Below are 55555 nucleotides of genomic sequence, written 5' to 3' on the forward strand. Positions count from 1 at the left end.
GCGCGCGGGTGGTTGCGTGCCCTTCCCCCCCCCCGCCCCCACTATATAGATTTCCCCCCCCCCCCCCCCCCCCGGCCGCCCTCAGGGCGAAATGCCGGAGGAGCGAAGCGACGACCAAGTAACTCAGCAGCCGTGCGCAACCACCCCAGCCAGCTCCGGGGTTTGCGTCACGCACCAACCCCCAGCCAGCTCCCGGGTACGCGTCACGCACCAACCCCAGCCAGCTCCGGGGTTTGCGTCACGCACCACCCAGCAGGCTCCCCGGGGTATGCGTCACAGCTCAGTAAGCCAACTCACTCCCACTCGATGGTGCCCGGCGGCTTGGACGTGACGTCCAGGACCACCCGGTTGACCTCAGGCACCTCATTGGTGATCCGAGTAGAGATCTTGGCCAGCAGTTCATAGGGAAGCCGAGACCAGTCCGCGGTCATGGCGTCCTCACTGGACACCGGCCGCAACACCACCGGATGCCCATAGGTCCGCCCGTCCCCTTGCACACCGACACTGCGCACGTCGGCCAGCAACACCACCGGGAACTGCCAGACCTCCCGATCGAGCCCCGCCGCGCTCAGTTCTTCGCGGGCGATCAGGTCGGCCGCCCGCAGAATGTCGAGCCGCCCCTTGTCCACCGCCCCGATGATCCGGATGGCCAGCCCCGGCCCCGGGAACGGATGCCGCTGCACGATCTCCTCGGGCAGCCCGAGCTCGGCGCCCAGCGCCCGTACCTCGTCCTTGAACAGCGTCCGCAGCGGCTCGACCAGCGCGAACTGCAGATCGTCGGGCAGCCCGCCGACGTTGTGGTGGCTCTTGATGTTGGCTGTTCCCGTGCCGCCGCCGGACTCGACCACATCCGGGTAGAGCGTGCCCTGGACCAGGAACTCGACGTGCCGCTCGTCGTCGATCTCGCGGGCGGCCTGCTCGAAGACCCGGATGAACTCCCGCCCGATGATCTTCCGCTTCTGTTCGGGGTCTTCCACGCCGGCGAGCGCACCCAGGAACCGGTCGGCCGCGTCGACGACGCGCAGCCGGATGCCCGTGGCCGCCACGTAGTCCTTCTCGACCTGCTCGGCTTCCCCGGCCCGCAGCAGCCCGTGGTCGACGAAGACGCAGGTCAGCTGGTCTCCCACGGCTTTGTGCACGAGCGCCGCGGCCACCGCCGAGTCGACCCCGCCGGACAGCCCGCAGATGACCTGCTTGTCCCCGACACGGGCCCGGATGGCCGAGACCTGGTCCTCGATGATGTTGCCGGGCGTCCAGGTCGGTTCGATCCCGGCGATGTCCCACAGGAACCGCTCGAGCATCCGCTGCCCCTGCTCGGTGTGCGCCACCTCGGGGTGGAACTGCACTCCGGCCCGCCGGGCGGTCAGGTTCTCGAAGGCCGCGACCGGCGCCCCGCCCGACGACGCGGTGACCATGAACCCTTCCGGGGCGATGGTCACGCTGTCGCCGTGGCTCATCCAGACCGGCAGGTCCGCGGGCAGGTCACGCAGGAGGGTGCCGGCCTGGGTGGTGAGCAGGGTACGCCCGTACTCCCGCGCCCCCGTGTGCGCGACCGTGCCGCCGAGGGCCTGGGCCATCGCCTGGAACCCGTAGCAGATCCCGAACACCGGAACCTCGCTGTCGAACACGCCGGCGTCGAGGCCGGGGGCCCCGGTTTCGTACACACTGGACGGTCCGCCGGACAGGATGATCGCCGCCGGGTTCTTGGCCAGCATCTCGGCCGCGGGCATCGAGTGCGGCACGATCTCGGAGTAGACCCTCGCCTCACGCACCCGCCGGGCGATGAGCTGGGCGTACTGCGCACCGAAGTCAACCACGAGCACTGGTCGGGGGGTCGTCATGACCAGCAAGTTTACCGGCGTCAGCGGTACCAGGTCCGGGTCGGGGTGAACCGTGCGTTGCCGAGCCGGTCGAACGCGCGGGCCTGCACCCGTACGACCTTGCCGAACTTCCACACCGGCACCGCGAACGTGTACGCCGAGCCGGTCACCCGCCCGACCACCGTCCCGTTGACGATCATCTCGATCCGGGTCACGCCGGACGAGTCGGTCGCTCGCACACCGTACGGCGACGTGTTCGCCACGTGAGCACCGCTGGGGGCGCCGCGGGTGATCGTCGCCACCGGACCGGTCACGTCGACCGCCTGCCCGCGCACCGAGCCGAGCGCGGCGACGGCGTCGATCCGGCCCGAGCCGGCGGGCAGCCAGTTCCCGGCCAGCTTGACCGCGGTGGCGGTGAGGGCGGTGCGGATACGCGCCGGCGTAGTGCCGGGCTTGGCCGCCGCGAGCAGGGCCGCGACTCCGGAGGCGAACGGTGTGGCCGACGAGGTGCCGCAGAAGTTGGTCAGCACGCCGGCCGTGTTGAGGGCCGGGTTGCAGCCCGGTGCGGCCACGTCGACCCAGGAGGCGCCGTAGTTGGACCAGGGGTAGCGGGCGTCGCCGGGGGTGGTGGCGCCGACGGCGAGCGCGCTCGGGATGGCCGCCGGGTAGTGCGTGGCCGCGCTGCCTTCGTTGCCGGCGGCGGCGATGACCAGGGCGTTCTTACTGACGGCGTACGCCACGGCGGCGCGCAGCACCTGGCTGTCGGCCGAGCCGCCGAGGGACAGGTTGATGATGTCGGCGCCGCGGTCGGCGGCGTACCGGATCCCGGCGGCGATGTCGGAGTACGAGCCGCTGCCGCCCGCCCCCAGCACCTTGACCGGCAGGATCTTGCAGGTCCAGCAGATACCGGCGACGCCGACGCCGTTGTTCGGGGTGGCCGCGATCACCTGGGCGGTCATCGTGCCGTGCCCGTCGTCGTCGGTGGGGTCGTTGTCGTCGTTGACGAAGTCGTATCCCTGCAGCAGGTTGCCGACCAGGTCGGGCATCCGTTTGACGCCGGTGTCGACGACCGCGACGGTGATCGCCGACGAGCCGCGCGAGGCGGTCCACGCGGTGCTCACCCGGGTCTTGGCGATGCCCCACTGCTGGCCGAAGTACGGGTCGTCCGGGGTCACCACGGCGGCCGCGTGCGCGATGTGGTCGGGTTCGACGTACGCCACATCGGGGTCGGCCCGGAGCTCGTCGGCCACCGAGGCGACCTTGTCGCGGGGAACGTCAACGGTGAGCGCGCCGGGCAGCGTACCCGTCTCGATCGCCCGGGCCGGCAGATCGACCGCGCCGCGCACGCCCACGACCAGGCCCACCGGCTCTTCGGCAGCGGACGCCGCCGTCGCCGGCACCGCGGCGGTCAGCATCAGACCGGCCAGGACACTCGCAACAACCCGCATGAGAGGAAGGGTCGGGGAGCACCGGGGCATCGGCCGGTCTCGTTCGGGAGCGAAGTCGTTGCGCGGATTCAACTAGTGTTCGTCCATGACGCGGAAGCGGGTGTTCGTGGTGGCCGCCGCGGCGGTCTTCCTCGTGCTGATCGGCGGGGTCGCGTTCGCCTTGACGAGGAGGGACGAGCCGGCGCCGCCACCGGTGGCCACGGCGACACCTTCGGTCGTTCCCACCTCGGCCAGCCCTGCCCCACCGCCCGGCGCCGACATCACCGGTCCGCTCGACCTGCTGCTGATCGGTGTCGACACCCGGGTCAGCGTCCCGGACTGGGAACCGCACGCCGACACGATCATGCTGCTGCACCTGGGGCCCGACCGGCGGAGCGCCTACCTCTACTCGCTCCCCCGCGACCTGCGCGTCGACATGCCGGCGTACCGTCCGGCCGGTTTCCGGGGCGGACGCTTCAAGATCACCGAGGCGATGAGCCGGGGCGCGAAGGTGCCGGGTTCGAGCAAACCCAGACCCGAGCAGGGGTACGCGTACCTGCGGCAAGTGATCTCCAATTACACCGGGATCAAGAAGTTCGACGCCGGGGTGGTGCTGACGTTCACCGGGCTGAGCCGGCTCACCGACGCGCTCGGCGGCGTGACCATGCGGGTCGACACCAAGGTCGTGTCCCACCACCGCAAACCCGACGGTTCGCTGCGGCCGCTGCGCCCGGGCGGCGGCGACTACACCGGGCCGCAGGCGACCTATCTGCCCGGGGTGCGCACGTTCAAGGGCTGGCAGGCGCTGGATTACGCGCGGCAGCGGTACGGGCTGGAGAACGGCGACTACGACCGGCAACGGCATCAGCGACAGCTGGTGACCGCGCTGTTCAGCAAGGCGATGAGCGGCGGGCTGGCCACCGACACGACGAAGCTGGACGCGGTGATCCGGGCCCTGGGCGAGACGATGCGCTTCTCGGGGTCGCGCAGCCCGATCGAGTTCGCGTACGCCCTGCGCGACCTCGACCCGAAGAAGATCACCATGGTGTCGTTGCCGGGCGACTCGGTCAGCAGCGGTGGCGGTTACGCCGGCGAGCAGCTGCGCCCGATCGCCCGCGACTTCTTCCGGGCCGTCGTGGCCGACCGGGCCGGGCCGTTCCTCGCCGCGCACCCCTCACTGGTTCACCGATAGCGGCGGCTTCGTCCTGCCGTACAACCAGTCGTCGAAGAACGCCGACAAGTCCTTGCCGCCGGCCGCCTTCTCCGCCGACCGGACGAAATCCTCCGTGGTGGCGTTGCCGTCGGCGTGCTCGGCCGGCCACGACTTCAGCAGCCCGAAGAACGCCGCGTCGCCGATCGCCTTGCGCAGGGCGTGCACGGTCATGCCGCCCCGGTCGTAGACCGCCTCGCCGAACAGTCCCGCCGTGCCCGGCCGCCCCGGCGTCCTGGTCCAGTCGAACGATTCGTACTTCCGGTCGAAGATCTGCTGCGCGGTGGCCGTGCCCTCGTGCTCGGACCAGAGCCATTCCGCGTACGTGGCGAAGCCCTCGTTGAGCCAGATGTCCTGCCAGCGTTCGAGCGCCACGCTGTCGCCGAACCACTGGTGGGCCAGCTCGTGCGCGACCACGCCGGCGTTCTCGGCCCGGAAGAACACCGACCCGTAGACCGGGCGAGACTGCGTCTCCAGCGCGTAGCTCACCCGCTGGTCGTCGAGGACCACCCCGCCGTACGCGTCGAACGGGTACGGGCCGAACTGGGTCGCCAGGAAATCGGCGACCTCCCCGGTCCGGGCCAGCGACTTCGCGGCGGGGCCGTCCGCCGGCAGCGACTCCGGGATCGCGATCACCATCGGCTTGCCCAGATGCGTGGCCGACTCGACCCGGTAGTGGCCGATCGCCACGAACGACAGGTACGACGCCAGCGGCTTCGACTCCGTCCAGGTCCAGGTGCTCCAGCCGCCGGAGCTGGTGCGGCCGCCGGGCACGCCGTTGCTGATCGCCGCCACGCCGTCCGGCACGGTCATCGCCAGCTCGAAGGTCGCCTTGTCGGCCGGATGGTCGTTGACCGGGAACCAGGTGCTCGCCGACTCCGGTTGGCCCAGTGCGAAACCGCCGTCCCGGGTACGCTGCCAGCCACCCTCGCCCAGGGTGTCGTTGCCGATCGCCTGCGGCGTGCCGGCGTACTCGACGACCGTGGTGAACTGGGTCGTCCGCACGATGCCGACGGCCGGCGTGACGGTCAGCTCGTTCCGGGCCGCCGAGAACCGGGCCGTGGCCCGGTCGACGGTCACCGAACTCACCGTCAGACCGGCCAGGTCCAGGTTGAACGCCGACAGGTCCTGGGTCGCCGTGGCCGTGATCGTGGCCGTGCCACCGAGCTTCCCGGACGCCGGGTCGTAACGCAGGTTCAGGTCGTAGCCGGCGACGTCGTAGCCACCGTTGCCGTAGGCCGGGAAGTAGTCGTCCCCGATCCCGTCGGTCCCGGCCGAGAAGGTCGGCTGCGGCACCGGCGTGCGCACCGGCACCGGATCGGACGCACGCGTACACCCGGCCGCGGCCAGCAGCAGGACCAGCGGGACCGCGACGGCCCGGCGCATCACCGGTCCAGGACCAGGCTGACCTTCTGGAACTCCTTGACGTCGTGGTAGCCGCACTTGGCCATCGCCCGCTTCAGCCCGCCGAACAGGTTCAGCTGGCCGTCCGGGCGGTTGGCCGGGCCGTACAGCAGCTCCTCGAGCGTGCCGTCGGGCTCGCCGGCGATGCAGAAACCGCCGCGCGGCAGCTGCGGGTGGCTGGCCGCCGAATGCCACCACGCGCCACCGGCCGGGGCGCCCTCGGCCAGCGACAACGGCTCGCCCAGCATCACCGCGTCGGCGCCGCAGCCGATCGCCTTGGCGATGTCGCCGCTGGTCTGGATGCCGCCGTCGGCGATCAGGTGCACGTACCGGCCGCCGGTCTCGTCCAGATAGTCGCGGCGGGCCGCGGCCGCGTCGGCGATCGCGGTGGCCATCGGCACCCGGATGCCCAGCACGGTGTCGGTGGTCGACCACTCGTCCGCGCCCACACCGATGATCACGCCGGCCGCGCCGGTACGCATCAGGTGCAGGGCGGTCTTGTAGTCGGTGCAGCCGCCGACGATCACCGGCAGGTCGAGGTCGGCGATGAACTCCTTGAGGTTCAGCGGCTCGTCGGTGGTGCTCACGTGCTCGGCGCTGACCAGCGTGCCCTGAATGACCAGCAGGTCGACGCCGGCGTCGAGCACCACCGGGGCCAGGGCCAGGGTGTGCTGCGGCGACACCCGGACCGCGACCGTCACGCCGCCCTCGCGGATCGCGCGGACCCGCTCAGCGATCAGATGCGGCTTGATCGGCTCGGCGTAGATCTCCTGCAGGCGCCGGGTGGCGTCCGCCTCCTCGTCCAGCTTGGCCAGGTCGGCCAGGACGTTGGTCGGGTCCTCGTACCTGGTCCAGAGGCCCTCGGCGTTGAGCACACCGAGACCGCCGAGCCGGCCCAGCGCGATCACCGAGTCGGGGCTCATCGTCGCGTCGGACGGATGAGCCACGCACGGGATCTTGAACGGGTAGGCGTCCAGCTTCCACTCCGTCGACACGTCGTCGACGTCACGGGTCCGCCGGCTCGGCACGATCGCGATGTCGTCGAGGTGATAGCCCCGCTGCGCGGTCTTGCCCAGCCCGATCTCGACGACGTCACGCATGCTCTTGCCCCTCTTAGCGGGTGTGGTAGTTCGGTGCCTCGACGGTCATCTGGATGTCGTGCGGGTGACTCTCCTTGAGACCGGCCGCGGTAATCCTGATCAGCTGACCGCGCTCCTGCAAGTCCGGGACGGTCTCCGCACCCGCGTAGCCCATCGCGAGACGCAGACCGCCGACCAGCTGCTGGGCGACACGGGACAGCGGACCACGGTACGGCACCTGACCCTCGACGCCCTCGGGAACCAGCTTCTCCTCAGGAACATCCTGCTGGAAATAACGGTCCTTGGAGTACGACTTGGCCTGACCACGCGACTGCATCGCACCCAGCGAGCCCATCCCGCGGTACGCCTTGTACTGCTTGCCGTTGACGAAGATCAGGTCGCCCGGGCTCTCCTCGCAGCCCGCCAGCAGCCCGCCCAGCATCACCGAGTCGGCGCCGGCCACAATCGCCTTCGCGATGTCGCCGGAATATTGAACGCCACCGTCCGCGATCACCGGAACACCGAGCGGCTTGCAGGCCCGGGTCGCCTCCATCACGGCGGTGATCTGCGGCACGCCGACGCCGGCCACGATCCGGGTGGTGCAGATCGCGCCCGGCCCGACCCCGACCTTCACCGCGTCGGCACCGGCCTCGGCGATCGCCTTGGCCCCGGCGTAGGTCGCGACGTTGCCGCCCACGATCTGAGTGGTGGTGTCCTTCTTGAGCCGGGCGATCATCTCCAGCACCTGGCGCTGGTGGCCGTGCGAGGTGTCCACGATGATCACGTCGACACCCGCGTCGATCAGACCCCGGGCCCGCTTGTACGACTCGTCGCCGACCCCGATCGCGGCCGCGACCCGCAACCGGCCCTGGCCGTCCTTGGTCGCCTGCGGGTATTGCTCGGACTTGGTGAAGTCCTTGACCGTGATCAGCCCACGCAGCCGGCCGTTGTCGTCGACCAGCGGCAGCTTCTCGACCTTGTGCCGCTGCAGCAGGCCGAGCGCCTCCTCCTTGCCCACTCCCACCGACGCGGTGATCAGCGGCGTGCGGGTCATCACCTCGCGCACCTTCACGCTGTGATCGGTGACGAAGCGCATGTCACGGTTGGTGACGATGCCCACCAGAGTGCCGTCGGCGTCGACCACCGGGACCCCGGAGATGCGGTACTGCCCGCAGAGATGGTCGACCTGCTGCAAAGTGTCGTCCGGGCCACAGGTGACCGGGTTGGTGATCATGCCCGACTCGGACCGCTTCACCAGGTCGACCTGGATCGCCTGGTCCTCGGCGGAAAGGTTGCGGTGCAGCACACCGATGCCGCCCTCACGGGCCATGGCGATCGCCATACGCGCCTCGGTCACGGTGTCCATCGCGCTGGAGAGCAGCGGAATGTTCAACGTGACCTCGCGGGTCAGCTTGGTGATCGTGTTGACTCGGCTGGGCACGACATCCGACTCGCCGGGCTGGAGCAGAACGTCGTCGAAGGTGAGTCCGAGAGGCACGGTACGGGCGGAGTCGGCGTCCACAGATCATCCTTGTCGGGAGTGCGTCGAGGTGATTGTTCATCCTACCCATCGGCCCGCGCGCGCCCGCGGGGCGGACAAGCGGTCCGGGCCAGCACAGACGACGCGGATGTGGGTACGGTGACAGGGTGCAGGATGAACCCATCGACCCGTTCAACGGGGATCCCGCCGACCCGGCCGCCGGACTCGACGATCCTGGGGAGGACGCCGAGAGCGACCCGCTGACCGAGGCCGAGCGCCAGGACGTCCTCGAGGATCTCAGTGACCTCGAGGTCTACCAGGCCCTGCTCAGCCCGACCGGGATTCGAGGGCTCGTCATCGAGTGTGAGGACTGCCACGAGCCGCACTACTTCGACTGGGATCTGCTTCGCGGAAACCTGCGGCATTTACTGACCAGTGGGCGGCCTCGGGTGCACGAACCCGCTTACGACCCGGATCCGGATCATTACGTTACGTGGGAGTATGCGCGGGGTTACGCCGATGGCGTACACGACACTCTCGCCGAGGGAACTGACGACTCGGGCAGTTGAGGTGGGTTGTTTGTTCGGCCCGGATTAACGCGGAGTGCACAAACCGCTAGGTGGCTGGACTGACTGCGGCGGGCACAACCCACCGGCGTCTGACCCACCACGGCGCGCACAACCCACCGACGGCTGGACCCCACCGGGGAGCAACCCGCCGGTGGCTGGACCCCACTGCGGCGCCTGGACCCGCGGCGGGCACAACCCACCGACGGATGGACCCCGCCGGGGAGCAATCCGCCGGTGGCTGGACCCCACTGCGGCGCCTGGACCCCACCGGGGAGCAACCCACCGACGGCTGGACCCCACCGGGGAGCAACCCGCCGGTGGCTGGGCTTACTCGGGGTTGAGGTGGCTGGGTCAGGTGCACCCCGAGGGTGGCTGGGGTGGTTGCACACGGCTGCTGAGTTTGCTGGTCGTCGCTTCGCTCCTCCGGCATTTCGCCCTGGGGGCGGCCGACGACATGCGACTTTGGTTGCGCTTTACGCCTGCACGGAGTGTGGGTGCCCTTTGGTGGGGCGGTCGCGGTCGTGGTGGGCGTGGGGGTCGTGGTGGGCGTGGTGGGCGGGGGGGTGGCCTATTTGTGCTTTTGGCTCGTGTGGGGGGTTGGGTTTTTTACGCTACTAGGCCGGCTCGGAAGCCTGCTGCTACTGCGTGGGCTCGGTCTCGGGCGCCTAGTTTGCGGAAGAGGCGGCGGGCGTGGGTTTTGACTGTGTCCTCGGAGACGAAGAGTTCGCGGCCGATCTCGGCGTTACTCTTGCCGTCGGCCATGCCTCGGAGGACCTGGAGTTCACGCTCGGTGAGGGTCAGGCGACGGCCGGTGGGCTGGGCCTCGGCCACGCCTACGCCGGCCTCGTTGCCGGGCCAGGAGACCATCGGGCGGCCGGTGGCCGGGTCGATGGGGGCGTCGCCGCGCTGGGCGGGGACCAGACTGTTCGGGCCCAGCATCGCGGGGACGCTGGCGGCGTTCGCCGCCGTCATGGGGACGCCGTCGCGGTAGGCGGGGCGGCCCACGGTCGAGTTGGTGTTGCGGACGCCACCGGCCACCGTCGCCGGTTGGGCGTTCGCGCCGTTGATCGGCATGCCCTGGGGGCGTACCGGCAAGAGCAGGAGCAACAGGGCCTTGGCGACGACGCTGACCAGGTCGTGCTCGACGCCGCGGATGACACCACGGGCACCGGCGGCGACCGCTGCGGCGGCGACCCGGGGGTCTTCGGCGCCGAAGAGCACCAGCTGAGCCTGGGGGGCACGGGCCAGGACGCGCCGGGTGAAACCGACGCTGTCGGGACGGGTCACGGCGGTGTCGGCGAGGACCACTTCGGCCGGCCGTTCAGCCAGACGGATCATGGCCTCGGTCTCGCTGACCGCGGTCCGGACGACGCCGGTCATGCCGAGCCGGGCCGCGGTGGACGCCACGGTCTGAGCCGCCAGCGGGGTACGGACGCACACGAGGACGGTACGCACAGTGATCCTCCTTCTCTCTCAGAGGAGATCACGCGAGGGCCGCAGCATTACGCGCTTTAGATGGAAAAAACGGGAAAGATGGGTACGAGTTACGGCCGCGATGGGATACGCCCGCAGATGACATCGACAAAGTCGGGTTGAGCGCGCGACCACCGGGGTACACCGGCGTCAGGCCTGAGCCAGGCCCTCGTGACAACACTCCGCGGTGCCGCGCGGGAGGAGGGTGTTGATGTCGAACGTTCGCAGACTGCCCGGGCCCATCGCCGACCTGTGGGACTGGCAGCGACTCGGTCTTTGCCGTGGGCGGGACAGTGCCCAGTTCTTCCACCCCGACGGTGAGCGCGGCTCGTCCCGCAACCGTCGCGAGGCCAAGGCCAAGTCGATGTGCGGCGCGTGCCCGGTCCGGGCCGAGTGCGCCGCGCATGCTCTGGCGATCCGTGAGCCGTACGGGGTCTGGGGAGGTTTCAGCGAAGCGGAGCGGCTGCGGCTGCTCGCCGTCGGCTGGGAGGACTTGGCCGACCGTCGTCACGGGCGCGTCGACCTTGCCCGGCTCGAGGCGCGCCTCGGCCGTCCCCACAAGTCGGTGCCGGCACAGCGGCAGGCACCAGCCGCTTGACGCCGCGCGGCGCCGCGCGAACTCACCACACAGCTCATGACGCGGTCCCCTGCGGGGGTCCGCGTCGTTGTGTTCAGCGGCTCATCGACCGCATCGGTGGACATGCAAGCCACCGTATGAGCGAACAGAGTCGCTGAGTCGGACGAAAAGTGCGTCCTCGACTACTCAGCTCTACTCAATCGTGACATCGATGGCGTGCCAACCCGTGGCCCCGTCCGGGGCGGGCGGCGCCGGGGTGCTCGTCTGCGTATAGCCGGTCGTGTCGGTAGCCCGCACCCGAATCCGATGCTTGCCCGGCGCCGCGTTCCAGACGTAGCTCCATTGTCGCCAGGTGTCGGCGCTGACCGTGGCCGCGAGGGTGGCCACCCGCCACGGTTCGTCGTCGACCTGCACCTCGACCTTGGCGATGCCCTTGTGCTGTGCCCACGCCACCCCCGCGACCGTCACCGCGCCCGCCGCCCGGGTGCCTCCCGCCCGCGGCGTGTCGATCCGCGACTGGGTCTTGATCGGCCCCTGCGCCGACCACCCGCGCGGCACCCAGTAGGCGTCGAAGTCGGCGAACCGGGTCAACTCGATCTCGGTGATCCACTTACAGGCGCTGACGTACCCGTAAAGCCCTGGCACCACCATCCGCACCGGAAAGCCGTGCTCGACCGGCAGCGGCTTCCCGTTCATGCCCACCGCCAGCAGCGCATCCCGCCCGTCCCGCAGAACCGCGGTAGGGCTGCCGCACGTCCACCCGTCCACCGACCGTTGCACCACCTGGTCGGCCTCCGCCAGCGGACCGGCCTCCTCCAGCAGTTCCCTGATCGGCGTGCCCAGCCACAGCGCATTCCCGACCAGCGTGTCACCGACCTCATTGGACACACAGGTCAACGTCACATACCGCTCAACCATCGGCCGCCGCAGCAGATCGGCCCACGAAACCGTGATCGGATTACGCACCATCCCGTGAATCCGCAACTGCCACGTAGCCGGATCAACCTGCGGCGGATAAAGCGCCGTGTCAATCCGATAGAAGTTGTCATTCCCCGTCACGTATGCGGTCGCCCCCGGAGCCTGCACCCCCGCCGGCACCACAGGCGCACTTTGCCGCGCAGCCGGCAACACAACGTCGTTCCGCGCCTGACTGACCGCCCGCCGCCCGGTCAGCAGCCGCCCCACAACGCCCCCGAGCGCGGACACCCCCACCACGACGCCGAGACCTTTGAGAAACCGCCGCCGGCCCTCTTCCGGGTACGCCTCCCCGCCTCCCCCGACCGCAACACCCGCTCCCCCAGGCCTGCGTCCCGCCGACCCACGTGACACCACCTCCGAGTCCCCACCCCCGCCACCCGCCCGTGGCGACGTGCCCACCCCCGACGCCCCATCGCCGGCCGCATCCGAACCCGCCGCCGCACCGCCCGCCGGCACCAACGCCCGCGCGAGAGGCACCCCGGCCGAGACAGCGAGCAGCCCACGCAGCACAACCACCGCCACCACTGCCGCGACCAGCGACGGCAGTGCCGCCACCACTCCGGCGTCGTGCCGGGTCACAGCAGCCGCGACCCCCACCACCCCGAAGGCCGACACCATCGCGACCCCGGCCCACCACCGCCGCGCCGCCACCACACCGGCCACGAACGCATAGCCCACCAGCAGAATCGCCGTCCCGGTCAGCAGCGCCGTCTTGTCGTGCACCCCGAACACCGCGACGCCAAAATCCTTGACCGGCGCCGGCACGGTGTCGATGACGACCCCACCGACGGCGAGCAGCGGCGCAGAGTTGGGCCCGGTGCCGACCGCGATCAGCTCAGCCACACCAAGAGCCGCCGCGGCCGCACCGACCCCGGCCAGCCCGCCCCGCACAGAGGAATTCACACCTCTATCGTGCACCCGCCCCGGCCCGATGATCCTTACCGTCCGCTGACGTCTCAACACCGCCCGCGCCGCAGCGCCTCTCCGTCCGTCAGCCTGTGGACGACGAACCGAAACTGTCGGACCCGTGCGCTACGTTCTCCCCCACCCACAGGGGTGGAGTGGCGACCGCTCCCGCGTTCGCCCGCACGCCGGCGTTCCCGAGGCGTCGCCAAGCCGCGCAAGGCGTCGCGGCCGGCGGGAGCGACGGTCTGCACCACCCACCCAGCGACGACCAGATCCAGAACTTGAACTTGATCCTTAGCTGTTGATCGAGACTGGCTGGATCGGCGCTCGGGTTTCTTCGCCGCCGTTGCGGCACTTCGGGCACCACGGCTGGAGGCGTTGATGGGTCACGTAGACGAACAGCAGGTAGGCCATCGTCGCCTGGACCGCGGCCCAGCCGTACCTTCCGACCGGGTGCGTCGACAGCAACGCCGAGCCGGCCACCACCAGCAGGTACAGCGCGACGAAGGCTTTGCGCTCGAAGAGGTGTGCGACCCGGAACCGTAACCGGTACCGGCCGGCCACCGCGCCCGCGTCCAGGGGCAGCGCTCGCACGCAGCGCTCGCACAGGCCGCGGTTGTGGGCCAGCACCGTGTAGGCCAGGAACAGGGTGACGCCGACCAGGGCCAGCAACGCGACCAGCGGGACCACCTGACCCAGCGCGGGAACGACCGTCATCACGATCAGTGCACCCACCACGGTCACTAACAGTCCCGGTGCGAAATGACCAACTACCCTGCTCATCGCGGCTGAGCCCCTTCCATTCGTCACCCAACGTAGTCAGGAGCGAAACCGAAGCCCACCGTCCGTTCGGTGGAGGTGGAACTCGTAAGGTGTCGGGGTGATCGTGGTGGTGGAAGGGCCCTCGGCCGCGGGCAAGACGACGTGGTGCCGGCGTCAGGTGGGTCGTTTCGTCCCCGAGCACAGCGGCGTCGTGCCTGCTGAGCCCGGCGACGGGCAGGTGCTCGCGCGGTACTGGGCCCGGGTCAGCATGGGGCGCTGGGCCGAGGCCGAGCGGCTGGAGCGGGCCGACGGGATCGCCTTCTGTGACACCGATCCGGTGAAACTGCACTACGCCTGGGGCATGGCCGCGCTCGGGCTGGCGCCGCGGGCCACCTTCGACCGGGAACTGGTGCTGTTGCGGTCGGCCTTCGAGGCGGGGCGGCTCGGGCTGGCCGACGCGGTGCTGGTCGGCATGCCGGACGCGGAGACGTTGCAGGCGCGGCGGGACGCGGACGGCACCCGGCGGCGGCGGAACTTCGCGACGCACGTTCAGCTGCGCGAGCCGTTGCGGCAGTGGTACGAGGCACTGGACTCGCTCAGCCCGGGGCGGGTGATCTGGGGGCTGCCGAACGCCGGCGTACCCAAACTGCCGGAGCCGCGCCCGGCCCGCACCGACGCCGGCCTGCTGGACGAACTGGTCGGTGCCCTGCCGTCACTGCGCTGACAGCGGGTCCTCGAGGATCCGTTCGAAGGCCAGCTCGGCCGCGCCGATCAGCGCCGCGTCGGTGCCCAGTTCGGGGGTACGCAGGCGGATGTGCTCGCGGGTCGCGGCCAGCGCGACCGAGTTGAGCCGGCTGCGGATGTGCGCGGCCGCGACCAGGTAGACGTCGCGCAGCGTGCCGCCGAAGACGACCGCCTCGGGGTTGAAGATGTTGGCCAGGTTGCCGACGCCGAAGCCGATCCAGTCGCCGACCTGGCGGACCGCCCGCTGGGCCTCGCGGTCGCCGCGCATCGCGGCCTCGACCACGGCCAGCACCGCCTCCCGCCCGGAGTCGCCGCCGCGGCCGGCCGCCCGCAGCAGCGCCGACTCGCCGATCTCGGTCTCCCAGCAGCCGCGCGATCCGCAGCTGCACGGCCGGCCCTGCGGGTTGACCACCATGTGGCCGACCTCGCCGCCGTAGCCGCCGTGCCCGGTGACCCGGCGCCCGCCGGCGATGATGCCGCCGCCGACGCCCACGTCGCCGTACAGGTAGATGACGTTGTCACAGCCCATCGCCGCGCCCCGGCTGTGCTCGACCAGGGCCGACACGTCGGCCACGTTCCCGACCGTGAACGGGCCCTCGCCACCGACCACCGCGCTGAGGGCCGCGCCGACCGGTTCGTCGACGACGCCGGTGGTGGGGGCCAGCCGGACCACGCCGTCGTCACGGCGGACCATGCCGGCCACGGCGCATCCGCCGCCGACGTAGCGGGAACCGTCGGGTACGTCCGCGCGCATCTCGTCGATGAACTTGGCCAGCGGGTCGACAGCGTCCATGGCCTGCATGCCGCGCGGGCGTTCGGCGTCGCGCCGGTCCAGGATCCGGCCGCCGAGGCCGATCCGCGCGGCGCGCAGGCGGTCCACCTCGATGCTGACCGCGTACGCGAAGACCTTGGCACTTTCGGGCTGGACCACCAGGGAAGGGCGACCGGCCCGCCCGGTCTCGCCCGGAGTCCGCTCGTTGACGAGCCCCGCGGTGGTGAGTTCCGCGGTGAGCGCCCCGATCGTGCTGCGGTTGAGGCCGAGCCGGGTGGTCAGTTCGGCACGCGTGGTCGCGCCGTGCACGTGGACATAGCGCAGCAGCGTTCCCAAGTTGTGCCGGCGCACCTCCTCCTGGGTGGGGCCGGCCCGCATCAGCGGGCCGTCCCCGTCACCAGGAGACTGTTCATCGGTTGCCGGTCGCGGCCGCTCTGCGCCTGGACAGCGCGTCCACACCGGCCGCGAGCAACAGCACCGCACCGGTGAAGATGAACTTGGTGCCGGAGCTGAAGTTCATCAGGCCCATGCCGTTGTCGATGACCGCGATCACGGTGCCGCCGAGCACGGCGTCGATGACGCGGCCCTTGCCGCCGAAGAGGCTGGTGCCGCCGATGACCGCCGCGGCGACCGCGTAGAGCAGCACGTTCGAGCCGCCGGTGCGGGGGTCGACCGAGCTGGCCCGGCTGACCGCGACGATGCCGCCGATGGCCGCCATGAACGAGCCGATGACGAACACCGAGATGCGGATCCGGTCGACCGGGATACCGGCGCGGCGGGCCGCCTCGGTGTTGCCGCCGACCGCGTACACGTGCCGGCCGTAAGTGGTCCGGCCCAGGACGAAGGTCCAGATGACGGCCACGACGGCGAGAATCGGCACGACGACCGGAACGCCCTTGAGCGAGTTGATGGCCGGGTTGATCGCGCGCTCCTGGGACAGGATCGCGGTCGGGATGAGCACGACCAGGGCCAGGCCGACGATCTTGGCCAGCACGATGCCGATCGGCTCGGTGGGCAGGCCGCGCGAGGCCCGGCCGCGGATCTTGATGAAGTTCAAGAGCGCGTACGCGGCGATGCCGACGATGGCCAGGACCCAGCTCAGCCAGACCGGCATGTTGCCGCGGGCCAGCGAGAGCGTGAACGAGTCCGTGATCGAGATGTTCGTGCCCTCCTTCAGCAGCACCAGGAGCACACCCTGGAAGCCGAGGAAGGCGGCCAGCGTGACCACGAAGGACGGGATACCGACCTTGGCGACCAGGAAGCCGAGCAGGAAACCGATGGCCAGGCCGGTGACCAGGGCCGCCGGGATCGCGCCGTACCAGGGCCAGCCCTTGTTGGTGAGCAGCACGGCCATCACCGCGCCGGACACACCACTGGCGAAACCGGCGGACAGGTCGATCTCGCCGAGCAGCAGCACGAAGACCAGACCCATGGCGATGAAGATCACCGCCGCCCCCTGGGAGAACAGGTTGCTGAAGTTCAGCGCGCTGAGGAAGGTGTCCGGCCGGGCGATGCCGAAGACCAGGCAGAGCACGATCAGACCGAGTACGGCGGCCAGGCTGCCGATGTCGCCGCCGCGGACCCGCCCGATGTAGTCGTTGACGTGGCTGGCGACCGTAGGCTTGGCCACCTGGACCTTTCCGGCCGTGGGGCCGGTCGTGGTTGTGCTCACTGGTCGTCTCCCGGAGTGATGTCGACGAACTCGCTCGGCTTCTCCGGGGGCAGGCCCAGATTGCCGCTGCGCCCGGCGGTGATCAGCTCGACCACCTGGGAGTGGGTCACGTCGGTGGCCTTGACCTGCGCCGCGGTGCGGCCGAGGTAGAGCGCCGCGATCCGGTCGGAGACCGCGAACACGTCGTTCATGTTGTGCGAGATGAGCACGACGCCGAGGCCGTTGTCGGCCAGCCGGCGGACCAGCTCGAGCACCTGGGCGGTCTGCGCCACACCCAGGGCGGCGGTCGGCTCGTCGAGGATGACCACCTTGCTGTTCCAGAGCACCGCCTTGGCGATAGCGACCGTCTGCCGCTGACCACCGGAGAGGCTGGCCACCAGCTGGCGCAGCGACTTCACGGTGCGTACGGAGAGGCTGGCCAGGGTGTCGCCGGCCATCTGCTCCATGGTGGCCTCGTCGAGGGTGAGGCCCTTCTTCTTCTCGCGCCCGAGGAACATGTTCTGGACGATGTCCAGGTTGTCGCAGAGTGCGAGGTCCTGGTACACGACCTCGATGCCCAGCGCGGAGGCGTCCCGGGGGCTGTGGACAGCCACCTGGTTCCCCTCGAACGTCACCGTGCCCGCGTCGATCGAGTAGATACCACTGATGCACTTCACGAGCGTGGACTTACCGGCGCCGTTGTCGCCGACAAGAGCGGTGACCTCGCCGGGGTAGACGGAAAGTCCGACGTCGTGCAGGACCTGAACGGGACCGAAGCTCTTGTCGATCCCGCGCAGCTCCAGAAGAGGTGTCGCGGCCACGGATTGGTTCTCCTTTGCTGGTGACCGGATGAGGGGGGTGCCACGTCCGGCGCCGCCCACGCCGTGGTGCGGGCGTGAGCGGCGCCGTTCGTCAGCCGTCGGGGGTGTCCCCCACGTCAGTCAGGTCAGCTGATGCCGTTGTCCGTGCACAGCTTGGCGAAGTTGCCGGTGCAGAGGGCTTCCTTGGTCACGAAGCCGTCGGCGACGACGTCCTTCACCGTCTCCTTGGTGATGGGCTTCGGGGTCAGCAGCACCGACTTGACGTCCGCGCCCGACTCCGGGTCCTTGATGGTGCCGGTCGCGGTGGTCGGGGTCTCCTGCTTGGCCAGCGCGATGGCCAGCGCGGCAGCCGCGTCGGCCTCCTGCTTGATCGCCTTGTAGACGGTCATGCACTGGTCGCCGGCGAGGATGTTCTGCAGACCCTGCACGGTGGCGTCCTGGCCGGTGACCGGGACCTGGCCGTTCAGCTTGTTCTTCTTCAGCACCTGGATGACCGCGTTGCCGAGACCGTCGTTCGCGGCGAGCACACCCTTGATCTGCTTGTTCTGGGTGAGCATCTGCTCGAAGATGGTGCCGGCCTGCGTGTTGTCCCAGTCCGGAACGGACTGGTCCGGGCCCTTGACGTAACTCTGGTCGTCGTACTTCGGCTTGAGCTTCGAGTCGTAGCCCTGCTTGAACAGGGTGGCGTTGTTGTCGGTGGGCGAGCCGTTGAGCTCGGCCACGACCGGCTTGACGGCCTTGTTGGCGGTCAGGCAGTCGACCAGACCCTGGCCTTGCAGCTCGCCGACCTTGACGTTGTCGAACGACACGTAGTAGTTCGCGCCGCCGTTCAGGGTCAGGCGGTCGTAGTCGATGGTGGCGATACCCGCGGCCTTGGCCTTGTCGAGCACGGCCTTACCGGTACCGGAGTCGAGGTTGACGATGACCAGCACCTTGACGCCGCTGGAGATCATGCCGTCCGCGATCGTCTGGAACTGGCTCTTGTCACCCTGGGCGTTCTGGATGTCGGCCTCAACGCCGGCGGCCGCGAAGGCCGCCTTGAGGAACTTCGGGTCATCCGTACCCCAGCGCTGGGAGCTGGCGGTGTCCGGCAGGATGATGCCGACCTTGCCGGGCGCCGAGCTGCCGCCTTTGCTGCCGGTACCGCCGCTGTCGCTATCCGAGCCACAAGCAGCCATGCTTCCGGTGGCCAGCAGGCCGACCGCGGCAAGGGCGAACATTCCCTTACGCATTAAATATGTCCTTTCGGGTAAATCCGGGCCTTCGTCGGATTCTCCAGTTTGCGTGGAGGGAGGATTCGCTCCCCGGGACGCAGGTGGATCAGGAGCATTTGTTGTGCCCGGCAACGTATTCCCGTAGCGGGCAGTAGCACAAGGCGTGTTGCCAGGCGTTCTGGTCACAGGGGATAACAATCCGGCAACATGCCCGAAGCGACCGAGATTCTCGCCTGTAACCGGTTCCGGGCCGGTGGCTTGACTTCACCCCACAACGTGACGCTAAGTCACGCGGGGGTCCCAACCTGCCGGATCCGGGGATAAAGATCAGCCCCTGTTCATAACGGTGTCGTAACGGCCGTGCCGGATGGGGCCTATGTCCGAATGTGCGCAAGTCTTGCGCCGGTCAGACGGACCAGATCGTCCGGCGCCAACGAGACCTGCAGCCCCCGGCGGCCGGCCGAGACGTACATCAGGTCCAGCTCCCGCACCGAATCATCGACGATCGTCGGCAGCCGGCGACGCTGACCCAGCGGACTGATCCCGCCACGCACATAGCCACTGCTTCGCTCGGCGTCGGCCCGGTCGGCCAGCACCGCCCGTTTGCCGCCGGCCGCGTGGGCCAGGGCCTTCAGATCAAGATCCCCGGTCACGGGTACGACCGCCGTGGTCAGCGAGCCGTCCACCTCGGCGATCAACGTCTTGAACACCTGAGCCGGCGGGATGCCGATCGCCTCGGCGACACGGGCGCCGTAATCGGGGGTGTCGGCGTCGACCTCGTAGGCGTGCAGGGAGTGCGCGACCTTTTGCGCGTTGAGCTGCACCGTTGCGGGGGTGCCGGCCGCTTTCTTAGCCACGGATGGGAAGGCTAACGCGGGCTTCCGACCGGTATCCACATCCGCCTCGCCTGTGGACAACCGCCCCGGATCCCGCGGACCGCCTAGTAAGGGGGTCAGGAGTGGGTGGTGATCAAGGCGGTGGGAGCGTTGGCCACGCGGGTCAGGACCACGCCGGCGGCCGAGCGGCCGGAAAGCTTCAGATCGCGGCGGAGCTTGTCGGGTTCCAGGGCCGAGCCTCGCTTGCGGATCTCGAGGCGGCCGACGTCACGGGCGCGGAGGGCGGAGCGGAGCCGCTTGAGGGAGAACGGCAGGACCTCCAGCACTTCCAGCCGGCGGGCGAAGGGGGTCTCGACGGGGTCGTCGGAGTAGACGTAGGCGATGTCGGGGTCGGCCAGGTGGCCGCCCACGGTCGCGGCGAACTCCGCCACCAGGTGGGCGCGAACCACAGCGGGGTCGGGGTCGTAGAGGAAGCGGCCGACCGGTCCGACCGGTCCGTTCGTGGTGCCGTCGCCGGTCAGCTCATGACCCGCGGGCAGCAGGGCGGCGCGGCGCGGGGCGGTGGCCAGGGGGCCGCACCAGAAGGCGGCCTCGACCAGGTCGCCGCCGACGCTCACCCACTCCCCTTCGGCCCGGGGTGGGAGGAGGCCGTGGTCGATGCCGGGGGACAGTTTGAGCACGGTTCGGGGTACGCGTGCCGCCAGGCCGGCCACGAAATCCCAGGGCGGGGAGAACGACGCCGGGTCGAAGACGCGTCCGCGGCCGGCCTTGCGGCGGGCCGGGTCAGCGAAGACGGCGTCGTAGCGTTCCACCTCCACCGTGGTGGCGTCGGCGCAGGTCACCTCGACGCGGTCGGCCAGGCCGAGGGCCGCCGCGTTGGCCCGGGCCACGGCCGCGGTCAGCGGGTCGGCGTCCACCGCGTACACCTGGATGCCGGCCCGCGCGCACGCCAGCGCGTCCGAACCCAGCCCGCACCCCAGATCGGCCAGGGTTCGCACGCCGGCGGCGGCCAGCCGGGCGGCGCGGCGCTCGGCCACGACCGAGCGGGTCGCCTGTTCCAGCCCCGCACGGGTGAAGAACATGCGGTCGGCCGCGGCGCCGAACTTGGCCCGGGCCGAGCGGCGCAGGGTGGCCTGGGTGAGGGCGGCGGCGGCGAGGTCGGGCGGTGCGCCCCGGCTGCGGAGGGCGGTGGCGGCGGTCAGCGGGTCGCCGCCCGCCAGGTTCCCGGCGGCGGCCAGCAGCTCGTCCTGGTTCCGCAGCTCAGCCAGCAGTTCGACGTCCACGGCGAGACATTCTCCCCTGGGCGAACGCGTTGGCACTCTGGTTGACGGAGTGCTAGTTCCGGCATAACCTCCGACTTAGCACTCTCACCATGAGGGTGCCAGCGTGCGCCTAGTGATGGGGCACGTTTGCGCCAGGCGGACCGGCACCCGCGACGACGGCCCCGCCCGGTGGCATGAGGCATCAGTCCGGCCTCGCTGACGAGGTCGGCAGAACCTGTACCCAGGAGGGTATGCCCGTGACTACCGCGACCAAGGTTGCGATCAAGCCGCTTGAGGACCGCATCGTGGTCCAGGCCAACGAGGCGGAGACCACCACGGCGTCGGGCATCGTGATCCCCGACACCGCCAAGGAGAAGCCGCAGGAGGGCACTGTCCTCGCCGTCGGCCCCGGTCGCATCGACGACAACGGCAACCGGATCCCGGTCGACGTCAAGGTCGGCGAGACGGTCCTCTACTCGAAGTACGGCGGCACCGAGGTCAAGTACGCCGGCGAAGAGTACCTGGTGCTCTCCGCCCGCGACGTCCTCGCGGTCATCGAGAAGTGACCTACTGATGTGCTGACCGCCTCGGTCCCCACGTGTTGGGGACCGGGGCGGCTGTGCGTGAAGGGACCAATAAATGGCGAAGATTCTCAGCTTCTCAGACGACGCCCGGCACCTGCTGGAGCACGGCGTCAACACGCTCGCCGACACGGTCAAGGTCACCCTCGGCCCGCGCGGCCGCAACGTCGTCCTCGACAAGAAGTTCGGCGCGCCCACGATCACCAACGACGGCGTCACCATCGCCAAGGAGATCGAGCTCACCGACCCGTACGAGAACCTCGGGGCCCAGCTGGTCAAGGAGGTGGCGACCAAGACCAACGACGTCGCCGGCGACGGGACCACCACGGCCACCGTTCTCGCGCAGGCGCTGGTCCGTGAGGGCCTGCGCAACGTGACGGCCGGCGCCAACCCGATCGGCCTCAAGCGGGGTATGGACGCCGCTGCCGAGGCGGTCTCGAAGGCGCTGCTCGACAAGGCGGTCGACGTCGACGACCACAAGGCGATCGCCAACGTGGCCACCATCTCGGCCCAGGACGCCACCATCGGCGAGCTGATCGCCGAGTCGATGGACCGGGTCGGCCGCGACGGCGTCATCACGGTGGAGGAGGGTTCGGCGCTCAGCACCGAGCTCGAGGTCACCGAGGGTCTGCAGTTCGACAAGGGCTTCATCTCGCCGAACTTCGTGACCGACGCCGAGTCGCAGGAGGCCGTCCTCGAGGACGCGCACATCCTGATCACCACGCAGAAGATCTCCTCGGTCGAGGAGATGCTCCCGCTGCTGGAAAAGGTTCTGCAGTCGGGCAAGCCGCTGCTGATCATCGCGGAGGACGTCGAGGGCCAGGCCCTGTCCACCCTGGTGGTCAACGCGATCCGCAAGACCTTCAAGGTCGCCGCGGTGAAGGCTCCCGGCTTCGGCGACCGGCGCAAGGCGATGCTGCAGGACATGGCGATCGCCACCGGCGGCGAGCTGATCGCGCCGGAGCTGGGCTACAAGCTCGACCAGGTCACCCTGGAGATGCTCGGCTCGGCCCGCCGGGTCGTGGTCGACAAGGAGAACACCACCATCGTGGACGGTGGCGGTGTCGCTTCGGAGATCCAGGACCGGGTGGCGCAGATCCGCAAGGAGATCGAGGCGTCCGACTCCGACTGGGACCGCGAGAAGCTCGGCGAGCGGCTGGCCAAGCTGTCCGGCGGCATCGCGGTGATCAAGGTCGGCGCGGCCACCGAGGTCGAGATGAAGGAGCGCAAGCACCGCATCGAGGACGCCATCGCGGCGACCAAGGCGGCGGTCGAGGAAGGCACCGTCCCCGGTGGCGGCGCCGCGCTCTCGCAGATCATTCCGGCCCTCGACGGCGACCTCGGCCTGACCGGCGAGGAGGCGACCGGCGTCCAGATCGTCCGCAAGGCACTGGACGAGCCGCTGCGCTGGATCGCGCAGAACGCCGGCCACGACGGCTACGTCGTGGTGGGCAAGGTGCGCGAGCTGGGCTGGGGCCACGGCCTCAACGCGGCCACGGACGAGTACGTCGACCTGGCCGCGTCCGGCATCATCGACCCGGTCAAGGTGACCCGCAACGCGGTCTCCAACGCCGTCTCGATCGCCGGCCTGCTGCTCACCACGGAGAGCCTCGTGGTCGAGAAGCCGGCCGAGCCGGAGCCGGCCGCGGCCGGTGGTCACAGCCACGGCCCGGGTGGTCACAGCCACCAGCACGGCCCCGGCTTCTGACCGGAAGAACCACATGAAGGGCGCGCCGTCTCCCCACGGCGCGCCCTGACTGTTTCAAGAGTCGCGGCTGCGACCGGCCACGACCAGCAGCATCCCGGCGATCCACGGGATGATCGCGATCACCGCGCCCTCGACGCCGCCGAAGATGAAGATGGCCACGGCCAGCAGGCAGCAGACGACGCCGGCGATGAACAGCCGGCGGCGCGGGCGGCGCACGGTGAACTGTTCCTCCCGGAGGTGCGCGACGATCTCGTCGAAGTCGTCCTCCGGCATCCGGCGCCACCTCCTGACCGCCACGCTACGCCTGCTCAGCGCACCCGTTCGGCCGAGCCGGGCATTGCCCTTCTTCGCTATCATCCGGCCGTGGACATCCGTGCGTCGGACGAGGACCGCCGGCGGGTGGTGGCCGCCCTGGAGCGGCACACCGGTGCCGGGCGTCTGACGCTGGACGAGTTCGCGGCGCGCGTGGACGCGGCGGCCGAGGCCCGCACGATGTCCGAGCTGGCCGCCGTGACCAGCGACCTGCCGGTGACCGAGGACGATCACCCGCGCCGCGAGCTGCTGCTGGTCTTCGCCATCGCGCTGGTGACGTTGGTCATCCTGGGTCTGTTCATGGCGCTGCGCAGCTAACGGATCAGGACGCATCTGAACGTCGAGGTGCGCGGCGACCAGATCTACGTGCACGCCCGCGACACCGACCCGGTGGATCACCCGAGTGCGAGGCGACGCCCAGAGCGTGCCTGGGTGATCCGTCGGATGCGCCCTAGCGATCCACCGGGGTGAAGTCCCACACGTGCGGCGAGCGCGCCACCAGTGACGACGGCGGTTCCGGCAGGGCGACCGGCGAGTGGCGCCATGTGGAGATGACCACGATGCGCTTGTCGGTGGATGAGTAGACCTCGCTCGACACGTGCTGCGGCAGCACCTCTAGCTGCGGCAATGCCTTGTCGCACACCCAGGTCAGCAGCTCGTCGAAGCCACTGCCGAGCGCACGCACCTCCCACATCCGCGCAATCATGAGCCACTACCTACCCTCACGCGGTGACCACAGTCAATGGCATGGCGGAGTCGGCGGGCAGATCCAGCCGGCTCGGCGCCACGCCGGCCGCCACGAGGTGGGAGCCCAGGGCCGCCACCATGGCTCCGTTGTCGGTGCACAAATTCGGCCGGGGTACGCGTACCCGGATGCCATGTTTCTCCGCACGCAGCGAAGCCAGCGCCCGGAGCCGGGAGTTCGCCGCCACCCCACCGCCGATGACCAGGGTCTCCACCCCGTTGGCGCGGCACGCGGCGATCGCCTTGGCGGTGAGCACGTCGCAGACCGCCTCCTGGAAACTGGCCGCGACGTCGGCCACCGGGATGGTGTCGCCGGCCCGCTGACGAGCCTCGACCCAGCGGGCGACAGCGGTCTTGAGCCCGGAGAACGAGAAGTCGTAGCGGTGCGCGGCGAGATCCTTGGGCGCGGTGAGGCCCCGGGGGAAGGCGATGGCCCCGGCGTCACCGTCGCGGGCCCGGCGGTCGATCACCGGCCCGCCCGGGAAGCCCAGCCCGAGCAGCCGGGCCACCTTGTCGAAGGCCTCGCCGGCGGCGTCGTCGATGGTCGCGCCGAGCGGGGTCACGCCCGCTGTCATGTCGTCCACCAGCAGCAGCGACGAGTGGCCGCCGGAGACCAGCAGAGCGATCGCCGGTTCGGGCAGCGGGCCGTGCTCGAGGGTGTCGACCGCCACATGCGCGGCGAGGTGGTTGATGCCGTAGATGGGCTTGTCGGTGGCCAGCGCGTACCCCTTGGCCGCGGCGACACCGACGAGCAGGGCACCGGCCAGGCCCGGCCCGGCCGTCACCGCTATCGCGTCGATGTCGGCCAGTGTGACCTTCGCCTCGTCGAGGGCTCGTCGCATGGTCGGGACGATGGCTTCGAGGTGGGCGCGGCTGGCCACCTCGGGCACCACGCCGCCGAACCGGGCGTGCTGGTCGACGCTGCTGGCCAGTGCGTCGGCGAGCAGGGTGTGGCCGCGGACGATGCCGACACCGGTCTCGTCGCAGGAGGTCTCGATGCCGAGGACGAGGGGTTCTTCAGTGGGCACTGCGCATCATCACCAGGGCGTCCGTGTTGCTGGGTTGGTAGTAGCCGCGGCGGATGCCGACCGGCTCGAAGTCGTAGCGGGCGTACAGGCGCTGGGCCGGCTCGTTGTCGACGGCCACCTCGAGCAACGTCTTGCCACTGCCCTGCCGGGCCGCCTCGGCGAGCAGCGCCTCGAGCAGGTCGCGCCCGATCCCCCGTTTCTGCGCGTCCCGCCGCACGGCGATGTTCTGCACCCAGGACTCCTCGGCGTCCACGACGGACAGTCCCGCGTACCCCAGAATCCGCTGCTCCTCGACGGCGACCAGGTAGAAGCGGCGCATGGCGAGCTCGTTCCAGAACATCGCGGCCGACCACTTCTCGGCCCCGAAGAGGTCCTCCTCGATCGGCAGGATCTCGGCGATGTGCCACCACCGCATCCGGGTCAGCGTCATGGCAGCACGGGCTTGCGCGCGGACGGTTCGACGGCGTCCGGGCGGCGCAGGTAGAGCGGAGTGAGCGGCTCGCTGCCGGCCCGGCCGAGGATCCGGTCGGCGGCCAGCGCGATCAGGGCGACGCCGGGCGGGTAGAGCACGTGCTCGTCGATGGGCAGGCCGAGGATCTCGCTGTATTTCACCGCGCCCTCGCCTACGGCCCGGTCGGCGTCCGCCCGCACGTTCGAGGGCTTGTCGACGGCCGGATCGGTGGCTCGGTGCCCGTCCACATAGGTCGCGTAGTAGATCTCGCGGCGCCGCGCGTCGGTCGCGACCAGGACGCGGCCCGGCCCGGCGGCGCGGCCCAGGCCGTCGAGACTGCAGACGCCGTACGCCGGAACGCCCAGCGCCTGGCCCATGCTCGCGGCCGTGGCCAGCCCGACCCGCAGGCCGGTGAACGGGCCGGGACCGACCCCGGCGACTATCGCGTCGAGGTCACCGGGGCGCACCCCGGCCTCCTCCAGCGTCGCGTGGATCTGCGGCGCCAGCAGCTCACCGTGCGCGCGGGGGTCGACGGTCCGACGTTCGGCCAGGCCGTGCAGACCGGCGCCGGAAACGTGAGCGACGGCCGCGGTAGAGGCCGGCGTCGCGGTGTCCAGGGCTAGTACGAGCATCTCTAACCCCAGGTGATGGCCGGGCGCCCGGCGTCGGCCAGCGCCTTGTTGGCCGCACTGAACGGGCGCGCGCCCAGGAACCCGGCCCGGTTGAGCGGGCTCGGGTGCCCGGCCTCCAGCACGGTGTGCGCCGGGTTCGTGATCAGGTCGGCCTTCTTCCGCGCGTACCCGCCCCAGAGCAGAAAGACCACCCGCTCGGCCCGCGCGTTCAACGCCTTGATCGTCGCGTCGGTGAACGCCTCCCAGCCCTTGTTCGCGTGCGAGCCGGCCTTGGTCGCCCGGACGGTGAGCACCGCGTTGAGCAGCAGCACGCCCTGCCGGGCCCAGCCGGTCAGGTCGCCGGTGGCCGGGGGCGTCACTCCGACGTCGGCCGCCATCTCTTTGAACACGTTGCGCAACGACGGCGGGATGCGCACACCGTCACGAACGCTGAAGCTCAGGCCGTGTGCCTGCCCCGGCCCGTGGTAGGGGTCCTGGCCCAGGATCAGCACCGAGGTCTGCGCGGGCGGGCACAGGCGATAGGCCGCGAACAGGTCCTCGATCGGCGGGTAGACCGTGTGCTCGGCGTACTCCCGCGCCACGAACTCGCCCAGTGCCGCGGTGCGCTCGTCGGACAGGTGCGGGGCCAGCGCCTCCCGCCACTCGGCCGGAAGCATCTCCAGAAGGTTCATCGCTTGATCCTTGCCTCCCAGTCGCCACCGTGCGGAACCAGGTGCACCACCCGCGTGTCGTCGTCACGGCGCTCGATGCGGACCTGCAGGTATTCGTCGTTGAGGTGCTCGGCCAGCCCCTCGCCCCACTCGACCACCGTCACCGCGTCGTCGGCCGAGGCGTCCAGGTCGAGGTCGTCGATCTCGGCCCGCGGGTCGGGGCGGTCACCCAGCCGGTACGCGTCGGCGTGCACCATCGGCACCGGCCCGCGATGCACCCGCGCGATCACGAACGTCGGCGACGTGATCGGCCCCCGCACGCCCAGCCCGGCCCCGATCCCCTGCGCCATCGCGGTCTTGCCGGCGCCCAGCGGCCCGGTCAGCAGCACCAGGTCGCCAGGGCGCAGCACCGCGGCCAGCCGGCGACCAAAGGCGTGGGTGTCCTCCACAGTGGAGAGCTGAGTCTCTGCCGGCCAGGGACTGTCAGCGATCACGTGATCTTCTCCAAGAACGGCAAGATGGCCGCGTTCACCTCGTCCGCCTTCTCCAGCATGACCACGTGCCCGCTGTTGTCGATCTTGACCAGGGTGGCCTCGGGCAGGTGCCGGAGGATCTCCTCGGAGTGGGTGACCGGCGTCAGATAATCCTTGGTGCCGACGATGACCAGCACCGGGACGCCGCGCAGGGCGGACAGCGCCGGGAACCGGTTGTGCGTGTAGAGCGTATGCAGATATTTGGTCAGCGTCTCGACCGACGTCTTCGAGTTCATGTGCTCGACGAAGGTGACGAGCGACGCGCTCGGCTTGTCCTCGCCGAAGCCGTACCGCCGGGTCAGCAGCCAGGCCAGATCGGAGGTGGCCACCCGGGCCTTGTTGATCGCCGGGCCGCCCAGCCGCGCGGCCGCGTTCCACACCGGGAACCAGGGCGCGCTGGCCCGCGCGACAAGCGTCGGGATGCCGATCTTGGTCTTGTCGATCAGGCCGGCCGAGGTCGAGATCAGCACCACGCCGGTGACCCGCCGGCCGAACCATTCCGGGTACTGCTCGGCGAACGCCATGATCGTCATGCCGCCCATCGAGTGCCCGACCAGGATGATGTGGCCCTCGGGCACGGTCTTGTCGAGGACCGCGGCCAGCGACTGGCCCAGCGCCGCGATGTCATAGTCACCCGACTTGAGCTTGCTCGAGCGGCCGTGCCCCGGCTGGTCGTAGAAGACCATCCGGTCGTCGCCGCGCTCGGTCAGCGCCTTGCGCTGGAAATAGAACGTGCCCATGTCCAGGGCGAAGCCGTGCACGAAGACGATCGTCGGGCGCTCGTTCGGCCCGCCGACCGGCTCGACGATCTCGACGTGCAACTCGGTGCCGTCGGCCGCGGTGACCGTGAGCTCCTCGTCGAACGGCGGGTCGCCGAACTCCTCCTCGCGGTGCGGGTCGCCGGGCGCGTTCACCGAGCGGCGGACCAGGGCCCGCTCGACCGCGAAGGCCGTGGCCAGGCCGGCCGCGGCGACACCGACGGCCGCGCCGACGATGCCGACGCGTTTCCTGGTGATCGTCGGCCGGCTCCGGCTCATGAGGGCTCCCCGTCGTAATGGCGCGGTACCCGGCTGGCGCCGAACCTGGTCACGATCTCGTAGTTGATCGTCCCGGCGGCCGCGGCCCAGTCGTCGGCCGTGGTCGGGCCCGAGCCGAAGAGCGTGGCCACGTCACCGGTCGCCACCGGGTCGTCGCCGCAGTCGACCACGAACTGATCCATGCAGACCCGGCCGGCGATCCGGTGCACCTTGCCGTTGACCTCGATCACACCCGCGCTGCTGGCGTGGCGGGGCACACCGTCGCCGTAGCCGAGGGGGATCAGGGCCAGCGTCGTCTCACGCTCGGTGACGTAGGTCAGGCCGTACGAGACACCCTGCCCGGCCGGCACCCGCTTGACCATCGCTATCCGCGCCCGGGCGGTCATCGCCGGCCGCAAGCCGTAGGTCTCCCCCTCGATCGGCGACAGCCCGTAGATCGCGATACCCGGCCGGACCAGGTCGTAGTGCGCGTCGGGCCGGGTCAGCAGGGCGGCCGAGTTGGCCATGTGCCGGTAACGCGGCGACACACCGGTCTGCGCGGCCACCGCCAGACCCTCCTCGAACGCCGCCAGCTGCCGGTCGATCGACTCGTGCCCGGGCGTGTCCGCACACGCGAAGTGGCTCCACGTGCCCACCACCTCGACATCGCCCGCCGCCTGCGCTTTCGCGGCCGCCTCGACCAGCGCGGGCCAGTCGCTGGCCAGGGCGCCGCCGCGGCCCAGGCCGGTGTCGAGTTTGAGGTGTACGCGAGCAGCCCGCTCGCCCCGACGGGCGGCGGCGACCAGCTCGGCCAGCTGCTCCAGGCTCGACGCGCTCAGGTCGACCCCGGCCGCCACCCCCTCGTGCAGCGGCAGCCCCGGGGCGTGCAGCCAGGCCAGCACCGGCGCGGTGACGCCGGCCCGGCGCAGGGCCAGAGCCTCGTCCAGGGTGGCCACGCCGAGCCAGGTCGCGCCGCCGGCCAGCGCCGCCCGGGCCGCCGGAACCATGCCGTGGCCGTAGCCGTCGGCCTTCACCGCAGCCATCACCTCGGCCGTGGTGTGGGCGCGCAGCGACGCCACGTTGTCCCGGATCGCGTCCAGATCGACCCGGACCTCGGCCTGCCACATGATTGCCAGCCTACTGAGCGGTGGCCGGACCCACCGTGTCGCCGATCGCCCCGGGCAGCGCCGCCGCCACATCGGGTGCGGTGACCGGTCCGTGCGCCTCGGCCCGGCGGCCGGCCAGGCCGTGCAGGTACGCCGCCGCGACCGCCGCCCGTTCCGGGGCCAGGCCGGCCGCCAGCAGCGAGCCCAGCAGACCGGCGAGCACGTCGCCGCTGCCCGCCGTGGCCAGGGCGGACGTACCGGTCGGATTGACCCAGACCTCGCCGGCCGGAGTGGCCACGATCGTGCGGTCGCCCTTGAGAAGGACCACACCGTTGATCCACGCGGCCATCCGGCACGCCGCCGACATCCGGTCGGCGCCGGGCGCCTCGCCGGCCAGCCGCTTGAACTCACCGTCGTGCGGGGTGATCACCAGTGGCGCGTCCCGGCGCAGGTCGTCGGCGTGCTTGCCGTCCACCAGCAGGGTCAGCGCGTCGGCGTCGAGCAGCACCGGCAGCGAGGTGGCCAGCACGCTGCGCAGCTCGGTGCGGGCGCCGTCGTCGGTGCCCAGGCCCGAACCGCAGACCCAGGCCTGCACCCGGCCCGCGTCGCCGACCCGGGGCGCCGCCACCACCGAGGGATGCGCGCGGACGACCTCGGCGTGGGCGCTGCCGGCGTAGCGGACCATGCCGGTCGGGCCGGCGCAGGCGCCCGCGGTGGACAGGACGGCAGCACCCGGGTACGTGGCCGAGCCGGTGGCCACGCCGACCACGCCGCGGGTGTACTTGTCGGACTGCGGGCCCAGCCGCGGCCACCACGCGGCGATGTCGTCGGCGTCGGGTACGCGTACCGCCGGATCGCCCCTCAGCAGCGGGCGCAGCCCGATGTCGACCAGATCGACCTGGCCGCACCGTGGCGCCGCCGCACCCACCACGTGGGCCGGTTTGAGGCAGCCGAAGGTCACCGTCACGTCGGCGGTCACCGCGTCGCCGGGAACGTCACCGGTGTCCACCGCCACACCGCTGGGCACGTCCACCGCGACCACCGGCGGCCGCCCACCGGCACGCGAGCGCAGCCCGCCCAGCGCACCCACGATCGCCGCCGCCTCGGGCCGCAGACCGCCGCTGGCCCCGATCCCGACGATGCCGTCCAGCACCAGGTCGGCCCGGGTGGGCAGGTCACGCACGGTGAAGCCACCGGCGTTGCGGAGCGCGGCCAGACCGGCCAGGTGGACCCGGTCGGGGCTGAGCAGGATGGCCCGCACCTGGGCGCCGCGCTCGGCCAGCCGGGCCCCCGCGTACAGCGTGTCGCCGCCGTTGTCACCGCTGCCGACCAGCAGCAGCACCCGGGCGCCGTAGACGCCGCCGCTCTCGGCCAGCAGCAGCCCGCACCGCCGGGCCAGCCCGGCCGCCGCACGCCGCATCAACGTGCCGTCGGGCAGGGTCGCCATCAGCGCTTTCTCGGCCGCGCGGACGTCGGCCACGCGCCAGGCCAGCCGCATGTCTCGTTCCCCCTTTAGGATTCGGCGACGACCATCGCCGACGCGATGCCCCCGTCGTGCGACAGCGACAGATGCCAGCGGTTGACGCCCCGCTCGGCGGCCGCCGCGGCCACCGTACCGGCGACCGTGAGCCAGGGCCGCCCGTCCGGGTCCGCCACGATCTCACAGTCGTGCCAGCGCAGTCCGGCCGGTGCACCGAGCGCCTTGGCCACCGCCTCCTTGGCCGCGAACCGGGCCGCCAGCGACTCCGGAGAGCGCGGGTTGCCGGACGAGGTGAGCCGCTCGCCCTCGGTGAAGAGCCGGTTCGCGAGCAGGGGCGTCCGCTCCAGCGCACCGGCGAAGCGGTCCACCAGGACGACGTCGATGCCGACAGCCACGATCACGCGGATAACCCTAATCAATGGTTATCCACAGGGCCCCGGCATCCGCCGCCGGCCCGGCCTAACGTTCCGGTCACTCCATTCCCGCTCCTGCCGGAGGTGACCGATGCGGTCCGATCTCGAGGTCGACACCGAGGCCCTGCGAGGCTGCGCGCCACCCGTGCACGCGCTCGCCGACGCGGTGGCGGCCGCGGCCGTCCCCGGTTCGGTCCTGGTCCCGCGGTGGGACACCTCCGAAGCGGCGGCCGCCATGTCCGAGGCGGCCCGGGTGCGGGGCCGGCTGCTGGCCGGCGACCTCGACCGCGCGGCCGACCGGCTGACCACCACCGCACACGACTACGAGCAGGCCGACGAGCAGGTCGCGGGCCGGTTGCGGGCCGTGCGATGACGGCTCTGACCATCACGTACGCCCGGCTGCGGGCCACCGATCCGGCCCGCTGGCGCGAGCTGGCCGCCGCCTGGCGACGGCACGCGGCGACAGCCGGGCACTGGGCCACCGACCTCGGCACCCAGATCGGCCGGCTCGCGGCCACCTGGACCGGTCCGGCCGCCACGGCCGCGCTCGCCCACCTGCAGCGGCTGCGCCGGGTGGCCGTGCTGATCCGCCTGCACTGCTGGTCGGCCGACCAGGCGCTGAGCGAGTGGGCCGCCGCGCTGGAGCGGGCCCGGGCGCTGCTCGGCCGCGGGGTGGCCATCGCCACCCGGGCCGGCCTGCGGGTGGACGACGACGGCCGGGTCACCCCACCGGCGGCGCCCGCCTTCGGTGCGGCGATGTCCTCGATCCAGGACGCACTGCGAATAGCCGCCGAGGCCGACGGCGCCGCCACCGCGCGGCTGGCCGAGCTGACCGATTCGCTGATGGGCGACCTGGGCGCCACGCCGCCGCCCGTCACGCCGCCACCACCGGCACCGGCCGAGGTCGCCGGGTGGTGGGCCCGGCTCACCCCGGCGCAGCGCTTCTGGCTCATCGCCACCGAGCCGGCGCTGGTCGGCGGCCGCGACGGTGTGCCGGCCGCCGCCCGCGATCTCGCCAACCGCCTGCTGCTCGGCGACCGGCGACCCGACCTGACGGCACGGCTCGAGGCCGGCACCGGCCCGCGCGGCTACCTGCTCGGGCTGCCCGAAGACGATCTGTGGCACGGGCACAATCCGGCCGACGCCGGGTTCGGGGCCCGGGTGGTGCCCAGCCAGCCCGACGCCGGGCACTCCGGATACTGAGATCCGGGGCGTCCGGCGCTGGACGGGCTGGCGGCGGTCCTACTCGACGGTCACTGACTTGGCCAGGTTGCGCGGCTGGTCCACGTCGTTACCCCGGGCCGAGGCGATCTCGCAGGCCAGGATCTGCAGCGGCACCGCGGTCAGCAGGGGTGCGAGCAGGGTGGGCGTACGCGGGACCAGGAACAGGTGGTCGGCGAAGGCACCGACCTCGTCGTCGCCCTCCTCGGCGATCACGATGGTGCGGGCGCCGCGGGCGCGCACCTCCTGGATGTTCGACACCACCTTGTCGCGCATCACGCCGCGGCCGGCCGGCGAGGGAACCACGCAGACGACCGGGGTGCCCTCGTCGATCAGCGAGATCGGGCCGTGCTTGAGCTCACCGGCGGCGAAGCCCTCGGCGTGCATGTAGGCCAGTTCCTTGAGCTTCAGGGCGCCCTCCAGGGCCACCGGGAAGCCGACGTGCCGGCCGATGAAGAGCACCGTCGAGGCGGTCTTCAGGTCACGGCCCAGGGCGCGCACGTCCTCCATGCCGGCCAGCAGGTCGCGCAGCTGCTCGGGGATCTGCTGGAGGCGGTCGACGACGGCGGCGACCTCGTCGGCGTACATCACGCCACGGATCTGGGCCAGGTGCAGGCCGATCAGGTAACAGGCGGCCAGCTGGGTGAGGAACGCCTTGGTCGAGGCGACAGCGACCTCCGGGCCGCCGTGGGTGTAGAGCACCGCGTCCGACTCGCGCGGGATGGTCGAGCCGTTGGTGTTGCAGATGGCCAGCACCCGGGCCTTCTGCTCCTTGGCGTGGCGCAGCGCCATGAGGGTGTCCATCGTCTCGCCGGACTGGCTGATCGCGATCACCAGCGTGGACCGGTCGAGCACCGGGTCGCGGTAGCGGAACTCGCTGGCCAGCTCGACCTCGCACGGGATGCGGACCCAGTGCTCGATGGCATATTTCGCGACCATGCCGGCGTGGTACGAGGTACCGCAGGCGATGATGAAGACCTTGTCGACGTCGCGCAGGTCCTGGTCGGTGAGCCGGACCTCGTCGAGCACGATGTCGCCGCGGTCGGAGAGCCGGCCCAGCAGCGTGTCGGCGATGGCCTGCGGCTGCTCGGCGATCTCCTTGAGCATGAAGTAGTCGTAGCCACCCTTCTCGGCGGCCGAGGCGTCCCAGTCGATGTGGAACTCCTTGCCGTCGGCGGGCGTGCCCAGGAAGTCGGTGATCTCGATGCCGGCCGGGGTGATCAGGACGACCTGGTCCTGACCCAGCTCGATCGCCTCACGGGTGTGCTCGATGAAGGCCGAGACGTCGCTGGCCAGGAAGTTCTCGCCGTCGCCACGGCCCACGACGAGCGGCGAGTTGCGCCGGGCGGCGACCACCGCGCCGGGCACCTCGACGTCGACGGCGAGCAGGGTGAAGGCGCCCTCGAGCCGGCGGACGGTGCGGCGCATGCCCTCGGCCAGCAGCTCGGGGCCGTCGGCCGAGCCGCTCTCGCGCAGCATCCGCATCTCGGCCGCGAGCAGGTGCGCCGCGCACTCGGTGTCGGTGTCGCTGCGGAACTCGACGCCGCTGGCCTCGAGCTCGGCCCGCAGCCGGGAGAAGTTCTCGATGATGCCGTTGTGGATCACCGCCACCCGGCCGTCGGCGGAGAGGTGCGGGTGCGCGTTGCGGTCGGTCGGCCCGCCGTGGGTGGCCCACCGGGTGTGCCCGATCGCCGTCGCACCCGATGCGATACCGTCGCCGTTGCGCTCGGCCAGCGCCTTCTCCAGGTTGGCCAGCTTGCCGGCCCGTTTCTCGGTGCGTACGGTTCCGCCGTCGATGACGGCCACGCCGGCCGAGTCGTATCCGCGGTATTCCAGCCGACGCAGACCGTCGAGCACGATACTGAGCGCCGGACGACTGCCGACGTAACCCACGATCCCACACATGTGGGGCAGCGTATCCGACTTTCGCTCACGCGTCATGCGCAAGACGCAGGCTTTCGCGCATCGGATGTGATTGAAATAGCCGTTCGGTCAGTCTCCTGGAAGGCTTTGCGGCGCGGTGTACCGTGCGGGTCACCCCCTGTGCTTCCCGGGAGACGACGTGAGCTACCAACCACCGGACGACACCTCGCCGTGGGCACAGCCGGGTTCCGGGGCGCCACCGCCTTACGAGCCGCCCCCATCGGATTTCCAGCCGGGCTACGGCCCGCCGCCGCCTCCCCCGCGCAAGAGCAACCTGCCCATCGTCGTGGTCATCCTCGCGGTCAGCCTGTTGCTCTGTGGCGGCGTGGCCACGGCCGGCGTGCTGATCTACCGGCAGGCGACGAACAAGGCCAAGGAGATCGTCGAGCCGATCACCAAGCCCACCCTGCCCACTCTGCCGTCCAACCCGGTGAACATCCCCGACCTGCCGACCGAGGTGCCGACCCTGCCCGACCTGCCGGGCTGGCCCGAATCCGGCAAGCAGGTCAAGGTGACCTACGAGGTCCGCGGCGACGGGCCGATCGACATCGTCTACCTCGCCAAGATCGGCGAAGGCCCCAAGACGATCAAGAAGGCCAAGCTGCCGTGGAAGTTCACCACCACGACCGACAGCGCCACCGTCGTGTCGGTGACCGCGGTCCGGGGCGCCAACGACGAGGGCGACATCAGCTGCCGGGCCCTGGTCGACGGCAAGGAGGTCGTCAAGAAGTCCGAGACCGGCGCCTTCGCCTCGGTCACCTGCACCAAGGCACTCTTCGGCCGGTAGAACTAGGCTTCCTGTCGTGACGGCGGATCAACTGGTCGCGCGCATGCGGCCGTTCGGGACCACGATCTTCACCGAGATGTCCGCGCTCGCGGTCAGCACCGGCTCGATCAACCTCGGGCAGGGCTTCCCGGACACCGACGGGCCACCCGAGATGCTGGCGGCGGCGGCCGAGGCGCTGCGCGGCGGCGCCAACCAATACCCGCCACTGGCCGGCATACCGGCCCTGCGACACGCGATCGCCGCGCACGACCGGCGGTTCTGGGGAATCGAGCTCGACCCGGACACCGAGGTGGTGGTCACGGCCGGCGCCACCGAGGCGGTCGCGGCGAGCATCCTCGGGCTGTGCGAGCCCGGCGACGAGGTGGTGTGCTTCGAGCCGTACTACGACTCGTACGCGGCGTCGATCACGCTCGCCGGGGCGGTACGCCGGCCGGTCACGCTGCGGCCCGGTCCGGACGGGCGGTATGCGTTCGACGAGGGCGAGCTGCGGGCGGCGTTCGGGCCACGGACCCGTCTGGTGCTGCTCAACTCGCCGCACAACCCGACCGGCAAGGTCTTCACCCGCGACGAGCTGACCCTGATCGCGACCCTGTGCCAGGAGCACGACGTGTACGCGGTCACCGACGAGGTGTACGAGCACCTGGTCTTCACCGACGCGTCCGGCCCGCACGTGCCGATCGCCACCCTGCCCGGCATGCGGGAACGCACGCTGCGCATCTCGTCGGCCGGCAAGACGTTCTCCTGCACCGGCTGGAAGATCGGCTGGGCCACCGGGCCGGTCGCCCTGGTGTCCGCCGCGCAACGGGTCAAACAGTTCCTGACCTTCGTCAACGCCGCCCCGCTGCAACCCGCCGTGGCCGTGGCCCTCGGGCTACCGGACGCCTACTTCACCGGGTTCCGGGACAGCCTCCAGTCCCGGCGTGACCGCCTGGTCGCCGGGCTGACCGACGCCGGCTTCGCGGTGCTGCCGTCCGAAGGCACCTACTTCGTGACCGCGGACATCACGCCGCTGGGCGGTCAGGACGGCGCCGACTTCTGCCGCTCACTGCCCGCCCGGTGCGGGGTGGTGGCCGTGCCGACCCAGGTCTTCTACGACCACCGGGAGGCCGGACGGCATCTGATCCGCTTCGCGTTCTGCAAACGCGAGGAAGTGATCGACGACGCCGCCCAGCGCCTCAGAAAGATCAAGCAGGGCTAGCGGAACGCACCTCGTCGGCGATCCGCGCGGCGACCGCCTGGGCCTGCTCCTCGGTGGCCGCCTCGACCATCACCCGGACCAGCGGCTCGGTGCCCGACGGGCGCAGCAGCACCCGGCCGGTCTCGCCCAGCTCCTCCTCGGCCAACGCCACGGCGGCCTGCACGGTCGGCGCCGCGGCGCCCGCCGCGCGGTCGGCGACCCTCACGTTGATCAGCACCTGCGGCAGCTTGTGGAGCACGGCGGCCAGGTCGGCCAGCGACTTGCCGGAGGCGGCGATCTGGGCCATCACGTGCAGTCCGGTCAGGACACCGTCGCCGGTGGTGGCGAAGGCCGGCATCACGATGTGCCCGCTCTGCTCGCCGCCCAGGGCCAGCGAACCGGCCTGCAGCTCCTCCAGCACGTACCGGTCGCCGACCTTGGCCTCGATCAGCTTGATCTTCTCCCGCTTCATCGCCAGGCGCAGGCCGAGGTTGCTCATCACGGTCGCGACCAGGGTGTCGTCGGTCAGCGTGCCCGCGTCGCGCATGGCCAGCGCCAGGATCGCCATGATCTGGTCGCCGTCGACGACCTCACCGGCGGCGGTAACGGCCAGGCAGCGGTCGGCGTCACCGTCGTGGGCGATGCCCAGGTCGGCGCCGTGCTCCAGGACCGCCTCGCGGACCGCCTCCAGGTGCGTCGACCCGCAGTTGTCGTTGATGTTCAGGCCGTCCGGCTCGGCGTGGATCTCGATCACCTCGGCGCCCGCCTCGCGGTAGGCGTCCGGGCCCACCTCGCTGGCCGCGCCGTTCGCACAGTCGACCACGACCTTGATGCCCTCGAGCCGGTGCGGCGTCGACGACACCAGGTGCTTCACGTAGTGCTCGGCCCCGTCCAGCAGGTCATGCACCCGCCCGATGCCGGCACCGGTGGGACGGCCGACCAGCCCGTGCCCGTCGGCGATGGCCGCCTCGATCCGCGCCTCCAGATCGTCCGGCAGTTTCTGCCCACCGGCGGCGAAGAGTTTGATGCCGTTGTCCGGCATCGGGTTGTGCGACGCCGAGAGCATCACCCCGAGGTCGGCGTTGGCCTGTCCGACCAGGTACGCCACCGCCGGCGTGGGCAGCACACCGACCCGGACCACGTTCGCGCCGACGCTGGTCAGCCCGGCCACGACCGCCGCCTCCAGCATCTCGCCGCTGGCCCGCGGGTCGCGCCCGACGATCGCCAGCGGCTGGTGGCTGGCGTCCGCCTCGACCAGGACCGTCCCGGCCGCGATGGCGACCGAGAGGGCGAGTTCCGGGGTGAGGTCGCCGTTCGCGAGTCCGCGTACGCCGTCGGTGCCGAAGAGACGCCCCATGGCGGCTTCCTTTGCTTCAGTGTTTGGGGTCAGAGAAACACGAAACGGCCGGGCGCGTCCCCAATAAAGGGGCCGCACCCGGCCGTTCCGGTCAGCCGAGGCGCAAGGTCAGCGCTTCGAGTACTGCGGAGCCTTACGGGCCTTCTTGAGGCCGTACTTCTTGCTCTCCTTGACCCGCGCGTCACGGGTGAGGAAGCCGGCCTTCTTCAGGGCGGGCCGGTCGTCGGGCTCGCTGGCGATCAGGGCCCGGGCGATGCCGAGACGCAGCGCGCCGGCCTGGCCGGTGATGCCGCCGCCACGCAGGTTGGCGATGACGTCGAAGGCCTCGGCCTTCTCGGTGGTCACCAGCGGCTCGCGGATCAGCTGCTGGTGCACCTTACTGGGGAAGTAGGCCTCGAGGTCGCGGCCGTTGCAGGTGATCTTGCCGCTGCCGGGCACGAGACGCACCCGGACGATGGCCTCCTTGCGGCGGCCGACGGTCTGAACGGGACGGTCACCGGGACGCGGGGCGCGGACCGGGGCCGGCGCGGGCGTCTCGACCACGACGACCGTCTCAGCGGGCTCCTCGACGGCCTCGACGGTCTCGACGACCTCGGGCTCAGTAACGTCGGTCATGCTGCTGCCTTCTCCCGCGCTCACTGCGCGATCTGGGTGATTTCGAACGGCTTGGGCTGCTGGGCCGCGTGCGGGTGCTCGGCACCCGGGTAGACCTTCAGCTTCTTGATGATCTGCCGGGCCAGCTTGTTGTGCGGGAGCATGCCCTTCACAGCCAGCTCGATCGCCTTCTCGGGGCGCTTGGTCAGCAGCTCCTCGTAGCCGATCTGCTTGAGGCCGCCCGGGTAGCCGGAGTGCCGGTAGGCAACCTTGGTCTGCCGCTTGTTGCCGGTCAGAGCCACCTTGCCCGCGTTGATGATCACCACGAAGTCGCCGGTGTCGACGTGCGGCGCGAAGGTCGGCTTGTGCTTACCGCGCAAGAGGGTCGCGGTGTGGGTTGCCAGGCGGCCCAGGACGACGTCCGACGCGTCGATGATGTGCCACTGACGCTCGATCTCACCCGGCTTCGGGCTGTACGTACGCACAGAAATACCTTGTCTCGTCGTCGGTTCTGGGAAGCGCGCGCTGGTCTGGCGCAAGCTCGACCATCAAGCGTACCCGCAGGTACGCCCGCAGCTGTCGCACAACAGCAGGCAACAATACCCGTCGGTGCGCGCCGAGGTCAAAACGGGCGCGTGTGACGATGCCCTCGACCGCGGCGGCTGCAGACGTCTATAGCATAGCCGCAGCTCTGTTGCCCTCAGCCAGCGGGTCGGGCGGGCGCTCTACCGGTGCCCGATGCGTCTTTGCACGCTCGAAACAAGTGGGACGCGGGGCCGAAATTGACCGGCGGCACGCTCTCGGCATGGCAAGTGATGCGGATTGCTCGACGAGGCGGCGCGGCCCAATGCCCGCAGGCGCCACGAGCAGCGGCATCACCCCCAAACCACCGTCAGGGTTGAGGACGGACCTGACGGTGCCGGCCGGGCTCAGGCTCGGTCTAGAGGAGCCGCGGCGTGCGCCGGTCGGAGGTACGGCGGAGAGCGCAGGCGTGACATGGGAGCGGGTCGACGCCGAGGACGGCGATCTCCGAGCGTGCCCTTCGGTGGACCGTTCGGCCACGCCGCGGCTTCTCGAATTGCGAGCGGGATGACGCAACGCCGGGTCATCACCGCATCGTCGCTGGCTGAGCCCACGTCGGCCCTGTCCGGCTATACCGTCGGGGTGACCGCCGACCGCCGCCGGGACGAACTGGCCGGTCTGCTGGAGAACCGCGGCGCCCGGGTCGTCCTGGCCCCCGCGCTGCGCATCGTCCCGATCGCCGACGACGCCGAGCTGCGCGCCGCCACCCGCGCCTGCCTGGCCACCCCACCCGACGTGGTCCTGGTCAACACCGGCATCGGCATGCGCGGCTGGCTGGAGGCGGCCGAAGGCTGGAACCTGGCCGACCCACTGCGCGCGGTGCTGTCCCGGGCCTACCTGGTGGCCCGCGGCCCGAAGGCTCGCGCCGCCGTCCGCACGGCCGGCCTGCACGACCAGTGGGCCCCCGAGGGCGAGAGCTTCGAGGAGGTCCTCGATCACCTCGGCGGCCGCGGCCTGCCCAACCTGACCATCGCCATCCAGCTGCACGGCGAGTCCCAGCCCGAATACACCGAGACCCTGCGCGCGGCCGGCGCCCGGGTCATCGAGGTGCCGGTCTACCGCTGGGCGCCGCCGACCGACCCCGCGCCCCTGCACCGACTGGTCGACCTGGTGGCGGCCCGCCTGGTCGACGCGGTCACCTTCACCTCGGCCCCCGCCGTGAGCGCCCTGCTGCGCGCGGCCGGCCCGTCCGCCGACAGCATCGTGGAGGCGTTCCGCACCGACGTCCTGGCCGCGTGCGTGGGCCCGGTCACCGCCGCGCCGCTGCGCACCCACGGCATCCCGGTCGTAGCGCCCGCGCGGGCCCGCCTCAGCGCCCTGGTCCGCACCATCGTCGACGAACTGCCCCGCCGCGCCCGCACCTTCCAGGTGGCCGGCCACGCCGTGACGTTGCGCGGCCACGCGGCCATCGTCGACGGCGAACTCCGCCCGCTGGCCCCCGCCCCGATGGCGGTCCTGCGCGCCCTGGCGGCCACCCCCGGCCGGGTCCTCTCCCGGGCGGCCCTGCTGCACATGCTCCCCCGAGGCGCCGACGAACACGCCGTCGAAATGGCCGTAGCCCGCCTCCGCGCCGGCCTCCGCACCCCCGGCATCGTCCAGACCGTCGTCAAGCGCGGCTACCGCCTGTCCAACCCCTAGCCCCTCCCCACCACCGTCCCCAAACGCAGCAACCGCCGATCCCTCCCCCCAAGCCGAACGGCGGTAGGAGCGGGCGGCATCGTCGGCCCGGACAGCACGCTCAGCTACCACTGGGCTCGACGGTGGCGGGGGAGGGAGTGTGGGGGTTTGTCCGCGTAGCGGACGGAGCGCAACCAATTGCGCACGTGGCAGGGAGCGCAGCGACCGGTCTCCGGCGGGAGCGACGGCCCGGACCACAACGGACCCGGGAAATCCCGCCCTTGAACTTGATCTTCAAGACAACGGGACCAACCCGGGCCCGGCGGACGACGAAAGAGCTCAGCCCACTGTCGCGGGGAAGCCTCGCCCCTGTTCTTCGACCAGAGTGGCCATGGCGTGTTCGACCACGCCGACCAGCACGGCCTTGACCGAGTCGCGGTGGCGGGCGTCGCACATGATCAGCGGGACGTGCGGCGCGATCGCCAAGGCCTCGCGGACCTCTTCCGGCTCGTACCGTGGGGCGCCGTCGAAGCAGTTCAGGGCGACCAGGTAAGGCAGGTGGCGGTTCTCGAAATAGTCGAGCGGGGCGAACGCGTCGGAGATGCGGCGCGTGTCGACCAGGACCGCGGCACCCACGGCGCCTCGGATCAGCTCGTCCCACATGAACCAGAACCTGGTCTGCCCGGGCGTGCCGAAAAGATACAGGATCAGGTCGTCGGCCATCGTGATGCGGCCGAAGTCCATGGCGACCGTGGTCGTTTCCTTGCCGGGCACCTTGGACGCGTCGTCGACGCCCGTGCTCGCGGACGTCATCACCGCCTCGGTGGTGAGCGGTTCGATCTCGGAGACCGCGCCGACCAGAGTCGTCTTGCCGACGCCGAAGCCGCCGGCGACCACGATCTTCGCGGAGGTGATCTCCTTGGGTTGCGCCCCCGCCCGCTCAGAGCTTGCGAAGTCCACTCAACACCCTCTCCAGCAGATCCATCCGCTCCGCGAATCCTTGTCTGGGAGCGGCACTGTGCAATTCCAGTAACCCGTCGGCGACCATGTCGGCGACGAGGACTCGGGCGACCCCCAGCGGTAACCGGTGGTACGCCGCGATCTCGGCCAGGGATTGGGCCCTCGGCTCACACAGCAGCGCGATGCGATATTTGTCGTGCCCGGCGAACCGGGCTTCCTGCACGTTGGCCTGGCTGGCGACCAGGACAGCCTCGATCGGAATGTCTCGTTGCGGCTCGGTCCGGCCGCGGGTGACCGCGTAGGGCCGGACCAAGTTGCCACGTGGGTCGTGCCTGGGCTGCCCCATCGGTCACCTCCCTCCTCGAAGAGCCGGGTCCGGACCGTCAGGCCTGGTGGCCGACGGTCTCGCGGGGCGCGGGCACGAGGGCCGCGCCGACCCGCTCCACCAGCAGGGCCATCTCGTAGCCGACCTGGCCGACGTCGCAGCTGCGCGCGGCCAGCACGGCCATCGAGGACCCGTCGCTGATGGACATGAGGAAGAGGTAGCCGCTGTCCATCTCGATGATGGTCTGCTGGACCTCGCCGGCGCTGAACATGCGGGACGCGCCCTCGGTCAGGCTGACCACGCCCGAGGTGATCGCGGCGAGCTGGTCGGCGCGGTCGGCGGGCAGGTCGCGGGAGGAGGCCAGCAGCAGCCCGTCCGCGGAGACGGCGACGACATGTGCGATGCCGGCGACGCTGTCCGCGAAGTTGCTGAGCAGCCAGCCCATGTCCTGCATGGTGGGGGGCCTGGTCACTTGTCAGTTCTCCTTAGGAGCAGGGGCGCCCGCGCCGGCCTCGGCACCGCCGGCCGTACGCCCTCTTTGCACGCCGCGGTGGTATGCCGAGAGGAGGCCGCGTACCTCGTCCGGACTGCGCCGGCTCTGGTTACGTTCTCCGCTCTGCACGCCACCGGGCACCAGTTGTGCCTGGGGTACCCGCTTGGGAAGCCCGGAGCGGGTCTGGCCACCGTCGGTGGGTTCCGCCGCTGCCATCGCCCGCTGCCATCCCTCGTCGGCGGCGGTACGCCACCGTTCCTCGGCCGGGGGAGCCGGTCGAGAGTTCGTGGAGGAGCCGCCGTGGTCGGTGCCGGGCGGCATCGACCGCGGCCCATTCTGCCCGGAACCGCTTCCGGAAACATCCCTCGGGGGTAGATCCGATGTGGAAGCGGGCGCGGACCTGGCCGGGCGAGCAGCCGGCACAGCCTTTTCCACCGGGCGAGCGGCCGGCGTGGTTCTCTCGGCCGGGCGAGCGGCCGGCGTGGTTCTCTCGGCCGGGCGAGCGGCCGGCGCGGTTCTCTCGGCCGGGCGAGCGGCCGGCTGGGAAGCGGGTGGTGCGGAGACGGCGCCGGCCATGGCCGGGGCGGGCGAGGTGGGGCTGGGCGGGGGCGCGTAGCCGGCGGTCGGCATGCCCCAGTCGTTCGGGTCGCCGCTGTCGTCGTGCGCGCGGAACCAGCTGGCCTGCATCTGCAGGAAGATCGGCGCTTCGGCGCGGTCGTCGGCCTGGGCCGGCTCGGGCGGTGGCGGTGCGGCCGGCATGGCGGCCAGCGCGGCGCCCCAACCGGACGGGTTCGGGCTGGCCGGGCGGGCCGGCGGCGGGACCTTGCGGCCGTCGGGGGTGACGAACCCGACCGCGACCTGGATGTCCGGTGAGGCGGGCTGGACGGCCGGGAACGCCCGGGTCGGGTCGCTCCAGCTGTTCGGCGGCGCGGCCGGCACCGGCTGTTCGACCGGCGGGGCGGCGGGGGTGGACGCGATCGGCTGGGCCACCCGGGTGGGCAGCGACGGCCGGTCGGCGGTGGGTGCCAGCGTCGGCATCGGTTCGGACGGCGGCCGCTGCGACGGCATCTGCGGCAGCAGCGGGTGCGCCTGGGCCGGCGCCGGGAGTTCGGCCCGCCAGGACGGTTCCTCGGCCGCCGGCAGCGTGACCATCCCGCTGCGGCCGGGCAGGGCGTCGATGTTGCCGGAGAAGCCGCGGCTCAGCTGCGTCTGCTGGGGCAGCGGGTCACGGGCCGGCGGCGGGCCGTCGATCGGCCGGTGCGGCAGCAGCACGATGTTGCTCGGCAGCGTGACCTGGGCGATGGTGCCGCCCTCGACGTTGGCGCGCAGCTCGACGCGGATGCCGTACCGGTCGGCGAGCCGGCCGACCACGGCCAGGCCCATCAGCCGGAACGCCGCCACGTCGACCGACGGCGGTTCGGCCAGCCGCTGGTTGAGCTGCTGCATCTGCTCGTCGGACATGCCGAGACCGCGGTCCTCGACCTGGATCACGACGTAGTCGCGGATGCGCCGGCCGTCGGCCACCACGATGGTGTTCGGCGGGGAGAACCGGGTCGCGTTGTCGAGCAGCTCGGCGACCAGCCGGACCACGTCGTTGACGGCGATCGCGGCGATCGAGATGTCGGTGTCGACGGTGCCGAACTCGATGCGGTTGTACAGCTCGACCTCGGACTGCGCGGCGCGCAGCGCGTCCACCATCAGGGCGTCCTCGCGCCGGGGGGCGCTGGAGTCGGCGCCGGCCAGGACCAGCAGGTTTTCGTCGTTGCGGCGCATCCGGGTGGCCAGGTGGTCGAGTTCGAACAGCTGGGCCAGGCGCTTCGGGTCCTCCTCGCCGCGCTCGATCATGTCGAGCTCGCCGATCATCCGGTCGACCAGGCTCTGCGAGCGGCGGGCCAGGTTGAGGAACATCGCCGAGACGCTGGTGCGGAGGGCGGCCTGTTCGGCCGCGATCCGGACGGCCTCGCGGTGGACCGTGTTGAACGCGGTCGCGACCTCGCCGACCTCGTCGCGGTTGCGCAGCTGGATCGGGTCGCGGACCTGTTTGACGATGTCGTCGGCGCCGCCGTCGCCCAGGTTGCGGACGTCGCGCAGCCGGGCCACCGCCTCGGGCAGGTCGCGGTGGGCCACGCCGAGCGCGCCTTCGCGGAGCCGGCGCAGCGAGAGGACCAGCGAGCGGGCCAGCACGATGGCCAGCGCGATGGCGATCAGCAGGACGAGCAGGACCAGGGAGCCTTCGACGGCGGCGCGCCGGCTGATCGACGAGGTCTCGTCGGCGGCGCCGGCGATGACCTGTTGTTCGAGGCGCTGCTCGGCCCAGCGCATCAGGTCGACGACCGCGCCGAAGGTCTGCTGGATCTCGCTCACCGGCACGTTCTCACCGCGGGCGAGCCGGATCGCGGTCTGGTCGGCCAGGCTGACGGCGTCGCCGGTGACGGTGCCGTCGACCAGGGCCTGGTCGGCCGGTGAGGCCACCACCGAGAAGGCCAGCAGCGCCTCCTGCTGGCTGGTCTGGGTGGCGATGAACGCGGCCTGCTGCTCGGCGCTGATGTCACCGGCGTTGCTGGCGGCGTAGGCGATCGCCTCCTGCTCGGCCGTGCCGGCCTTGGCCTTGGCGAACGCGTTGACCGCGCGCAGGTCGTCGCCGACCGCGCCGTCACCGGCGAACTGGCCCAGCGCCTCGCCGTAGCCGACCAGGTCGGTGGCGACCACGCCGTAGCGCAGCACGGCCTCGGTGATCGAGATCTTGTCGCGCTCGGACACCCGGCTGCGGGTGAGGTCCATGGTGCGCAGGTCGTCGTCGATGCGGGTGAGCCGTTCCGCGATCGAGGCCGGCACGTCGTCCAGTTCGCGCCGATCGGCCTGGTATTGGCGGATCCGGCTGTCGCTCCGCGCGATCGCCGCGGTGTACGCGTCCTTCGGCGCCCGCGCGTTGGCGAGGTACTGGGCGGCGGCCATCCGCTCGGAGTGCAGCACCTGGTTCAGTTCGGACACATCCGCCGAAAGGCGCGTCAGGCTCTCGACCTCGCGGGCGTCGACGGCCTGGTTGCCGATGTCGTAAAGGCGGATGACGCCGAGGGCGAGTACGGCGGCCAGAGGTACGAAAAGGATCAGCGCCAGCTTGGTACGGATCCGCGCATCCCTGAGCCGCGGCAGCCCACGTCGCGGCCGGCCCGCCGCCGCAGGGTAGGCCGCAGGCTGGGTCGAAGAACCGGTGCTCACGACATCTCCTCGCTGGTCATCCCCGCAGCAGTTCACCCACCCGGCGCCACTGACCCGGGCCTTTCCGATGGCTGCGGACAGGTGCGTGCAACCTGCGGCACGGCCGCGATTTCATCAGACCCGCATTGCCTTTGGGAAGTCCGGTCACGACCATAAACGTCCTACTCTGTGGAATGGCAAGCTTTCGTTCAGTGACCGGCTCCACAATCAGATCTCTTTGACGTGCACGAATATGACCTTGACAACGGTAAGTACGCAAGCAGTAACGCATCACTCTCAAGATTCCAACCACTATGTGAGATCTATGTCTCGCGCCGCGTGACGGGTCGGCTTGACCTAGGAACCTTCACGTTGGCAAGGTTTCTCGCGATCGGACGGACGCGGTGTCCGTGCACACCTGGTCCACTGCAGACATGTTCGCGATGTGGACATCCCCTTTCAGGAAGGCGCCCGCAGTGAGGTTCCCCCGTCGGGTCACGGCCGCCATCGCGGCCGCGGCACTGCTCACCACCGGGCTGGCCGGGTGTTCGTCGGACGACGACCAGGCCACCGCCCCCGCCGACGTGCTGATCGGCGCCGACCTGGCCGCCAACTCGCCGACCGACGCCGCCTACGGGCGGGCCCTGCAGCTGCGCATCGACCAGATCAACGCGTCCGGCGTGCTGGCCAACCGCCGGCTGCGGCTGTCCGTCCTCGACAACCGGTCCGACCCCACCGTCTCGCTGCGCAACATCAGCGCGTTCGCCGACAACCCGGCGGTCGCAGCGGTGGTGTCCGGCTACTGCAGCGCGTGCATCTCCAACGCGTACAAGACCATCAATGAGAAGAAGGTGCCGACCATCGCGCTGGCCCCGGCCAACCAGGTCGCCCAGCCGGTGCAGGACCGCAAGTTCATCTTCAAGCTCGGCCCGAACTCGGGCGACAGCGCGGCCGCCCTGGCCGGCGCGCTGAAGGCCGACCGGGTCTCGGCCAAGGCCTTCGTCAAGCGGGTCGGCGTCCTCTCCACCGACGACGACTACGGCACCGGCGCCAAGGCGGCGTTCACCAGCGAGGCGGCCAAGGCCGGTCTGCAGATCCCCAGCTCGGTCACGGTCAAGGCGTCCGCCACCGACATCACCCAGGCGGTCGGGACGCTGGCCGACAGCGAACCGGACGCGCTGGTCTTCCTGATCGGCCCGGATCAGGCCGCGCTCGCCGCGACCAGCGCCAAGGCGGCCGGCTTCACCGGGAAGATCTACTACGACGCGGCCGCGGCCGGTGACCTGTTCATCCCCCAGGACGCGGAGGCCGCGTCCGAGGGCGCCAAGATGGTGTTCACCCAGACGCTGGCCATCGACGACGTCATCGCCACCACTCCGGCCAAGGCGGCCCGCAAGCAGTGGTTCCGCGACTACACCTCGCGCTACGGCACCTACAACGGGGTCGCCGCGCTGGCCGCCGACGCCGTCAACGTGCTGGCCGACGCGATCGCCCGCAACGGCACCGACCGGGTGGCGATCCGCGACGCGGTCGAGACGGCCCAGCTCGACGGCATCTCCGGGGCGATCCGGCTCACCCCGGACAACCACTCCGGACTGATGCCGCAGGCGCTCACGCTCCTGGTGGCGCGCAGCGGCCGCTGGCGGCTGGCCAGCTGATGCCGGCCGGGGCGCGACGATGATCCGGCTGTCCGGTGTGTCCCGGACCTTCACCACCAAGTCCGGCACCGTCGAAGCGCTCCGCGACATCACCCTCCAGGTCGGCGACGGCGAGTTCGTCGCCGTCCTCGGCCGCTCCGGCTGCGGCAAGTCCACCATGCTGCGGATCATCGCCGGACTGCTGCCGGCCACCGGCGGCGCGGTGACGATCGGCGAGGAGGCGGTCCGGCGGCCGCGGCGCGACGTCGCGATGATGTTCCAGCGGCCGGCGCTGCTGCCGTGGAGCACCGTGCTCGACAACGTGCTCCTGCCGGTGAAGATCTTCGGCCGGCGCGTGGCCGAGCACCGTCCCCGGGCGTTCGAGCTGCTGGAACTCACCGGTCTGTCCGGATTCGAGCGCAGGATGCCGCACGAGCTCTCCGGCGGCATGCAGCAGCGGGTCGCGCTGTGCCGGTCGCTGATCACCGACCCCAAGGTGATGCTGATGGACGAGCCGTTCTCGGCCCTGGACGCCCTGACCCGTGAGGAACTCGCCGGCGAGCTGCAGAAACTGCACATGGACAACCACGCCACCACGGTTTTCGTCACACACTCGATCGACGAGGCGGTGCTGCTGGCCGACCGGGTCGTGGTGCTCAGCCCGCGCCCCGGCCGGATCCGCGAGATCCTCGAGATCAAGATCCCCAGGCCACGTACGCTCGGCCGCACCACCCACCTCGAAGAGGTCGCACGGTGTAGTGCTGACCTGCACGAACTGTTGATGTCGTGAAGGCTTACCGAATCCTTAAGTAGCCACCCTCAACTGGCGATCGACGGGGCCCATTCCGTACCGTGCCCGCATGGCATTTCGGACCTGGGCCAAGCTGCTCGGCACGACCCTGGGTGTGGCCGCCCTGGCCGGTGCCAGTCAGCTCGGCCTGGCCTACGGCCTGGGCATCCTGCGCCTGACCAGGGTGGTCGAGCAGGCCGCCCGCGACCAGTGGACCGCCCAGCTCGCCTGGGTGGCGTGGTTCGCCATGTCCGCCGCGGTGCTCGGCGGGCTGGCCGGCCGCTGGCTACGGGACCGCTGGCGGGCGCCGTCGACCCCCGGCACGTTCGTCGCGCTGGCCCTGGCCGCGGGTCTCGGTGCGGCGCTGGTCGTGCCGCTGACCATGCAGCCGGCCCGCACGGCGCGGGTCGACGGGGTGCATCCGGTCTTCGTGATCGGCATCTGCGCCGGGATAGGCGCGGCGATCGGGGTGTTCGCCGCGTACGCCGCGCTGACCCAGCTGATCGCCCGCCGCAGCCTGACCGTGATCGGAATCGCGGTCTGGGTGCTGGCCCTGCTCTCGGTGGCGCCGTCGCTGGCCCCCGACGATCCGCTTCCGGCCGTCCGCCTCGGCGTCTTCGACGCCGGCTATCTCTCGCCGGGGCTGACGCAACGGACCGCGCTCTTCACGATGCCGGCTCTGGCCCTGGTCACCGGGGCGATCCTGGGGTACGCGGCCCGCCGCCGCGAGCTGCCGTTGCTGACCATCGCCCTGGCCGGCCTGCCGGGTCCCGCGCTGCTCACCCTCTCGTACCTCATCGCCGGCCCCGGGTCGGGCGCCGACCGCTACCAGGTGGTGCCGTACTGGGCGGCGATGACGGCCACCGGCGCCGGGGTGCTCGGGTCGGTGCTGGCGGCGGTCATCCGCCGCGCCCCGGAGGATGCCGACGACGAGACCGGCCCGGCCGCCACATCCGGGCCGGGCCGCCGATCGGCCGATTTCGATCAGGACGGACCCGGCTCGGACCACCGGCCCGGCGATTACACCGACACCGAGCCGACCGCGGACCTCGGCCTGGGCCGGCACTCCGGTGCGGACGATCAGGAGACCACCGCGCCGATCCCGGTTCAGCCGCGGCCCGCCGACGGACCGCCGGCCGAAGACGTGTCGGCCCGCCCGGCTCGCCGCGGCCGCTCGCCCGGCCGGGCCGCCCGGCCGCCCGCCGACGAACCGCGAGACGACCGGGCCGGCCGGCCGGTCGCCGACGAGCCGCGAGATGGGCGGGACGCGCCTCGCGCCGACCAGCCGCGAGGTCGTGGGCGGGCGCGTCGCGGGGAAGCACCGCGCGGAGACGCGCCGACCGACGAGCTGCCGCCCGTCAAGAGCTCACGACGAGGACGACGGCCGGCCCGGGACGCTGCCGGCCCGGGCGGCGACGCGCCCCACGTTGCCGCGCCCGCGTCGCCCGAGATCCCGCCCGAGGCCCCGCGCCCGCAGCGCCGCCCGGTCAACATGGACGCCACCCCCGAGCGGCTGCGGGGTGCTCCGCTCGTACCCGAACCGGAAGCGATCTCAGCGCCACTCCCCCAGCCGGAACCCTCCTCGCCGCCCCTGCCCGTCGTGCCGGTGCCCGAGAAGAAGTCGAAGCGGCAGGCCAAGGAGGACGAGTACGTCGACTGGGTCAGCAAGCTGAGCAACGAGTAACCCATGGCCGAACGTCAATGAAATGACGTGTCGGGGATGTACCGCGAGCCGCCGCCGGCACCGACCATGAGGACATGACCGTAAGCGTGCGTCGTTTCCTCACGTCCATCGCCACCGTCTTCGCCCTGGCCGGGATCGCGCTGGTCGCGCCGGCCATCGTGGCGCCCACCGCGACCCCGGCGGCCGAGGCGACCGTCTACAACTCGTGCACGATCTCCCGGTGCGGCGCCGCCCGGACCGCGCGGAGCGGCTGGTCGGAGCTGGGCTGGCCGACCAACCGCACCTGGTACGCGTGGCCCTACGGCCAGTACAACTTCTCCGGCGGCACCTACCAGAACCGCGAGGGTGAGCTGCCCGCCAACGCGACCTACAACGAGTACGACGTCTACCCGCGAGCTCGTGGCGCGGCCCGGGACGCCTACCGGATCGTGGTGAACCGGTCGACCCGCGAGACCTGGTTCACCCCCGACCACTATGTGACGTTCTACAAGCTCTGAGACGAAGCCGGCGAGATCTGATAGATCGAGGCCCCGGCCGCCCGGAACTCCTCGCTCTTGGCGCGCATCCCCTGCTCGGCGTACTGCTGCAGGTCGTGACTGATCCGCATCGAGCAGAACTTCGGCCCGCACATCGAGCAGAAGTGCGCGGTCTTGGCCGGCGAGGCGGGCAGCGTGGCGTCGTGGTAGCTCCGCGCCGTCTCGGGGTCGAGCGACAGGTTGAACTGGTCCTCCCACCGGAACTCGAAGCGGGCCTTGGACAGCGCGTCGTCCCAGGCCTGCGCCCCTGGATGTCCTTTGGCCAGGTCGGCGGCATGCGCGGCGATCTTGTACGCGATGACGCCGGCCTTGACGTCGTCCCGATCGGGCAGCCCGAGGTGTTCCTTCGGGGTCACGTAGCAGAGCATCGCGGTGCCGAACATGCCGATCATGGCGGCACCGATGGCCGAGGTGATGTGGTCGTACGCCGGCGCCACGTCGGTGGTCAGCGGCCCGAGCGTGTAGAACGGCGCGCCGTCGCACAGTTCCTGCTGCAGGTCCACGTTCTCCTTGATCTTGTGCATGGGCACGTGACCAGGCCCCTCGATCATCACCTGCACGTCCTGCGCCCAGGCGATGTGGGTGAGTTCGCCGAGGGTACGCAACTCGGCGAACTGCGCCTCGTCGTTGGCGTCGGCGATCGAGCCCGGGCGCAGGCCGTCGCCCAGCGAGAAGGTGATGTCGTACCGGGCGAAGATCTCGCACAGCTCGGCGAAGTTCTCGTACAGGAAGCTCTCCCGGTGGTGCGCGAGACACCAGGCCGCCATGATCGACCCGCCGCGCGAGACGATGCCGGTGACCCGCCCGACCGACAGCGGTACGTGGGCCAGCCGCACGCCGGCGTGCACGGTCATGTAGTCGACGCCTTGTTCGGCCTGCTCGACGACCGTGTCCCGGAACATTTCCCAGGTCAGCTTGACCGGGTCGCCGCCGGCCTTCTCCAGGGCCTGGTAGAGCGGCACGGTTCCGATCGGCACGGGCGAGTTGCGCAGGATCGCCTCGCGGGTCTCGTGGATGTGCTTGCCGGTGGACAGGTCCATCACGGTGTCGGCGCCCCAGCGCGTCGCCCAGGTGAGCTTGTCCACCTCTTCGGCCACCGACGAGGTGACCGCCGACGTACCGATGTTGGCGTTGACCTTGACCAGGAACCGCGACCCGATGATCATCGGCTCGCTCTCCGGGTGGTTGACGTTGGCCGGCAGCACCGCGCGCCCGGCGGCGATCTCGTCCCGTACGACCTCGACGTCCATGCCCTCGCGGATGGCCACGAACTCCATCTCGGGCGTCACGATCCCGGCCCGTGCACAGGCCAGCTGGGTGATCTTCGTTTCCCGGGCCGTGATCCACTCCCGGCGCAACGCCGGCAGCCCTTCCGCCGGGTCGCTGCCCGGACCGGATGTGTCGTAGAGCCGTACCGGCGGGTTGTCCCCGCTCAGTTCGATCTCCGCGAACGGCACCCCTTGGTCGTACACCTTCCGTCGCATGTTCCTCCCCTTTCGGTATAAAACGGGCAGCACAAGGCCGCGTTTGTCCGGGATCAGAGCGTGAAAACTCAGACGAAGTGGTTGAGCGGACCCGGCCCCGCGCCGAGCTTCCAGTCCTTCCCGCCACGCAGCGCATTGGTCACATAGGACTTGGCCGCACGCACCGCAACCGGAACGCGGTCACCCAGCGCAAGCCGCACCGCGATGGCCGACGAGAACGTGCACCCCGATCCGTGGTTGTTGGCGGTGTCGACGGCGTCGCCGGGCAGGTGCGTGGTCGTCCCGTCGCAGTGCAGGATGTCGAGCGCGCTCTCGCTGCCGGTCACCACGACCGCGCCGCCCCCGCGCCGGGCCAGTTCCTCGGCCGCGCTTTCGACCTCGGCCACGCTGGTCACCGGTCGCCCACCGAGGAGGGCGCCGGCTTCGTGGCGGTTCGGGGTCAGGACGCGGGGGTACGCCAGCAGAGGTTCCACAGACGCAACCGCCGACAACCGGCTGCCGGAGGTGGCGACCAGCACCGGATCGACGACCAGGTTCGGCAGCCGTGCGGCCCGGGCGGCGATCACCTCGGCCACCGCCCGATCCGGCACCATGCCGACCTTGACCGCCGCCACCTCGAAGTCGTCCAGCACCGCGTCCAGCTGAGCCGCCACCATCGCCGCCGGCACCGCGTGCACCCCGGTGACGCCCAGCGTGTTCTGGGCCGTGATCGCCGTGACCACCGAAACGCCATAGACCCCGAGCGCCGCGAACGTCTTCAGATCAGCCTGAATCCCCGCCCCGCCCCCGGAGTCCGACCCCGCGATCGTCAACACCACCGCCGGCGTCACGCCTCCTCCCCCAGTGATAGCCCCGCGCGGTATTCACGCCCCGCATACCGCCCCGCCCTACGACTGTCCGCGGCGACCACCGCGCCCGCGCCGACCACGGACGCCGGTGGGGCGGTTGGTGCCGGGGAGCAGGCGGCGAGCAGGGACGCGGTCACGGCGGCCGGGTCGCGGGCCGTCATGATCGCGCCCATCACGGCCACGCCGTCCGCCCCCGCGGCCAGACACTCGGCCACCTGGTCCGGGGTGGTCACCCCGCCCAGCGCCAGCCACCGCAGGCCGCCGCCGAGCCGGGCCGCGCCGGACGGGGTCAGCGCCGGACCGTAGCCCGGCTTCGACGCCGTGGCGTACACCGGCGACAGCGTCACAAAGTCCTCACTGGACAGCCGCCGGATCTCGGACAGCGAATGACACGACCGGCCGACCAGCCGGATACCGGGCGCGGGGGCAACCTCGCGGGGCGCCAGCCGCGGACCGGGCGCCGGCAGCAGGTCGCGGGCGGCCAGATGCACGGCGTCACCGCCGAGGGGATCGGGGCCGGCCACGATCAACCGGCCGGGCGGCAGCAAGGCTCGAAGGTCGTCAGCGAGGGCGCGGCGTTCGGCGTACCCCAGATCGCGCTCCCGCAGAACCACCCACCCGGCACCGCCCTCGATCGCGGCCTTGACCACCGATACCAGCGGCCCGGCGGCGGACCGGCGGTCGGTGAGCACGACGAGCCCGGCCGGCGTCACCACGTCGGTTTCCCGGCGTCGGGGGTCGAGGCCACCGCGTGGAAGCGCTGCGGGATCCGCCCGGCGCCGTACGCCAGCCGCCCCGCCTCGACCGCGTGCCGCATCGCCGCCGCCATCCGCGCCGGATGCTCGGCCCGGGTGATCGCGCTGGCGATGAGGACGCCGTCGCAGCCGAGTTCCATCGCCCGCGCCGCGTCCGAGGCCGTGCCGATGCCCGCGTCCAGGATCACCGGCACCGTGACGTTCTGCCGGATCAGCTCGATGTGGTGCGGGTTGGAGATGCCGAGCCCGGAACCGATCGGCGAACCGGCCGGCATCACCGCGGCGCAGCCGGTCGCCTCCAGCCGGCGGGCCAGGATCGGGTCGTCGTTGGTGTACGGCAGCACCGTGAACCCGTCCGCGACCAGTGTCTCGGCCGCCCGCAGCAGTTCCACCGCGTCGGGCAGCAGGGTGCGTTCGTCGCCGATCACCTCGAGCTTGATCAGGTCGGTCTCGAACGCCGACCGGGCCAGCCGCGCCGTCTTGACCGCGTCGGCGGCGGTGTAGCAGCCGGCCGTGTTCGGCAGCACGCGCACCTGGCGGCGGTCGAGCATCGGCAACAGCCCCGGCCCGGCCGCGTCGATCCGGCGCAGCGCCACGGTCACCAGGTCGGTGCCGGACTCCTCGATGGCCGTCTCGAGCTCGACGAGGCTGCGCGCCCCGCCGGTGCCGAGGATCAGCCGGGACGACTTGAAGATCTCCACGTCACCCTCCCTGGGCCGCGGTCAGCACCTCGACCCGGTCGCCGTCGCTCAGCCCGGTGCCGGCCCACTCCGACCGGGGCACGACCTCGCCGTTGAGCGCGACGGCGACGCCCCGTTCGGCCCGGGTGAGCCCGGCCACGAGGCTGGCCACGGTGGCGTCGGGTGGAAAGGTCGCCTGGTCACCGTTCACGAGAATGGTCATGCGAATCTCCCGGGGGCGAAGGGCTCGAGGAGTGGGCCGGCCGTCCCGGTCACGACCAGGTCGGCGATCAGGTCGGCGGTGACCGGCGCGAGGAGTACGCCGTTGCGGTGGTGCCCGGCGGCCACCACGGTGCGGTCGTCCAGGCGGCCGAGCAGCGGCGCGTTGTCCGGTGTGGACGGCCGGTGCCCGGCCAGCGTCTCGGTGATAGCGCAGTCGGCCAGCGCGGGCACCAGGTCGATGGCGGCGCGCAGCAGGTCGAGCACGGCCCCGGCGGTCACCGTGTCGTCGGTGCGTTCGTCCTGGGTGGCGCCGACCACGATCTCCCCGTCGGCCCGCGGCACCAGGTAGACCCGTCGCCCGTCGGCGTACCCGCTGATCACGTGCCGCAGCAGGCCGGGTTCCCCGCGCAGCCGCAGCAGTTCCCCTTTGACCGGCCGCACCGGCAGTCCGGTCAGCGCCGCCGTCCCGGTCCCGGCCGCGACGACGACCTGGTCCGCATCCAGAGAACCAAGATCTTCAACCGTGCCGGGTACGAGCGGAAGCCGTTCCCGCAGCGCGGCGACCACCTTCCGCGGGTCGACCTGCCGGTCGTCGGGCAGGTGACATCCGGCTCGCACCCGCGGCGACAGAGCCGGCTCCAACTCCCGCAACGCACTCGGCCCGAGCCGCCCGCCCCCGCGCCCACCCTCGGGTTCCGCAGCCGGTTGACGATCCCGCTCACGCCCGCCCGCAGGTTCCCCCGCCGGCCGGCGATCCCACTCGCACCCGCCCGCAGGTTCCCCCGCCGGCCGGCGATCCCACTCGCGGCCCGCCTCGGCCGCGTCATCGGCGGTCAGGGCGACCACCAGCGTCCCGCCCTCCGGCACCGGCAGGCCCAGCGATGCGGCGAATCCGGGCCACCGCCGCGCCGACTCCCGCATCAACGCACCGAGCTCACGCGATTCCCACGTCGCCTCGTTCCCCGCAGCCAGCATCCCCGCCGCGACGAACCACGCCCCCGGCACGCCCGCGTCATGGACTTCCACGTCGACCCCGCGCCCGGCGA

Annotated in this window: 55 protein-coding genes (1 of these 55 only partly in view); 16 read left to right on the forward strand and 39 right to left on the reverse strand. The window is 71.2% G+C overall.

Annotated features, from left to right (window positions below; genetic code table 11):
- Positions 1-293 precede the first annotated feature (293 nt).
- Positions 294-1841, reverse strand: a complete 1548-nt coding sequence (guaA, locus tag ACGFIO_RS24955; RefSeq protein WP_392829080.1) for a glutamine-hydrolyzing GMP synthase — start codon at positions 1839-1841, stop codon at positions 294-296.
- 20 nt (positions 1842-1861) lie between these two features.
- A complete protein-coding gene (locus ACGFIO_RS24960) occupies positions 1862-3268 on the reverse strand; it encodes a S8 family serine peptidase (RefSeq protein ID WP_392829081.1) in 1407 nt (468 codons plus the stop codon).
- Positions 3269-3353: 85 nt separating this feature from the next.
- On the opposite strand from ACGFIO_RS24960, the gene ACGFIO_RS24965 reads away from it, so the two are divergent.
- Positions 3354-4439: an LCP family protein gene (locus tag ACGFIO_RS24965; RefSeq protein ID WP_392829083.1), complete on the forward strand. Its 1086-nt coding sequence runs from the start codon at positions 3354-3356 to the stop codon at positions 4437-4439.
- On the opposite strand, the gene ACGFIO_RS24970 is transcribed toward ACGFIO_RS24965, so the two are convergent.
- The 3 genes from ACGFIO_RS24970 to guaB are packed head-to-tail and all read right to left on the reverse strand — an operon-like array spanning position 4422 to position 8462.
- Positions 4422-5843 carry a M1 family metallopeptidase gene (locus tag ACGFIO_RS24970; protein WP_392829085.1) on the reverse strand — a complete coding sequence of 474 codons (1422 nt, stop codon included), beginning with the start codon at positions 5841-5843 and terminating at the stop codon, positions 4422-4424. The two genes, ACGFIO_RS24965 and ACGFIO_RS24970, sit on opposite strands and share 18 nt — an antisense overlap.
- Positions 5843-6961, reverse strand: coding sequence for a GuaB3 family IMP dehydrogenase-related protein (locus ACGFIO_RS24975; protein WP_392829087.1), 1119 nt, complete (start codon positions 6959-6961; stop codon positions 5843-5845). The genes ACGFIO_RS24970 and ACGFIO_RS24975 overlap by 1 nt, the downstream gene beginning before the upstream one ends.
- Positions 6962-6974: 13 nt before the next feature.
- Positions 6975-8462, reverse strand: a complete 1488-nt coding sequence (gene guaB, locus ACGFIO_RS24980) for an IMP dehydrogenase (protein WP_392829089.1) — start codon at positions 8460-8462, stop codon at positions 6975-6977.
- A 125-nt stretch (positions 8463-8587) separates the two neighbouring features.
- Here guaB and ACGFIO_RS24985 point away from each other — a divergent pair, with 125 nt between their 5' ends.
- Positions 8588-8989: a DUF5319 domain-containing protein gene (locus ACGFIO_RS24985; RefSeq protein ID WP_392829090.1), complete on the forward strand. Its 402-nt coding sequence runs from the start codon at positions 8588-8590 to the stop codon at positions 8987-8989.
- A 606-nt stretch (positions 8990-9595) separates the two neighbouring features.
- On the opposite strand, the gene ACGFIO_RS24990 is transcribed toward ACGFIO_RS24985, so the two are convergent.
- A complete protein-coding gene (locus ACGFIO_RS24990) occupies positions 9596-10444 on the reverse strand; it encodes a response regulator transcription factor (RefSeq protein WP_392829092.1) in 849 nt (282 codons plus the stop codon).
- A 229-nt stretch (positions 10445-10673) separates the two neighbouring features.
- Here ACGFIO_RS24990 and ACGFIO_RS24995 point away from each other — a divergent pair, with 229 nt between their 5' ends.
- Positions 10674-11060 carry a WhiB family transcriptional regulator gene (locus tag ACGFIO_RS24995; RefSeq protein WP_392829093.1) on the forward strand — a complete coding sequence of 129 codons (387 nt, stop codon included), beginning with the start codon at positions 10674-10676 and terminating at the stop codon, positions 11058-11060.
- Positions 11061-11231: 171 nt separating this feature from the next.
- On the opposite strand, the gene ACGFIO_RS25000 is transcribed toward ACGFIO_RS24995, so the two are convergent.
- Together ACGFIO_RS25000 and ACGFIO_RS25005 are read right to left on the reverse strand one after the other, a co-directional pair.
- Positions 11232-12920, reverse strand: a complete 1689-nt coding sequence (locus ACGFIO_RS25000; protein WP_392829095.1) for a molybdopterin-dependent oxidoreductase — start codon at positions 12918-12920, stop codon at positions 11232-11234.
- Positions 12921-13217: 297 nt separating this feature from the next.
- Positions 13218-13640 carry a hypothetical protein gene (locus tag ACGFIO_RS25005; protein ID WP_392829096.1) on the reverse strand — a complete coding sequence of 141 codons (423 nt, stop codon included), beginning with the start codon at positions 13638-13640 and terminating at the stop codon, positions 13218-13220.
- Positions 13641-13803: 163 nt separating this feature from the next.
- Here ACGFIO_RS25005 and ACGFIO_RS25010 point away from each other — a divergent pair, with 163 nt between their 5' ends.
- A complete protein-coding gene (locus ACGFIO_RS25010; protein ID WP_392829098.1) occupies positions 13804-14409 on the forward strand; it encodes a hypothetical protein in 606 nt (201 codons plus the stop codon).
- On the opposite strand, the gene ACGFIO_RS25015 is transcribed toward ACGFIO_RS25010, so the two are convergent.
- The 6 genes from ACGFIO_RS25015 to ACGFIO_RS25040 all read right to left on the reverse strand — a co-directional run bounded on the left by ACGFIO_RS25015 (position 14398) and on the right by ACGFIO_RS25040 (position 21006).
- Positions 14398-15579, reverse strand: coding sequence for an ROK family protein (locus ACGFIO_RS25015; RefSeq protein WP_392829099.1), 1182 nt, complete (start codon positions 15577-15579; stop codon positions 14398-14400). The two genes, ACGFIO_RS25010 and ACGFIO_RS25015, sit on opposite strands and share 12 nt — an antisense overlap.
- A 31-nt stretch (positions 15580-15610) precedes the next feature.
- Positions 15611-16873, reverse strand: a complete 1263-nt coding sequence (locus ACGFIO_RS25020) for a sugar ABC transporter permease (RefSeq protein WP_392829101.1) — start codon at positions 16871-16873, stop codon at positions 15611-15613.
- Positions 16870-17673 (reverse strand): ATP-binding cassette domain-containing protein, encoded by an 804-nt coding sequence (locus ACGFIO_RS25025; protein WP_392829103.1) that lies wholly within the window; start codon positions 17671-17673, stop codon positions 16870-16872. The genes ACGFIO_RS25020 and ACGFIO_RS25025 overlap by 4 nt, the downstream gene beginning before the upstream one ends.
- Before the next feature lie 125 nt (positions 17674-17798).
- Complete coding sequence (locus ACGFIO_RS25030; RefSeq protein WP_392829105.1) at positions 17799-18905, reverse strand: sugar ABC transporter substrate-binding protein; 1107 nt, start codon at positions 18903-18905, stop codon at positions 17799-17801.
- Between the two features lie 356 nt (positions 18906-19261).
- Entirely contained in the window at positions 19262-19744 is a 483-nt protein-coding gene (gene ybaK / locus ACGFIO_RS25035) for a Cys-tRNA(Pro) deacylase (RefSeq protein ID WP_392829107.1), read from the reverse strand.
- Positions 19745-19839: 95 nt separating this feature from the next.
- The gene (locus ACGFIO_RS25040) at positions 19840-21006 is read right to left on the reverse strand and encodes a methyltransferase domain-containing protein (protein ID WP_392829109.1); all 1167 of its coding nucleotides are present in this window, start codon (positions 21004-21006) and stop codon (positions 19840-19842) included.
- Between the two features lie 230 nt (positions 21007-21236).
- Between ACGFIO_RS25040 and groES the strand changes: the two genes are divergently transcribed.
- Complete coding sequence (gene groES / locus ACGFIO_RS25045; RefSeq protein ID WP_392829111.1) at positions 21237-21551, forward strand: co-chaperone GroES; 315 nt, start codon at positions 21237-21239, stop codon at positions 21549-21551.
- Between the two features lie 73 nt (positions 21552-21624).
- Positions 21625-23274 (forward strand): chaperonin GroEL, encoded by a 1650-nt coding sequence (gene groL, locus ACGFIO_RS25050; RefSeq protein WP_392829112.1) that lies wholly within the window; start codon positions 21625-21627, stop codon positions 23272-23274.
- A gap of 54 nt (positions 23275-23328) precedes the next feature.
- Here the strand turns inward: groL and ACGFIO_RS25055 are convergent, their stop codons facing one another.
- Positions 23329-23547, reverse strand: coding sequence for a hypothetical protein (locus tag ACGFIO_RS25055; protein WP_392829114.1), 219 nt, complete (start codon positions 23545-23547; stop codon positions 23329-23331).
- 90 nt (positions 23548-23637) lie between these two features.
- Here ACGFIO_RS25055 and ACGFIO_RS25060 point away from each other — a divergent pair, with 90 nt between their 5' ends.
- A complete protein-coding gene (locus ACGFIO_RS25060) occupies positions 23638-23904 on the forward strand; it encodes a DUF1707 domain-containing protein (RefSeq protein ID WP_392829116.1) in 267 nt (88 codons plus the stop codon).
- A 133-nt stretch (positions 23905-24037) separates the two neighbouring features.
- Here the strand turns inward: ACGFIO_RS25060 and ACGFIO_RS25065 are convergent, their stop codons facing one another.
- The 10 genes from ACGFIO_RS25065 to ACGFIO_RS25110 are packed head-to-tail and all read right to left on the reverse strand — an operon-like array spanning position 24038 to position 31627.
- On the reverse strand, positions 24038-24292 hold the full coding sequence (locus ACGFIO_RS25065; protein WP_392829118.1) for a hypothetical protein: 255 nt from the start codon (positions 24290-24292) through the stop codon (positions 24038-24040).
- A gap of 16 nt (positions 24293-24308) precedes the next feature.
- Positions 24309-25358 carry a tRNA (adenosine(37)-N6)-threonylcarbamoyltransferase complex transferase subunit TsaD gene (tsaD, locus tag ACGFIO_RS25070; RefSeq protein ID WP_392829120.1) on the reverse strand — a complete coding sequence of 350 codons (1050 nt, stop codon included), beginning with the start codon at positions 25356-25358 and terminating at the stop codon, positions 24309-24311.
- Positions 25348-25788, reverse strand: coding sequence for a ribosomal protein S18-alanine N-acetyltransferase (gene rimI, locus ACGFIO_RS25075; protein WP_392829122.1), 441 nt, complete (start codon positions 25786-25788; stop codon positions 25348-25350). Before rimI ends, tsaD begins: the two co-directional genes overlap by 11 nt.
- On the reverse strand, positions 25785-26441 hold the full coding sequence (gene tsaB / locus ACGFIO_RS25080) for a tRNA (adenosine(37)-N6)-threonylcarbamoyltransferase complex dimerization subunit type 1 TsaB (protein ID WP_392829123.1): 657 nt from the start codon (positions 26439-26441) through the stop codon (positions 25785-25787). The genes rimI and tsaB overlap by 4 nt, the downstream gene beginning before the upstream one ends.
- Positions 26442-26443: 2 nt before the next feature.
- A complete protein-coding gene (gene ung, locus ACGFIO_RS25085; protein ID WP_392829124.1) occupies positions 26444-27112 on the reverse strand; it encodes a uracil-DNA glycosylase in 669 nt (222 codons plus the stop codon).
- Positions 27109-27582, reverse strand: a complete 474-nt coding sequence (gene tsaE / locus ACGFIO_RS25090) for a tRNA (adenosine(37)-N6)-threonylcarbamoyltransferase complex ATPase subunit type 1 TsaE (protein ID WP_392829543.1) — start codon at positions 27580-27582, stop codon at positions 27109-27111. The genes ung and tsaE overlap by 4 nt, the downstream gene beginning before the upstream one ends.
- Positions 27582-28661 carry an alpha/beta fold hydrolase gene (locus ACGFIO_RS25095; RefSeq protein WP_392829125.1) on the reverse strand — a complete coding sequence of 360 codons (1080 nt, stop codon included), beginning with the start codon at positions 28659-28661 and terminating at the stop codon, positions 27582-27584. The genes tsaE and ACGFIO_RS25095 overlap by 1 nt, the downstream gene beginning before the upstream one ends.
- Complete coding sequence (gene alr, locus ACGFIO_RS25100; protein ID WP_392829126.1) at positions 28658-29767, reverse strand: alanine racemase; 1110 nt, start codon at positions 29765-29767, stop codon at positions 28658-28660. The genes ACGFIO_RS25095 and alr overlap by 4 nt, the downstream gene beginning before the upstream one ends.
- 10 nt (positions 29768-29777) lie before the next feature.
- Positions 29778-31244: an NAD(P)H-hydrate dehydratase gene (locus ACGFIO_RS25105; RefSeq protein ID WP_392829127.1), complete on the reverse strand. Its 1467-nt coding sequence runs from the start codon at positions 31242-31244 to the stop codon at positions 29778-29780.
- A 14-nt stretch (positions 31245-31258) separates the two neighbouring features.
- Positions 31259-31627: a holo-ACP synthase gene (locus ACGFIO_RS25110; protein WP_392829128.1), complete on the reverse strand. Its 369-nt coding sequence runs from the start codon at positions 31625-31627 to the stop codon at positions 31259-31261.
- Between the two features lie 103 nt (positions 31628-31730).
- Between ACGFIO_RS25110 and ACGFIO_RS25115 the strand changes: the two genes are divergently transcribed.
- On the forward strand, positions 31731-32012 hold the full coding sequence (locus ACGFIO_RS25115) for a hypothetical protein (RefSeq protein ID WP_392829129.1): 282 nt from the start codon (positions 31731-31733) through the stop codon (positions 32010-32012).
- A complete protein-coding gene (locus ACGFIO_RS25120; protein WP_392829130.1) occupies positions 32009-32842 on the forward strand; it encodes a hypothetical protein in 834 nt (277 codons plus the stop codon). The genes ACGFIO_RS25115 and ACGFIO_RS25120 overlap by 4 nt, the downstream gene beginning before the upstream one ends.
- Before the next feature lie 39 nt (positions 32843-32881).
- On the opposite strand, the gene glmS is transcribed toward ACGFIO_RS25120, so the two are convergent.
- Positions 32882-34765 carry a glutamine--fructose-6-phosphate transaminase (isomerizing) gene (gene glmS / locus ACGFIO_RS25125; protein WP_392829131.1) on the reverse strand — a complete coding sequence of 628 codons (1884 nt, stop codon included), beginning with the start codon at positions 34763-34765 and terminating at the stop codon, positions 32882-32884.
- 157 nt (positions 34766-34922) lie between these two features.
- Here glmS and ACGFIO_RS25130 point away from each other — a divergent pair, with 157 nt between their 5' ends.
- Positions 34923-35570 (forward strand): MmpS family transport accessory protein, encoded by a 648-nt coding sequence (locus ACGFIO_RS25130; protein WP_392829133.1) that lies wholly within the window; start codon positions 34923-34925, stop codon positions 35568-35570.
- A 43-nt stretch (positions 35571-35613) separates the two neighbouring features.
- Positions 35614-36768, forward strand: a complete 1155-nt coding sequence (locus ACGFIO_RS25135; RefSeq protein WP_392829545.1) for a pyridoxal phosphate-dependent aminotransferase — start codon at positions 35614-35616, stop codon at positions 36766-36768.
- On the opposite strand, the gene glmM is transcribed toward ACGFIO_RS25135, so the two are convergent.
- The 3 genes from glmM to rplM all read right to left on the reverse strand — a co-directional run bounded on the left by glmM (position 36755) and on the right by rplM (position 39183).
- Positions 36755-38104 (reverse strand): phosphoglucosamine mutase, encoded by a 1350-nt coding sequence (glmM, locus tag ACGFIO_RS25140; RefSeq protein WP_392829135.1) that lies wholly within the window; start codon positions 38102-38104, stop codon positions 36755-36757. The two genes, ACGFIO_RS25135 and glmM, sit on opposite strands and share 14 nt — an antisense overlap.
- A 108-nt stretch (positions 38105-38212) precedes the next feature.
- The gene (gene rpsI / locus ACGFIO_RS25145) at positions 38213-38719 is read right to left on the reverse strand and encodes a 30S ribosomal protein S9 (RefSeq protein WP_392829137.1); all 507 of its coding nucleotides are present in this window, start codon (positions 38717-38719) and stop codon (positions 38213-38215) included.
- 20 nt (positions 38720-38739) lie between these two features.
- Positions 38740-39183 (reverse strand): 50S ribosomal protein L13, encoded by a 444-nt coding sequence (gene rplM, locus ACGFIO_RS25150; RefSeq protein ID WP_392829139.1) that lies wholly within the window; start codon positions 39181-39183, stop codon positions 38740-38742.
- Positions 39184-39787: 604 nt separating this feature from the next.
- Here rplM and ACGFIO_RS25155 point away from each other — a divergent pair.
- Complete coding sequence (locus tag ACGFIO_RS25155) at positions 39788-40918, forward strand: uroporphyrinogen-III synthase (RefSeq protein WP_392829141.1); 1131 nt, start codon at positions 39788-39790, stop codon at positions 40916-40918.
- Between the two features lie 318 nt (positions 40919-41236).
- Here the strand turns inward: ACGFIO_RS25155 and ACGFIO_RS25160 are convergent, their stop codons facing one another.
- The 4 genes from ACGFIO_RS25160 to ACGFIO_RS25175 are packed head-to-tail and all read right to left on the reverse strand — an operon-like array spanning position 41237 to position 45894.
- Positions 41237-41857, reverse strand: a complete 621-nt coding sequence (locus ACGFIO_RS25160; RefSeq protein ID WP_392829143.1) for an ATP/GTP-binding protein — start codon at positions 41855-41857, stop codon at positions 41237-41239.
- Positions 41838-42203 (reverse strand): DUF742 domain-containing protein, encoded by a 366-nt coding sequence (locus ACGFIO_RS25165; protein ID WP_392829144.1) that lies wholly within the window; start codon positions 42201-42203, stop codon positions 41838-41840. Before ACGFIO_RS25165 ends, ACGFIO_RS25160 begins: the two co-directional genes overlap by 20 nt.
- Before the next feature lie 37 nt (positions 42204-42240).
- Positions 42241-42654, reverse strand: a complete 414-nt coding sequence (locus tag ACGFIO_RS25170; protein WP_392829146.1) for a roadblock/LC7 domain-containing protein — start codon at positions 42652-42654, stop codon at positions 42241-42243.
- Positions 42655-42657: 3 nt separating this feature from the next.
- Positions 42658-45894, reverse strand: coding sequence for a nitrate- and nitrite sensing domain-containing protein (locus ACGFIO_RS25175; RefSeq protein ID WP_392829148.1), 3237 nt, complete (start codon positions 45892-45894; stop codon positions 42658-42660).
- A gap of 422 nt (positions 45895-46316) precedes the next feature.
- Between ACGFIO_RS25175 and ACGFIO_RS25180 the strand changes: the two genes are divergently transcribed.
- The 4 genes from ACGFIO_RS25180 (at position 46317) to ACGFIO_RS25195 (ending at position 50481) form a co-directional block, all read left to right on the forward strand.
- Positions 46317-47531, forward strand: a complete 1215-nt coding sequence (locus ACGFIO_RS25180; RefSeq protein WP_392829150.1) for an ABC transporter substrate-binding protein — start codon at positions 46317-46319, stop codon at positions 47529-47531.
- A 19-nt stretch (positions 47532-47550) separates the two neighbouring features.
- The gene (locus ACGFIO_RS25185; protein WP_392829151.1) at positions 47551-48300 is read left to right on the forward strand and encodes an ABC transporter ATP-binding protein; all 750 of its coding nucleotides are present in this window, start codon (positions 47551-47553) and stop codon (positions 48298-48300) included.
- A 70-nt stretch (positions 48301-48370) separates the two neighbouring features.
- Entirely contained in the window at positions 48371-49984 is a 1614-nt protein-coding gene (locus tag ACGFIO_RS25190) for a hypothetical protein (protein ID WP_392829153.1), read from the forward strand.
- Positions 49985-50058: 74 nt separating this feature from the next.
- Positions 50059-50481, forward strand: a complete 423-nt coding sequence (locus tag ACGFIO_RS25195; protein ID WP_392829154.1) for a ribonuclease domain-containing protein — start codon at positions 50059-50061, stop codon at positions 50479-50481.
- Here ACGFIO_RS25195 and thiC read toward each other — a convergent pair.
- The 6 genes from thiC to ACGFIO_RS25225 all read right to left on the reverse strand — a co-directional run.
- Entirely contained in the window at positions 50469-52004 is a 1536-nt protein-coding gene (gene thiC, locus ACGFIO_RS25200; RefSeq protein WP_392829155.1) for a phosphomethylpyrimidine synthase ThiC, read from the reverse strand. The two genes, ACGFIO_RS25195 and thiC, sit on opposite strands and share 13 nt — an antisense overlap.
- A gap of 68 nt (positions 52005-52072) precedes the next feature.
- A complete protein-coding gene (thiD, locus tag ACGFIO_RS25205) occupies positions 52073-52834 on the reverse strand; it encodes a bifunctional hydroxymethylpyrimidine kinase/phosphomethylpyrimidine kinase (RefSeq protein ID WP_392829157.1) in 762 nt (253 codons plus the stop codon).
- Positions 52831-53568: a thiamine phosphate synthase gene (locus ACGFIO_RS25210; RefSeq protein ID WP_392829158.1), complete on the reverse strand. Its 738-nt coding sequence runs from the start codon at positions 53566-53568 to the stop codon at positions 52831-52833. Before ACGFIO_RS25210 ends, thiD begins: the two co-directional genes overlap by 4 nt.
- Entirely contained in the window at positions 53562-54308 is a 747-nt protein-coding gene (locus ACGFIO_RS25215) for a thiazole synthase (protein ID WP_392829160.1), read from the reverse strand. Before ACGFIO_RS25215 ends, ACGFIO_RS25210 begins: the two co-directional genes overlap by 7 nt.
- A gap of 1 nt (position 54309) precedes the next feature.
- The gene (thiS, locus tag ACGFIO_RS25220) at positions 54310-54510 is read right to left on the reverse strand and encodes a sulfur carrier protein ThiS (protein ID WP_392829162.1); all 201 of its coding nucleotides are present in this window, start codon (positions 54508-54510) and stop codon (positions 54310-54312) included.
- Positions 54507-55555, reverse strand: the 3' portion of a protein-coding gene (locus tag ACGFIO_RS25225) for an FAD-dependent oxidoreductase (RefSeq protein ID WP_392829163.1). The gene runs 55 nt beyond the window's last position; only the last 1049 of its 1104 coding nucleotides appear in the window; its start codon lies off the right edge, out of view — the gene reads right to left on this strand; it ends in the stop codon at positions 54507-54509. The genes thiS and ACGFIO_RS25225 overlap by 4 nt, the downstream gene beginning before the upstream one ends.

The organism is Actinoplanes sp. NPDC049265, from assembly GCF_043197135.1.
GTDB lineage: Bacteria > Actinomycetota > Actinomycetes > Mycobacteriales > Micromonosporaceae > Actinoplanes.

What these genes read in the sequence shown, in the direction of transcription:
- rpsI (WP_392829137.1), bottom strand. Translation starts at nt 38,719, where the DNA reads ATGACCGACGTTACTGAGCCCGAGGTCGTCGAGACCGTCGAGGCCGTC.
- ACGFIO_RS25190 (WP_392829153.1), top strand. Translation starts at nt 48,371, where the DNA reads ATGGCATTTCGGACCTGGGCCAAGCTGCTCGGCACGACCCTGGGTGTG.
- ACGFIO_RS25015 (WP_392829099.1), bottom strand. Translation starts at nt 15,579, where the DNA reads ATGCGGGCCGGCCCCACCCAGGAGGAGGTGCGCCGGCACAACTTGGGA.
- ACGFIO_RS25135 (WP_392829545.1), top strand. Translation starts at nt 35,614, where the DNA reads ATGCGGCCGTTCGGGACCACGATCTTCACCGAGATGTCCGCGCTCGCG.
- ACGFIO_RS24970 (WP_392829085.1), bottom strand. Translation starts at nt 5,843, where the DNA reads ATGCGCCGGGCCGTCGCGGTCCCGCTGGTCCTGCTGCTGGCCGCGGCC.
- ACGFIO_RS24960 (WP_392829081.1), bottom strand. Translation starts at nt 3,268, where the DNA reads ATGCGGGTTGTTGCGAGTGTCCTGGCCGGTCTGATGCTGACCGCCGCG.
- guaA (WP_392829080.1), bottom strand. Translation starts at nt 1,841, where the DNA reads ATGACGACCCCCCGACCAGTGCTCGTGGTTGACTTCGGTGCGCAGTAC.
- ACGFIO_RS25005 (WP_392829096.1), bottom strand. Translation starts at nt 13,640, where the DNA reads ATGACGGTCGTTCCCGCGCTGGGTCAGGTGGTCCCGCTGGTCGCGTTG.
- thiS (WP_392829162.1), bottom strand. Translation starts at nt 54,510, where the DNA reads ATGACCATTCTCGTGAACGGTGACCAGGCGACCTTTCCACCCGACGCC.
- ACGFIO_RS25065 (WP_392829118.1), bottom strand. Translation starts at nt 24,292, where the DNA reads ATGATTGCGCGGATGTGGGAGGTGCGTGCGCTCGGCAGTGGCTTCGAC.
- ACGFIO_RS25115 (WP_392829129.1), top strand. Translation starts at nt 31,731, where the DNA reads ATGCGGTCCGATCTCGAGGTCGACACCGAGGCCCTGCGAGGCTGCGCG.
- ACGFIO_RS25120 (WP_392829130.1), top strand. Translation starts at nt 32,009, where the DNA reads ATGACGGCTCTGACCATCACGTACGCCCGGCTGCGGGCCACCGATCCG.
- ACGFIO_RS25030 (WP_392829105.1), bottom strand. Translation starts at nt 18,905, where the DNA reads ATGCGTAAGGGAATGTTCGCCCTTGCCGCGGTCGGCCTGCTGGCCACC.
- ACGFIO_RS25195 (WP_392829154.1), top strand. Translation starts at nt 50,059, where the DNA reads ATGACCGTAAGCGTGCGTCGTTTCCTCACGTCCATCGCCACCGTCTTC.
- ung (WP_392829124.1), bottom strand. Translation starts at nt 27,112, where the DNA reads ATGAACCTTCTGGAGATGCTTCCGGCCGAGTGGCGGGAGGCGCTGGCC.
- ACGFIO_RS25185 (WP_392829151.1), top strand. Translation starts at nt 47,551, where the DNA reads ATGATCCGGCTGTCCGGTGTGTCCCGGACCTTCACCACCAAGTCCGGC.
- glmM (WP_392829135.1), bottom strand. Translation starts at nt 38,104, where the DNA reads ATGGGGCGTCTCTTCGGCACCGACGGCGTACGCGGACTCGCGAACGGC.
- groES (WP_392829111.1), top strand. Translation starts at nt 21,237, where the DNA reads ATGCCCGTGACTACCGCGACCAAGGTTGCGATCAAGCCGCTTGAGGAC.
- alr (WP_392829126.1), bottom strand. Translation starts at nt 29,767, where the DNA reads ATGTGGCAGGCCGAGGTCCGGGTCGATCTGGACGCGATCCGGGACAAC.
- ACGFIO_RS24965 (WP_392829083.1), top strand. Translation starts at nt 3,354, where the DNA reads ATGACGCGGAAGCGGGTGTTCGTGGTGGCCGCCGCGGCGGTCTTCCTC.
- ACGFIO_RS25055 (WP_392829114.1), bottom strand. Translation starts at nt 23,547, where the DNA reads ATGCCGGAGGACGACTTCGACGAGATCGTCGCGCACCTCCGGGAGGAA.
- glmS (WP_392829131.1), bottom strand. Translation starts at nt 34,765, where the DNA reads ATGTGTGGGATCGTGGGTTACGTCGGCAGTCGTCCGGCGCTCAGTATC.
- ACGFIO_RS25155 (WP_392829141.1), top strand. Translation starts at nt 39,788, where the DNA reads ATGACGCAACGCCGGGTCATCACCGCATCGTCGCTGGCTGAGCCCACG.
- tsaB (WP_392829123.1), bottom strand. Translation starts at nt 26,441, where the DNA reads ATGCTCGTACTAGCCCTGGACACCGCGACGCCGGCCTCTACCGCGGCC.
- ACGFIO_RS25105 (WP_392829127.1), bottom strand. Translation starts at nt 31,244, where the DNA reads ATGCGGCTGGCCTGGCGCGTGGCCGACGTCCGCGCGGCCGAGAAAGCG.
- ACGFIO_RS24995 (WP_392829093.1), top strand. Translation starts at nt 10,674, where the DNA reads ATGTCGAACGTTCGCAGACTGCCCGGGCCCATCGCCGACCTGTGGGAC.
- ACGFIO_RS25180 (WP_392829150.1), top strand. Translation starts at nt 46,317, where the DNA reads ATGTGGACATCCCCTTTCAGGAAGGCGCCCGCAGTGAGGTTCCCCCGT.
- ACGFIO_RS25165 (WP_392829144.1), bottom strand. Translation starts at nt 42,203, where the DNA reads ATGGGGCAGCCCAGGCACGACCCACGTGGCAACTTGGTCCGGCCCTAC.
- groL (WP_392829112.1), top strand. Translation starts at nt 21,625, where the DNA reads ATGGCGAAGATTCTCAGCTTCTCAGACGACGCCCGGCACCTGCTGGAG.
- ACGFIO_RS24975 (WP_392829087.1), bottom strand. Translation starts at nt 6,961, where the DNA reads ATGCGTGACGTCGTCGAGATCGGGCTGGGCAAGACCGCGCAGCGGGGC.
- thiC (WP_392829155.1), bottom strand. Translation starts at nt 52,004, where the DNA reads ATGCGACGGAAGGTGTACGACCAAGGGGTGCCGTTCGCGGAGATCGAA.
- rimI (WP_392829122.1), bottom strand. Translation starts at nt 25,788, where the DNA reads ATGACGCTGACCCGGATGCGGTGGTGGCACATCGCCGAGATCCTGCCG.
- ACGFIO_RS25095 (WP_392829125.1), bottom strand. Translation starts at nt 28,661, where the DNA reads ATGAGCCGGAGCCGGCCGACGATCACCAGGAAACGCGTCGGCATCGTC.